Annotated in this window: 43 protein-coding genes and 2 pseudogenes (1 of these 45 cut by a window edge); 25 read left to right on the top strand and 20 right to left on the bottom strand. The window is 56.5% G+C overall.

Translation table 11 applies throughout. The annotated features are described in order from the left end of the window. Window positions 1-88 precede the first annotated feature (88 nt). Window positions 89-1,058 (top strand): annotated as a pseudogene (locus AGR7B_RS25310) (ISNCY family transposase); the annotation flags it as partial. 12 nt (window positions 1,059-1,070) lie between these two features. On the opposite strand, the gene tkt reads toward AGR7B_RS25310, so the two are convergent. Beyond that, a complete protein-coding gene (tkt, locus tag AGR7B_RS25305; protein ID WP_080858465.1) occupies window positions 1,071-3,059 on the bottom strand; it encodes a transketolase in 1,989 nt (662 codons plus the stop codon). Window positions 3,060-3,203: 144 nt separating this feature from the next. Here tkt and AGR7B_RS25300 point away from each other — a divergent pair, with 144 nt between their 5' ends. Together AGR7B_RS25300 and AGR7B_RS25295 are read left to right on the top strand one after the other, a co-directional pair. Next, window positions 3,204-3,410 (top strand): SDR family oxidoreductase, encoded by a 207-nt coding sequence (locus AGR7B_RS25300; protein ID WP_425352639.1) that lies wholly within the window; start codon window positions 3,204-3,206, stop codon window positions 3,408-3,410. A 121-nt stretch (window positions 3,411-3,531) separates the two neighbouring features. Next, window positions 3,532-4,251, top strand: a complete 720-nt coding sequence (locus AGR7B_RS25295; protein ID WP_080858464.1) for a FadR/GntR family transcriptional regulator — start codon at window positions 3,532-3,534, stop codon at window positions 4,249-4,251. 178 nt (window positions 4,252-4,429) lie between these two features. Here the strand turns inward: AGR7B_RS25295 and AGR7B_RS25290 are convergent, their stop codons facing one another. Further along, window positions 4,430-5,341 carry a LysR family transcriptional regulator gene (locus AGR7B_RS25290; protein WP_080858463.1) on the bottom strand — a complete coding sequence of 304 codons (912 nt, stop codon included), beginning with the start codon at window positions 5,339-5,341 and terminating at the stop codon, window positions 4,430-4,432. 107 nt (window positions 5,342-5,448) lie between these two features. On the opposite strand from AGR7B_RS25290, the gene AGR7B_RS25285 reads away from it, so the two are divergent. From AGR7B_RS25285 to AGR7B_RS26465, 3 genes are all read left to right on the top strand, one after another. Beyond that, window positions 5,449-5,739, top strand: coding sequence for a hypothetical protein (locus AGR7B_RS25285; RefSeq protein ID WP_080858462.1), 291 nt, complete (start codon window positions 5,449-5,451; stop codon window positions 5,737-5,739). A gap of 147 nt (window positions 5,740-5,886) precedes the next feature. Next, window positions 5,887-6,321, top strand: coding sequence for a metallophosphoesterase (locus AGR7B_RS25280; RefSeq protein WP_080858461.1), 435 nt, complete (start codon window positions 5,887-5,889; stop codon window positions 6,319-6,321). Then, on the top strand, window positions 6,321-6,566 hold the full coding sequence (locus tag AGR7B_RS26465) for an ABC transporter ATP-binding protein (RefSeq protein WP_080858460.1): 246 nt from the start codon (window positions 6,321-6,323) through the stop codon (window positions 6,564-6,566). The genes AGR7B_RS25280 and AGR7B_RS26465 overlap by 1 nt, the downstream gene beginning before the upstream one ends. 262 nt (window positions 6,567-6,828) lie before the next feature. Here the strand turns inward: AGR7B_RS26465 and dhaL are convergent, their stop codons facing one another. Further along, window positions 6,829-7,464, bottom strand: coding sequence for a dihydroxyacetone kinase subunit DhaL (gene dhaL / locus AGR7B_RS25270; protein ID WP_080858459.1), 636 nt, complete (start codon window positions 7,462-7,464; stop codon window positions 6,829-6,831). Further along, a complete protein-coding gene (locus tag AGR7B_RS25265; protein WP_121490472.1) occupies window positions 7,464-8,474 on the bottom strand; it encodes a dihydroxyacetone kinase subunit DhaK in 1,011 nt (336 codons plus the stop codon). The genes dhaL and AGR7B_RS25265 overlap by 1 nt, the downstream gene beginning before the upstream one ends. Window positions 8,475-8,815: 341 nt before the next feature. On the opposite strand from AGR7B_RS25265, the gene AGR7B_RS25260 reads away from it, so the two are divergent. Beyond that, window positions 8,816-9,469, top strand: a complete 654-nt coding sequence (locus AGR7B_RS25260) for a nucleotidyltransferase family protein (protein ID WP_080858458.1) — start codon at window positions 8,816-8,818, stop codon at window positions 9,467-9,469. Between the two features lie 110 nt (window positions 9,470-9,579). On the opposite strand, the gene AGR7B_RS25255 is transcribed toward AGR7B_RS25260, so the two are convergent. From AGR7B_RS25255 to AGR7B_RS25215, 9 genes are all read right to left on the bottom strand, one after another. Further along, entirely contained in the window at window positions 9,580-10,536 is a 957-nt protein-coding gene (locus AGR7B_RS25255) for an XdhC family protein (protein WP_080858457.1), read from the bottom strand. A gap of 48 nt (window positions 10,537-10,584) precedes the next feature. After that, a complete protein-coding gene (locus AGR7B_RS25250; RefSeq protein WP_245317786.1) occupies window positions 10,585-11,172 on the bottom strand; it encodes an adenylate kinase in 588 nt (195 codons plus the stop codon). Further along, window positions 11,169-12,629 (bottom strand): NADP-dependent succinate-semialdehyde dehydrogenase, encoded by a 1,461-nt coding sequence (gabD, locus tag AGR7B_RS25245; protein ID WP_080858456.1) that lies wholly within the window; start codon window positions 12,627-12,629, stop codon window positions 11,169-11,171. The genes AGR7B_RS25250 and gabD overlap by 4 nt, the downstream gene beginning before the upstream one ends. Window positions 12,630-12,662: 33 nt before the next feature. Continuing rightward, window positions 12,663-13,100, bottom strand: coding sequence for an acyl-CoA thioesterase (locus AGR7B_RS25240; protein WP_080858488.1), 438 nt, complete (start codon window positions 13,098-13,100; stop codon window positions 12,663-12,665). Then, complete coding sequence (locus AGR7B_RS25235) at window positions 13,100-14,260, bottom strand: iron-containing alcohol dehydrogenase (protein WP_080858455.1); 1,161 nt, start codon at window positions 14,258-14,260, stop codon at window positions 13,100-13,102. The genes AGR7B_RS25240 and AGR7B_RS25235 overlap by 1 nt, the downstream gene beginning before the upstream one ends. 22 nt (window positions 14,261-14,282) lie before the next feature. Beyond that, entirely contained in the window at window positions 14,283-15,803 is a 1,521-nt protein-coding gene (locus AGR7B_RS25230) for a class I adenylate-forming enzyme family protein (protein WP_080858454.1), read from the bottom strand. 23 nt (window positions 15,804-15,826) lie between these two features. Next, complete coding sequence (locus AGR7B_RS25225; protein WP_080858453.1) at window positions 15,827-16,582, bottom strand: SDR family NAD(P)-dependent oxidoreductase; 756 nt, start codon at window positions 16,580-16,582, stop codon at window positions 15,827-15,829. A 63-nt stretch (window positions 16,583-16,645) separates the two neighbouring features. After that, window positions 16,646-17,413, bottom strand: a complete 768-nt coding sequence (locus AGR7B_RS25220) for an enoyl-CoA hydratase-related protein (protein WP_080858452.1) — start codon at window positions 17,411-17,413, stop codon at window positions 16,646-16,648. Between the two features lie 84 nt (window positions 17,414-17,497). Beyond that, window positions 17,498-18,706, bottom strand: coding sequence for an ABC transporter substrate-binding protein (locus AGR7B_RS25215; protein ID WP_080858451.1), 1,209 nt, complete (start codon window positions 18,704-18,706; stop codon window positions 17,498-17,500). A gap of 272 nt (window positions 18,707-18,978) precedes the next feature. Between AGR7B_RS25215 and AGR7B_RS25210 the strand changes: the two genes are divergently transcribed. The 4 genes from AGR7B_RS25210 to AGR7B_RS25195 are packed head-to-tail and all read left to right on the top strand — an operon-like array spanning window position 18,979 to window position 22,332. Then, window positions 18,979-19,737, top strand: a complete 759-nt coding sequence (locus tag AGR7B_RS25210; RefSeq protein WP_080858450.1) for an ABC transporter ATP-binding protein — start codon at window positions 18,979-18,981, stop codon at window positions 19,735-19,737. After that, window positions 19,730-20,434, top strand: coding sequence for an ABC transporter ATP-binding protein (locus AGR7B_RS25205; RefSeq protein ID WP_080858449.1), 705 nt, complete (start codon window positions 19,730-19,732; stop codon window positions 20,432-20,434). The genes AGR7B_RS25210 and AGR7B_RS25205 overlap by 8 nt, the downstream gene beginning before the upstream one ends. Before the next feature lie 34 nt (window positions 20,435-20,468). Beyond that, complete coding sequence (locus AGR7B_RS25200) at window positions 20,469-21,356, top strand: branched-chain amino acid ABC transporter permease (protein ID WP_080858448.1); 888 nt, start codon at window positions 20,469-20,471, stop codon at window positions 21,354-21,356. Between the two features lies 1 nt (window position 21,357). Next, window positions 21,358-22,332, top strand: a complete 975-nt coding sequence (locus AGR7B_RS25195) for a branched-chain amino acid ABC transporter permease (RefSeq protein ID WP_080858447.1) — start codon at window positions 21,358-21,360, stop codon at window positions 22,330-22,332. A gap of 74 nt (window positions 22,333-22,406) precedes the next feature. Here AGR7B_RS25195 and AGR7B_RS25190 read toward each other — a convergent pair whose 3' ends face one another. Beyond that, window positions 22,407-23,189, bottom strand: coding sequence for an SRPBCC family protein (locus AGR7B_RS25190; RefSeq protein WP_080858446.1), 783 nt, complete (start codon window positions 23,187-23,189; stop codon window positions 22,407-22,409). A 196-nt stretch (window positions 23,190-23,385) separates the two neighbouring features. On the opposite strand from AGR7B_RS25190, the gene AGR7B_RS25185 reads away from it, so the two are divergent. The 4 genes from AGR7B_RS25185 to AGR7B_RS25170 are packed head-to-tail and all read left to right on the top strand — an operon-like array spanning window position 23,386 to window position 27,899. Continuing rightward, the gene (locus AGR7B_RS25185) at window positions 23,386-24,273 is read left to right on the top strand and encodes an FAD binding domain-containing protein (RefSeq protein ID WP_080858445.1); all 888 of its coding nucleotides are present in this window, start codon (window positions 23,386-23,388) and stop codon (window positions 24,271-24,273) included. Further along, entirely contained in the window at window positions 24,266-24,745 is a 480-nt protein-coding gene (locus AGR7B_RS25180; protein ID WP_080858444.1) for a (2Fe-2S)-binding protein, read from the top strand. Before AGR7B_RS25185 ends, AGR7B_RS25180 begins: the two co-directional genes overlap by 8 nt. Next, complete coding sequence (locus AGR7B_RS25175; protein WP_080858443.1) at window positions 24,742-25,503, top strand: N-acyl homoserine lactonase family protein; 762 nt, start codon at window positions 24,742-24,744, stop codon at window positions 25,501-25,503. Before AGR7B_RS25180 ends, AGR7B_RS25175 begins: the two co-directional genes overlap by 4 nt. Further along, a complete protein-coding gene (locus AGR7B_RS25170; RefSeq protein ID WP_080858442.1) occupies window positions 25,500-27,899 on the top strand; it encodes a xanthine dehydrogenase family protein molybdopterin-binding subunit in 2,400 nt (799 codons plus the stop codon). Before AGR7B_RS25175 ends, AGR7B_RS25170 begins: the two co-directional genes overlap by 4 nt. Before the next feature lie 15 nt (window positions 27,900-27,914). Here the strand turns inward: AGR7B_RS25170 and AGR7B_RS25165 are convergent, their stop codons facing one another. The 3 genes from AGR7B_RS25165 to AGR7B_RS25155 form a co-directional block, all read right to left on the bottom strand. Then, a complete protein-coding gene (locus AGR7B_RS25165; RefSeq protein WP_121490470.1) occupies window positions 27,915-28,886 on the bottom strand; it encodes a winged helix-turn-helix transcriptional regulator in 972 nt (323 codons plus the stop codon). A 654-nt stretch (window positions 28,887-29,540) separates the two neighbouring features. After that, on the bottom strand, window positions 29,541-30,749 hold the full coding sequence (locus AGR7B_RS25160; RefSeq protein ID WP_080858440.1) for a multidrug effflux MFS transporter: 1,209 nt from the start codon (window positions 30,747-30,749) through the stop codon (window positions 29,541-29,543). A gap of 15 nt (window positions 30,750-30,764) precedes the next feature. Next, a complete protein-coding gene (locus AGR7B_RS25155) occupies window positions 30,765-31,406 on the bottom strand; it encodes a TetR/AcrR family transcriptional regulator (protein ID WP_080858439.1) in 642 nt (213 codons plus the stop codon). 24 nt (window positions 31,407-31,430) lie between these two features. On the opposite strand from AGR7B_RS25155, the gene AGR7B_RS25150 reads away from it, so the two are divergent. From AGR7B_RS25150 to AGR7B_RS25135, 4 genes are all read left to right on the top strand, one after another. Then, window positions 31,431-32,696 (top strand): efflux RND transporter periplasmic adaptor subunit, encoded by a 1,266-nt coding sequence (locus tag AGR7B_RS25150; protein WP_208616072.1) that lies wholly within the window; start codon window positions 31,431-31,433, stop codon window positions 32,694-32,696. A gap of 2 nt (window positions 32,697-32,698) precedes the next feature. Continuing rightward, on the top strand, window positions 32,699-35,821 hold the full coding sequence (locus AGR7B_RS25145) for an efflux RND transporter permease subunit (protein ID WP_080858437.1): 3,123 nt from the start codon (window positions 32,699-32,701) through the stop codon (window positions 35,819-35,821). Window positions 35,822-35,947: 126 nt separating this feature from the next. Next, window positions 35,948-36,610, top strand: a complete 663-nt coding sequence (locus tag AGR7B_RS25140; protein WP_080858436.1) for a TetR/AcrR family transcriptional regulator — start codon at window positions 35,948-35,950, stop codon at window positions 36,608-36,610. Window positions 36,611-36,990: 380 nt separating this feature from the next. Further along, entirely contained in the window at window positions 36,991-37,713 is a 723-nt protein-coding gene (locus AGR7B_RS25135; protein WP_162934275.1) for a hypothetical protein, read from the top strand. A 659-nt stretch (window positions 37,714-38,372) separates the two neighbouring features. Here the strand turns inward: AGR7B_RS25135 and AGR7B_RS25130 are convergent. The 3 genes from AGR7B_RS25130 to AGR7B_RS25120 form a co-directional block, all read right to left on the bottom strand. After that, a complete protein-coding gene (locus tag AGR7B_RS25130; RefSeq protein WP_080858434.1) occupies window positions 38,373-39,875 on the bottom strand; it encodes a M81 family metallopeptidase in 1,503 nt (500 codons plus the stop codon). 169 nt (window positions 39,876-40,044) lie between these two features. Further along, the gene (locus AGR7B_RS25125; RefSeq protein ID WP_080858433.1) at window positions 40,045-41,652 is read right to left on the bottom strand and encodes an ABC transporter substrate-binding protein; all 1,608 of its coding nucleotides are present in this window, start codon (window positions 41,650-41,652) and stop codon (window positions 40,045-40,047) included. A gap of 658 nt (window positions 41,653-42,310) precedes the next feature. Continuing rightward, entirely contained in the window at window positions 42,311-43,087 is a 777-nt protein-coding gene (locus AGR7B_RS25120; RefSeq protein ID WP_162934274.1) for a TetR/AcrR family transcriptional regulator, read from the bottom strand. Window positions 43,088-43,175: 88 nt separating this feature from the next. On the opposite strand from AGR7B_RS25120, the gene AGR7B_RS25115 reads away from it, so the two are divergent. From AGR7B_RS25115 to AGR7B_RS26595, 6 genes and pseudogenes are all read left to right on the top strand, one after another. After that, window positions 43,176-43,961, top strand: coding sequence for a dienelactone hydrolase family protein (locus AGR7B_RS25115; RefSeq protein WP_080858431.1), 786 nt, complete (start codon window positions 43,176-43,178; stop codon window positions 43,959-43,961). Window positions 43,962-44,126: 165 nt separating this feature from the next. Further along, window positions 44,127-45,446: an aromatic ring-hydroxylating oxygenase subunit alpha gene (locus tag AGR7B_RS25110; protein WP_080858430.1), complete on the top strand. Its 1,320-nt coding sequence runs from the start codon at window positions 44,127-44,129 to the stop codon at window positions 45,444-45,446. Window positions 45,447-45,482: 36 nt separating this feature from the next. Further along, window positions 45,483-45,986: an aromatic-ring-hydroxylating dioxygenase subunit beta gene (locus AGR7B_RS25105; RefSeq protein WP_080858429.1), complete on the top strand. Its 504-nt coding sequence runs from the start codon at window positions 45,483-45,485 to the stop codon at window positions 45,984-45,986. A 383-nt stretch (window positions 45,987-46,369) separates the two neighbouring features. After that, a complete protein-coding gene (locus AGR7B_RS25100) occupies window positions 46,370-47,248 on the top strand; it encodes an alpha/beta hydrolase (RefSeq protein ID WP_080858428.1) in 879 nt (292 codons plus the stop codon). A 69-nt stretch (window positions 47,249-47,317) separates the two neighbouring features. Then, window positions 47,318-48,499: an MFS transporter gene (locus AGR7B_RS25095; RefSeq protein WP_080858427.1), complete on the top strand. Its 1,182-nt coding sequence runs from the start codon at window positions 47,318-47,320 to the stop codon at window positions 48,497-48,499. A 274-nt stretch (window positions 48,500-48,773) separates the two neighbouring features. Continuing rightward, a pseudogene (locus AGR7B_RS26595) lies at window positions 48,774-49,294 on the top strand (IS110 family RNA-guided transposase) (it continues 547 nt past the right edge of the window).

Genomic DNA, 49,294 nt, shown 5'->3' with positions numbered 1-49,294 from the left:
GTCTGTAGCCGCAAAGTTAAAGTGTCCTGTTTCTGCAAAGTTGGAATGTCACACTCCCCTGGTCTGATTGGCCTCTGGGAGATTGCAGATGGGACTGATTACGATGAGCGAGCGGGATTTGCAGCGGATCGAGATTTTGTCGAAGGTGGTTGCCGGCCACATGACCATGGTGTCGGCAGCGCATGTGCTTGATCTGAGCGAGCGCCAGGTCCGCCGTCTTCTGGAAAGGATGCGCACGGATGGTGCGGCATCGATCCGGCACAAGGCGATCGGCCGGCCATCCAACAACCGGATCAATGACGGCATTCGTGATTACGCTGTGGCGTTGGTTCGTGAGCGTTATGCGGACTTCGGCCCGACCCTGGCGACCGAGAAGCTCGCCGAGCGCGATGGGCTGCATGTGTCACGCGAGACGTTGCGCAACTGGATGGTGGATGCCGGAATTTGGTTGTCGCGCAAGCAGCGCCGGACGTTTCATCAACCGAGATTACGTCGCGAGGCCTGTGGCGAACTGGTGCAGATCGACGGCTCGGAGCATCGCTGTTTCGAGGATCGCGGACCGTCTTGCTTCGTTGCTGGTACTTGTCGACGATTCGACCGGCAGGTTGATGCAGTTGCGCTTCGTGCGTTCCGAAAGCGCCTTCAGCTATTTCGAGGCATTGGAGCTGTATCTCAAGCGTCATGGCGCACCGGTGGCCTTCTATTCGGACAAGCATTCAGTGTTCCGGGTGGCAAAGAAGGATGCCAGGGGCGGTCAGGGCATGACGCAGTTCGGGCGGGCGCTTTGTGAGCTAAATATCGAGATTCTCTGCGCAAATTCGAGTCAGGCGAAAGGACGGGTCGAGCGGATGAACCGGACGCTGCAGAGCCGGTTGGTCAAGGAGCTGTGACTGGCAGACATCGACACTATGGAGACCGGCGATGCGTTCTTGCCGGACTTCGTGGAGGACTACAACGCGCGTTTTGCAATCGCCCCTGCCCGCTCCAATGACTTACATCGGCTGATGAATCTGCCACCGGACCCGTTGGCCCAGATTCTGTGCAAGCGCGAGCAGCGGCGGCGGCCGGCCTCATGGTGCGGCTCCGACCCTTGCGAGCGCGAGTTCCACGATGGCGGATTGGGTGATCCCGAACTTCTCATAAAGGGTCTCTGCTGGTGCGGAAGCACCAAAGCCCGACATCCCGATCACGTCTTCGTCGCTCGCGACATATTTCGTCCATCCAAACTTCGAAAGCGCCTCGACCGCGATACGCGGTGCCTTGCCCAAGACCTCGTCGCGATAGTGCTTCGGCTGCCTATCGAATAGGTCCCAACTTGGTATCGATACAACCGCTGTTCGAATGCCCCTACCTTCAAGTTCTTCAGCAGCCTTCATCGCGAGCGACACTTCCGTCCCGGTGGCGATGAGCGTGACACCGCGCTTCCCGTCTGCCTCTTTAATGACGTAAGCCCCTTTCGCAGACAGGTTGGTAGGGTTGCGGCCATCGCGAAGTTGCGGCACGTTCTGCCTCGAGAGTGCGAGCACGGATGGTCCTTCGCTCCTAAGCGCAAGGTCCCAACACTCGAGCGTCTCGATGGTATCCGCCGGGCGAAACACGTGCAGGTTAGGCATCGCCCTTAGGCTTGCGAGATGCTCGACCGGCTGATGCGTTGGTCCGTCTTCGCCGAGACCGATGGAATCGTGGGTCATGATGAAAATCGATCGGACACCCATGAGCGCCGCGATCCGGATGGCGTTTCGGCAGTAATCGGAGAACACGAGGAAGGTGCCGCCATAGGGAATCAAGCCGCCATGAACGGCGATCCCATTCATGGCCGCCGCCATGGCAAATTCCCGCACGCCATAACTGACGTAACGACCGCTCTTGGTCGCTGTGAAATCGCTATCGACCGCCGGAACTCGCGTCAGGTTCGAATGAGTAAGGTCGGCGGAGCCGCCGATCATCTCCGGCAAGAGCTCTGTTAGGGTCTCTAGCGCGATCTGGCTCGCCTTCCGAGTTGCCACCGCTTGTGGATTTTCGAAAAGTTTCACTTTCGCGTTCTGCACTGATGCTGCATAGCCGGAGGGCAACGAACCCGACATGCGGCGCGCGAACTCTGAGCGGGTGCTCGCATCGGCGTCGTCCAACCGCGTCTGCCATTCAGAGCGCGCGGACGCTCCTTTTGCTCCAATTGCTCTCCAGGCAGCAAGTATGGGCTCCGGAACCTCGAAGGCCTCACCCTTCCAGCCATAGGCGGCTTTGGTAGCGGCTGCTTCAGCCGCGCCAAGCGGCGCGCCATGAGCAGAGTTTTTCCCTGCCTTCGCGGGCGAGCCGTAACCGATTATGGTCTTCAGTGCGATCAGCGATGGCCGGGAAGCTTCCGATTTTGCATGTTCTATGGCCCGGTCGATCGCAGTCGCGTCGTGACCATCGACGCGCTGAGTGTGCCACCCGTATGCGTCAAACCTGGCAAGTACGTCTTCTGTGAACGCAATTTCGGTGGAGCCATCGATCGTGATCGAGTTATCGTCGTAGAGGACGATAAGCTTTCCCAGCTTGAGATGGCCAGCCAGAGAAGCAGCTTCCTGACCAACGCCCTCCATAAGGCAACCGTCCCCGCAGAACACGTATATACGATGATCTACAAGATCAGCGCCGAATTCATCCGCCAATCGCCGCTCGGCAATTGCCATTCCGACGGCGGAAGCGATGCCCTGGCCAAGCGGTCCTGTGGTGGTTTCCACGCCTGCAGTGTGACCGTACTCCGGATGGCCGGGTGTCTTAGATCCCCATTGGCGAAAGTTCCGGATCTCGTCGAGCGACACGTCAGCATAACCTGACAGATACAACACGCTGTAAAGCAGCATCGAACCGTGCCCGTTAGAAAGCACGAAGCGATCCCGATCAGCCCACTTTGGATCTTTAGAGTCGAATTTCAGGTGCTTTGCGAAAAGTACCGCTGCAGCGTCTGCCATGCCCATTGGCATCCCCGGATGTCCTGAGTTGGCGGCTTCAACGCCATCGATGGAAAGCACACGAATGGCATTCGCGAGGTCTCGCTCCGAAACAGCTTGCATTTCTAGTCCTCCTGGATGTCGCGAGTGATGTACCTCATCTGCCTGAATGCAACAAGGTAAAATCACATAATCTCAAAAAAAATGTTATTTTGTTAAAGATGCCAAGGTGGCGCGCGATCCAGGTGGCGACACGCGCACAATGATATAAATAGATCATACCTCATACATCATACCTTAAGACAAGCGCCGTTATGGTTAAGCGGAGTCGCCAATGCGGCCGTCTTCCTGGCAAGCAGCGAAGCTAGATATATCACCGGGCAAACGCTGAACGTGGACGGTGGCTTCCTGGCAGCAGGGCTTCTTTTCCCGTTTGATCCGAAGAGATCGACGAAGCTCGCAGACGAGAAGTAGACAGTAAAGGAGCAAGCGGCATTCCATTTGGAACCGCCGTCGAGACTTCTTTACGTGTGTCCAGCCGCAGTGGTATAAGGTATAATCACCGCCTCGACTCTCTCTGGAGGAGTGCGGACGGATGCTGAAAGGAAGCTTTGTGTTGAATCAATACAAAAAGGTTCAGACGCGCATGGAGTTCGCGCTGGACTACATCACGAAACAAATTGCAAACGGAAATCTCAAGGCTGGCGACAAACTCCCCAACGAAAAGGACCTCGCTGAGCAACTTGGCATCAGTCGCACTCCCATTCGCGAGGCAATGAAGACGCTCGCGATTGCCGGCCTTATCGACATCCGTCACGGACACGGAAGCTACGTCCGCGGGGAACAGGGAGCCCCTGCCCTCCCACTGAATCTTTTCCAGCTGTATCTGCAGGATTCCACACCGGAAATGTTGATGGAGCTGCGGGATATATTCGATCGCAACTCAACCGAGCTGGCCGCCAAGCGCCGGACCGATGAGGATTTGGCGAAGATGCGCGAATGCATTGACAGGCTTAAAGCGCTTACGGCAAATACGAACGCTGATCTCGACGATATGCTCAAGGCTGATCTAGACTTCCATCGCGCTATCTATGAGGCGACTGGTAATAAGCTTATAGTGACCGTCGCCGAATTCGTGTTGAACATGGTTGCTCCGTGGGTGAAGAAGTCTCTCGACGTGAGCGGACGTCGCAGGGCTGTCGCCCTTCACGAACAGATGTATACGTCCATACTTAATCAGGATATTGGCCAGCAGGCACGGATGAGTGTTGAGGCTAATCTCGAGCACTTCAAGCAGTCTCTCGGCCAAAGATAACGGAGCTGTGGATCGTCTACGGAGGCGCTTCAGTGCGATCGAGGCGCTGCGAAGGCGTCGTACGTAGGCTCTTCAGCGCACCGGGCAACATGTGGGCGGGGTTCGAGCTGTACCGCGCACTTCCTAGCGACATCAGGAACAATCCGGACGATTTCTTCTGGCACCTGCGCCCGCAATGTCAAAATGAAACTCTGGTATCTGCTTGAGCCTTGAGATGATCCAGTAGAGTGCGTAGCGCCGAGGGCACCTGCCTGTGAGAGGCGTAGTAGGCATAGAAGCCAGGCCCCATCGAAGTCCATTCCGGGAGCACGATCTCCAATCGCCCGTCGGCGACTTCCTGCTCGACACGGTTCTTCAGGCAGTAGAACAGACCCGCTCCCGAAACAGCCATGGCAATCGACAGTTCGGAATCGCCGAGCATGAGCTGGCCGGGGACATCTATGCTTACTGCACGCTCGCCATCGCCGAGTTCCCACCGATAGATGCGGTCTGTCCCGGTTCTGATCCGAATGCACTTGTGAGTGAGTAGATCCTCGGGTTTCTCGGGCCGGCCATTCTCTTTGAGATAGGCAGGCGAACCAACGACAATCCATTCAAGTTCGTCTGTCAGCTTCGATGCTATCATTCCGTCCGGAACCGTTCCGCCGTAGCGGATGCCGGCGTCAAATCCTTCCGAGACCATGTCAACGAACCTGTCGTCGACCATGATCTCGACTTCAATGTCAGGATAGAGCTCGGTGAAGCTTGGCATCTTCCTAGCGAGAAGCAGGGTGGAAGCATCGCGTAGCGCTGTGACACGAACCCGCCCGGCCGGCCCCTGACGGAAATTATCAAGTCTATCCAAGGCTAGCTGGATACCGTGGAAATTTGGCTCCAGCTCCTCAACGAGCATCTCACCTGCCGCAGTTAGGCGGATGCTGCGGCTTGTTCTGTGGAATAGCCGCACACCGAGCCGAGTCTCAAGTCCGCGCATTGCATGGCTGAGCGCGGATCCGGACACGCCCCGGAGAGCTCCCGCCTTCCTGAAGCCGCCGACGCGGGCGATGGTGATGAAGGATTCGAGATCCGCAAAATCTGTTTTCTGTCGCATTAGTAATAAGTGAAATCCATTCAGTTCGACGTCAAGTACAGTTCATCACGCGGGTGCCGATTTTTCCGATAGTTCTGCGAAGAAACCAGTCAAAAAAGTCCGCTACGTTGTTCCATATCGCCAAAGCCATCCTGTGCCTGTACGTCGTCGCACGATTCATCATCCCGCTGCCGTGGCCTCGCTCGATCGAGTTCGTCACCGCCACAGCCCTAATGGTGGTGTTCCAGCACAGCCGGATAACGCTTCCCGCGTCCGGCTCGATGTTCTCGCCAAAGATCCCGCGGCTGGCGATGGTCGCGGTGAACTGGGTCGCAGGTTTCATCCACTTTCTCGTGACGGTCCAGGTTGTCGCGGACATCTTCTCGCTCGTCCTCGCCCGATCTGTCGACGTCGGGTGAAGATTCCACTGTCAGCGCTATGTATGTATACGGCACGCCGGCGTTGATCGTGGCGGCATATGCTGTCTCCCAGGCTATCCGCACCCCCAGTTTAAGGAAGTCGGGATCTCGATCCCTCAGCTCCCCGCAGAGTTCGATGGTTACCGCATGATCCAGCTCACGGATCTTCACATAATCGATGGCACGCTCCAGGCACGGAGCCGCGATGTCGCACCTCTCTCAGCGCTTCGCGCTCCCGATGGCGTGTTTACGATTCCGGGCAATCATGAATATTATTTCGGCCGCGGTGACTGGATGCGGAAGTACGAGGAACTCGGACTCACAACACTCGCCGACAGCCATGCCGTCTGGTCGCGCCGTTCCGCACAGCTCGTCATGGCGGGCGTGAATGATCTCACCGCGGGCAGCTTCCGGATGGAAGGCCCTGATGTCGGCAAGGCTATCGCCCGAGCACCTGCCAATGCTCTCCTTATTCTTCTCGACCATCAGCCCAAGGCGGCCGGTGTGGCGGCCGCAGTGGGCGTGGCACTTCAGCTATCCGGTCACATTCATGGCGGCATGATCAAGGGCGTGTCGCAGTAATGTATCTAGGCGAAATCGTGGATATCGGTACGAGAAGCGCCGTCTTCGAAAATCCGCAGCACCCATACACGAGACGCCTTCTGTCGGCGGTACCTATTACCGACCCTTCCCGCAGGTCGGAGAAGCCCCGCGTGGAAGCGACCGATCTACAGAGTCCAGTCAGGGAAATCGGGTACATTGCCGAAAAACGGCGACACGTCGAGGTCGGTCCGGATCATACGGTCCAGTTGGGATCATATGGATGAGTATGAGGCCATCTAGACCACGTACTGGTGCATTTCCAATGTGCGTCCGTGCTCCGATGAGGCTCTTTGCTTGCGCTTATCGTGACGCATGAGCGGCCACCGCCGTAGAAAACGCGGCTAACCCTGAGTTCGGCTCATTTCGCTCGCGGTGTATCGATGACCCTGGAGAAGCCGGAGTACCGCTCCGGCGGGAAATTTTCCGGCCTAGTCAATTGGCTTCCACCTCGTTTCGCGAGTAGCCAATTGGGGCGCTAAACGCTGCTCACGCTAGACTTTCGGCCATCGCCGCGATAATCAAAGCCGCGGATACAGCCCCAGGATCAGCATGCCCCAGAGCTCTTTCGCCAAGCCGCGACGAGCGCCCCTTGAGCGGTAGCATCGACTTCGTGTTTTCCGCACCCGCTCGCGCGGCATCCGCTGCAGCGCGCAGGCAAGTCCCGAGTGAAGAAAGCTTGGCTCGTTCACTTTGAGCGGCGTCCGCAGCCGGACGCCATGCATCTACCATCGTTTTTTCACCCGGTACAGCTTTTCCGCGCTCCTCAATCCCCTTCGCCATTGCCAAGAGCATTTGGACTCCATCATCATCGTCGGCGGTCGTTTTCCCCTTCAGAAGCGCACCAGCGCGCACGAACGCTGTGGCATAGAGCGGTCCCGTTGACGCACCCACCGCGTTGAGAAAAGACTTGGCCGCGTTATTGAAAATCGCACCGAGATCAGCCTCGCCTTCGTTAGATGCCAACGCAGCTTCGACTGTCGTGAAGCCCAGTTCCATGGTTATTCCATGATCCGCATCTCCAATCACTCCATCAAGTTCACTAAGGAGGGAGCTGTTCATTCTAATCTTTGCGGTTATCGCGGAAAACATTTTATGGAGTTCTTTTGCCGTGATCTGTTCCATCAGCGTCCGCTCCTGAACATCGCGCAATCACAAGGATGGTCAAGCAGCGCCTGAAGCTCGTCATCCAGATGCATCAGCGTTACAGACGCCCCCACCATGTCGAGGGACGTGCAGTAATTACCAACCAGCGAACTGTGGATTGAAAGGCCGGCGGCATCCAGACGCGCCTTCACCCGGGCCATGATAATATATAGTTCCATTAGTGGGGTCGCCCCAAGCCCATTGACGAGGACGGCGACCCGTTCCCCGCGCCCGGCCCCCATTTCCGGTAGTATTCTGTCAAGTAGCTCATCGGTGATTTCGTTAGCGCTTTTCAAAGGGCCACTGCCGACACCGGGCTCTCCATGGATACCCATACCGATTTCCATCTGATCTGCGCCTATCTCAAAGTTAGCGCGCCGTGTCTGCGGAAGCGAACAGGGGCTTAGGGCGACTCCCATTGTATACGTGCGGTCGTTCGCCTTCTGGGCGACGGCATGGCATTCACCGAGAGTCATCATGCGATCGCATGCCGCCCCTGCGACCTTGAAGATCAAGACATTCCCAGCCACGCCGCGTCGCTGGTCGCGACGGTCGATGGATGCCGAGGCGACATCGTCGGTTGTCAGGACCGTGCGTACTTCGATATCGTCCATGGCGGCCATCTCGGCGGCCATGTCGAAATTCATCACGTCACCCGCATAGTTTCCGTACATGAAAAGAACGCCCGCTCCACGATCGACCGCTTTCGCGCAGGCAACGATCGGGTCAGGAGGCGGTGAGGCGAAAATGTTTCCGATTGCGGCTGCGTCGGCAAGTCCTGATCCAACGAAACCCAGGAAGCTTGGCTCGTGACCCGAACCTCCACCGATGACCAATCCCACCTTGCCTTCCCGAGGGCCATCGACCGCGATTACCGAGCGCGATGATCCATCCACCACTTTCAGATGCTTGGGGTGCGCAGCAAGAATGCCGGCAAGCATCTCGTCGACAGCGCCCGACCCTAGATTGATTATCTTCTTGACCGGCACGGTGATTTCTCCTCCTCCATAATCTCCCAAAGGCCCAACTGGTCACACTAACGTCCATCTGACGACGACTCTGACCGCTTCAGAAGTCAGGTATAAGGTCATACCTTTCTTTGCGCAACTAGCGATTGGCGTGTTTCAGCTGATAAGAACGAGCTGTAGCAGTTCTCCCGGGGCAACAACGGTAAATCGTACACGTCCTAGTTCGGCCTTGATGACCGCAGGCAAGGCTGAGACCAGGTTCTGGATTTGGCGAGGAAACAAGCCTAGTGTTGCCTCGCCAAATATCCGGTAACGAAACAGCGTCGCACGGCCAACGCACACTATACACCCTGGGAGGATACATGCCCGGCGCAGGCGATTGTGAACCATCTAAAAGCAATCCTTTTGCTTTCCGAATTTTCGTTATTCTGCTTGCGGCAGGACGTTCCAGTCGAACGAGCACGTTAGGAACTTCTAAGCTGCTTGCGGAATTCGACGGGGTTGCTCTCGTGCGCCGTTCGGCTCGGGTTGCGCTCGGTTCGACGGCCGATACTGTGATCGTGGTAACCGGCCATCGTCGGCTCGAAATTGAAGCCGCATTAGATGGCTTGGGAGTGGTGTGCGTCGAAAATCGAAAATACGACCAGGGGATGGCAACCACGCTTGCCACCGGCATATCATACTGCAGTGATAGAGGGGCGGATGCCGTGTTGGTCCTGCTTGCCGATATGCCGGGATTGACAAGCGACCATCTCGATCGGCTTATTGCGGCTTTCCACACAACCAACGGCGAAGTGGTGGTGCGTGCAATGGGAGATAGCAAGCCGGGGAATCCCGTTATACTTCCAAAATCGCTATTCGAGGCAGTCGCGCGTCTCGAAGGCGATGTAGGCGCTCGCCAGATCATAGAAAGGTCCAGCCTACCAATCCTTTCTGTAGAGATTGGGGAAGCCGCACTGCTGGACGTAGATACTCCCGAGGCAATTTGCGCCGCGGGTGGGAGGCTAAAAACGTAGTCAGATCGGCTTGTTGCGTGTTTGCTGAGCAGCTGAACCAATCCTGACAATACGCGATGCTTCGGTCACAAGCCGGAACCATACATCGTCGGCACCGCCACGCCGAATATCTATCCTTGCGCCGACGCCTGTTGAGTCCAAGTCCTGGCCGCTGCGATATCTGCAATCACAGAAAGCGCTATCGACGAAGCATCCCTGGCCTTGTCAAAGATGCCTATCGGCGCTTTGATTCTTGCGATATCCGCGTCATCAAAGCCATGCTTGCGAAGCAAGGCGATCCGTTTCCCGTGGGTCCGCGTGCTTCCCAGAGCGCCGATGTAAAACGAGTCGGAGGACAACGCGCCCTGGAGCAGTGGCAACTCCCGGTCAAGGTCGTGGAACAACAACGCGACTGCGGAAAACGTGTCAATCTTAGAAGCGAACGCATTGCTTTCGATGGCCGGGTCTATCTGCTCGACCTGATAGCCGGCCGCCGTCGCCACAGCGGCGGTTGTCGCCAGTTCGACCGATCGTCCGCAAATAAGGACGCGGATAATCGGCTGGTAGCGCGTAATGAAAGTTCCGTCGGACCAGCCGATTTGGTTCCGGCTGCCCTCTCCACCGAACTCCATTGATTCCGATCCAGGCGTATACCGAAGACTAGCGGGGCGTCGCGAGGCCAGACGTGACAAAACCTGGCCCACCGGATCTGCATTTTTGAGGATGTGAATCGATAGGTTGATCCCTCCCCCGCAAGGAAGCACGATATCGAAGAATGGCGAACCTTCTCCAAGCCGCAGGAATCGATCACGCCCATTGCGCAGGGCATCGATAGCTTCTGCTGCCACGGCCGCCTCAGTACAGCCGCCTGAAACAAAGCCGCAGTAGTGGCCGTCTCCTCGCACTGCCATTTGTGCACCAACCGAACGCGCCGCGCCACCACGCACCTCAACAAGCGTGACCAAGGCTACGGGAACGCCGGCGAGAAAAGAGTCATACGCATAGCGTAGGATCCTGCCCGGTTCGTCGGTCACGAGCGCAACCGTCGGCAACACGACATTGTTCTCACCAAAATCACGCAGGGTCATTCGTGACCTCCTGTCGACATAGGTCAGAAGTTCAACATCTGACTTCGATCACCGCCCCAGAAAAATGCCGATTTGGGAGGCGACGTGGTCAATGCCGGCCGCAGCGTCAACTCGACGAAGCAAATGGCGGTGCTCGTAAAATGGCGATAACGCCGCGGTGGCGCGAGCGAACTCCTCAACTCTTCTCTTCAACACTTCGGCATTGTCGTCAGAGCGTGTTTCAGCGCCATGTGCCCGCGACTGTTCAGCCCTTTTCGCAATCCGCTCTTCGAGAAGATCAATCGCAATGTCGAATATGATGACGTGATGGAGCGGAGCGTTCAAACTCTCAAGCATATGCTCGAGCGCCTCGGCCTGTACGACCGTCCGCGGAAAACCGTCGAGGATAAAGCCCTGCTCCGATTTTCTGTCGGACAAACGTTCCTCAACGAGGCCAACTACAACCGCATCCGGGACGAGTGCTCCGCTCTCGACGGCCGCCTTGGCCTCAAGCCCAAGCGATGTCTCTGCCTTAATCGCCTCGCGCAGCAGATCGCCGGTGGAAATATGCATTAGCCCGTAATCCTGCACGAGACGCTCGGCTTGCGTACCTTTGCCGGCGCCGGGTGGGCCGATGAGGACCAGATTGACCATCATGAAATCCCCATGCACAAATATTTGATCTCGAGGTAATCATCCATGCCGTACTTCGATCCTTCGCGACCATTGCCGCTTTCCTTTACGCCGCCAAAGGGGGCGACCTCGGTCGAGATAAGACCCTCGTTGATTCCGACAATGCCGTATTCGAGCGCCTCGGCGACCCGCCAGACGCGCGCGATGTCGCGGCCATAAAAATAGGCGGCCAGCCCGAACTGGGTGTTGTTGGCGAGGCGGATTGCCTCCTGCTCGGTGTCGAAACGGAAGACGGGCGCAACAGGCCCGAAGATTTCTTCAGCGAAGATCTGAGCATCGGGCGATACATCGGCAAGGACCGTTGCTTCAAAAAAGCTGTGACCTAGGGCGTGGCGACGCCCTCCTGCCAAGACGCGGCTGCCACGGCCGATGGCGTCCGAGAGCAGCTCCTCGACTTTCGCGACGGCCTTGTCGTCGATCAGGGGACCGATCTGGATATCTTCATCAAAACCGCTCCCGACTTTGAGGCCGGACACGGCTTCTGCCAGCCTTTTGACGAAAGCGTCATGAATTCCCGACTGGACCAGAAAGCGGTTGGCGCACACGCAGGTCTGACCCGCATTTCGATATTTTGAAGCGATCGCACCCTTGACCGCCGCGTCGACATCGGCGTCGTCAAAGACGATAAATGGTGCGTTGCCGCCAAGCTCCATAGACGTCCGCTTCACCGTCTGCGCGCATTGCGCCATCAGGACCTTGCCGATCTCCGTCGAACCGGTGAAGCTCAGCTTTCTAACAGCGGGGTTGGACGTCAATTCAGTGCCGATGTCCGAGGCAGATCCGGTAACACACGACAACACGCCCTTCGGCACGCCGGCCCGTTCGGCTAGCACGCACAGGGCGAGTGCCGACAATGGCGTCTGGCTTGCCGGCTTTATGACCATGGTGCAGCCCGCGGCGAGCGCTGGCCCGACTTTCCGGGTAATCATTGCGGCCGGAAAATTCCATGGCGTGATCGCCGCGCACACCCCTATCGGCTGTTTGATGACAACGATGCGCTTGTCCGTGGTAGGAGCCGGGATGGTGTCACCATAGACGCGTTTTGCCTCTTCGCCAAACCATTCGATATAAGACGCGGCATAGGCAATTTCGCCTTTGGCCTCCGGAAAAGGCTTGCCCTGCTCTGCGGTCATGATGGCCGCAAGGTCGTCCTGGTTCTGCATCAGGAGCTCGAACCATTGACGCAGGACCGCCGCCCGCTCCTTGCCGGTCAGTGCGCGCCAGGCCGGCAATGCCGCTTCCGCCGCCGCGATGGCCCGTCTGGTCTCCGTGCGGCCCATCTTCGGAACGGTAGCGATCGTCGTGCCGTCTGCCGGATTGTCGACATCAATCGCCTGGCCGTCATCAGCGTCCAGCCACTCGCCAGCAATGAAACATTGGCCGCGCAGAAGGGACGGATCCTTGAGTTTGATAGCAACCATTTTTGACTGTCCTTTTGTGAAATTTATTCTTGCTCAGACAACGAGCGGTTCTAGCAGCCGACGGGTCACATCGCCGAACGAGGTTGGCCTGCGCGAGATGCGGTCCACATTGACGTGGACGAAGAAGCCTTCCGCAGACGCCGTGTCTTCTTCGTTCCGAAACAACCCGATCTCGTAGCGAACCGATGAACTCCCCACTCGCGAAACGCGAATTCCGGCCGTAACTATATCGGGAAACGTCATCTCAGCGTGATACCGGCAGCCGGTTTCGACCACGAGAAAAACGTGCGCGCCGCCTTTAATGTTCAAGGCGCCGTTTTCGATCAGGAAGCTGTTCACGGCCGTGTCGAACATACTGTAGTGAACGACATTGTTAATGTGACCGTAGCTGTCATTGTCGGACCAGCGCGTGGCGATGGTGCGAAACACCTTGTAGGAGGACCTGCTTGCGGGCGCTGCGCGTTCTGCCATCACCATGCCGCCTTGTAGATCGAAAGCGCATCCGCCTCATTGACGTCACGCGGGTTGTTGACGAGAAGCCGCGTCTGCTTCATCGCATCGCGCGCCATGGTGGCAAGGTACTCTTCACCGATGCCGACGTCGCGCAAGCGAGGCTGCAATCCCAGTTTCGAGGAAAGATCGGCAAGCCGCTCGATGAAAGCGGCTGAGCGGCCTTGGATGCTTTGTTCCGACGCGAGATCGGGGAAGACGTCCGCTGCGATGTCCGCATAGAGGGACGCAGCCTCCGGTGCGTTGAAGCGCAGGACGTGTGGCAACACGAGCGCGTTCGAGAGCCCATGAGGGACATGGAAAGTGCCACCAATCGGATAGGCAAGCGCATGGACGGCAGCCACGGGCGAATTGGCGAATGCCTGGCCGGCCAGCATCGAGCCAAGCAGCATGGCACCTCTGGCGTCACGATCCTTGCCGTCGAAAACCGCTTTCTCGATGTTTGCGCCGAGCAGTTGAAGCGCCTGACGGGCAAGCATCTTTGACAGCGGATTATTGTTGGCGTTCTTGGACGCATAGGCCTCGATGGCATGCACCATGGCATCGATCCCTGTCGCCGCCGTGATGTGAGCCGGCAGACCGACAGTCAGATCGGCATCGAGAATGGCAATGTCGGGAAGGATGATCGGCGAGGAAACGCCCCGCTTTTCGTCGCCCTGAACGGTGACGATCGACACCGGGGTGACTTCCGAGCCAGTCCCCGCAGTCGTCGGCACCAGAACAAGTGGCAGCCGCGGCCCTTTGGCATTGCCGACACCCCAGGCGCTATCGATATCCTCGCCGGACCCACTGAGCAGCGCGGCGAGCTTGGCGACGTCGAGTGACGAGCCGCCTCCAAAGCCGATGACGCCCGTCACGCCGGCAGATTTCGCAGCATGGTTGGCTGCAAGCACAGTCGCAAGCGACGGATCCGCCTCGACACTATCAAAAACGGTCGTTTCGACGCCGGCCTTAGAAAGCGACGTCAGCGCTGGATCACAAAGACCGAGCTTGCGCAACCCCGGGTCGGTGACGAACAGGACCCGGTTCCCGAGCTTCGGCTTGACGAGACCGCCGATTTCCGCCGAAGCGCCGGACCGGAACACGATCTGGCTGGTCGTGCTGAAAACAAACGGGTTCATGGGCATCTCCTATGGTACTGCATCATGCGCCGGGCAGGCTGTGCCTGAGCTTGATCCTCAGGATCTTGCCGGAGCCGGTGCGGGGAATTTCGTTGACGACATACACTCGATCCGGGACCTTATAGGCGGACAATCGCTCTTTGCAGTGGTGCAACAGCGTCTCCTGGTCGAAGAGGTCTGCCGACTTCAGCACCACGCAGGCGACGGGAACCTCGCCAAGCATGGTGTGCGGCATTCCGATTACCGCGCAATCCATGATCGCGTCGTGAAGGAGAATTGTTTCCTCGACCTCCGCAGGGGCGATGTTCTGACCACCGCGGATGATGAGTTCCTTAAGGCGGCCGGTAATCGTCAAAAATCCGTTGTCATCGCTTCTGGCGAGATCACCCGTATGATACCAGCCGTCCACCACGGCCTTCTGAGTTTCCAGCGGCTTGTTGTGGTAACCTTGCATCAGGTTGGGACCTTTGCAGATCAGTTCGCCCTCTATGCCGACGGGCACATCGAGGCCGGTTTTCGGATCTACGAGTCGTACCGTGAGCCCCGGAAGCGGCAGACCGCACGAGCCGGAGACCCGCCAGCGGCCGGGCCAGTTCATGGTCACCATTGTCGATGTTTCGGTGATCCCATAGCCATCAAGAAGGGGCACACCAAAAAATTCTTCGAAATCGTGATTAAGGGTTCCAGGCATGATCGCGCCGGCCGACACGCAAAGCCTGACAGAGTCGAGGAGCTTCTCACCGCTCGCCTGGCAGGTCGACAGGAAATAATGAAAGACCGTCGGCACGCCGGGCATGAAGGTAAAGCGGCCCGAGCGCAACAGTTCGGTAGCGTGAGTAGTAGAGAATTTCTCCATGATATATTCGCTGGCGCCTGTCGCGATGATCGACAGCACGGCGATATTCAAGGCATACGAATGGTAGAGCGGCAGCGTGTTGAGGACGACATCGTTACTGTTCATCCCAGCGATCGGAGCCCAGCACGCACTCGTGACCCAAAGCATCGACCGCGTCGACAGCAGTACGCCCTTCGGCTGGCCCGTCGTCCCGGAGGTGTAGACGATATAGGCGTGGCGGTCGACATCCTGATCGTCCTCGAAGTCGACAGGGTCCGTCAGATCGAAGCCGGCATTATCGTTTGCCGTAATGAGGACGGCGGTCCGATCCAAGCGCCGGAGCAAGGGCTCGGTCGCCGCGCGCAGGTCCGGTAGAGTAATGACGGCAACGCAATCGGAATCGGTGATGCGATAGCTTGTTTCGGCTTCCGTCGATTCGATGCTGATCGGGACCGCCACGCCGCCGGCCCTAACCGCGGCGAGGCATGCCACGACCCAATTGACGGAATTCGGCAGATAGATCGCGACCGCCTGACCCTTCTGAAGACCAAGAGCGATCAGACGTGCCGCCAGGCCTTCCGTTTCACAGTTAAGCTCGGCGTAGGAGACAGCTCTCGTCTTGTCCTCGAATGCCAGTTTCTCCGGGTACAGGCGTGCATTCCGCCGGAGAATCTCTCCGACAGGTGCAATGAGCTCAAAATGTATCATTTCAGTTCCTCCCCTTCCTCCGGTCAGACCATCGCAAAGCCGCCATTGACACTGATGACCTGCCCGGTGACCCAAGAGGACGCGTCAGAGGCAAGGAAAGCCACCATCGGCGCCACGTCGTCAGGCTTGCCAATGCGCCGAAGCGGATAGGCCTTGACGATCTTCTCGCGGTTCTTCTCTAGGAAGTCAGGATCGGAGTGCGAGGTCTCGATCAAGCCGAGCGAGACGGTGTTGACCGTGATGTTGTTGCGACCAAATTCGCGAGCAAGCGACTTGCCCAGCGCGATAGTGCCGCCACGTGCGGCCGCCGCCAGCGCAAGATTGGCTTCGCCAATACGGGAGCTGTCGCCGACAAGATTGATGATCCTGCCGGAGTTTTGCATAATCATCACCGGTGCCACCTCGTGGCAGCAATTGATCGCGCCGTAGAGGCACACGTCGATCTGCTTCTTCCAGTCGTCCGGCGTCGATTCGACGAAGCGCTGGTATTTGACGTAACCCGCATTATTGACGAGGATGTCAATGGTTCCGAAGTCCGACCTGATCGCGGCAACCATCGTCTTGACCTGGTCATTGTCGCTGATGTCCGCCTGATATGCTTTCGCCTTGCCGCCGCCAACCTCAATTGATTGCACAACCGCTTGGGCTTCGTCCTTGGACCGTGCGTAGTTTACTGCAATGATGGCGCCTTCTGACGCAAGGGTGCGCGCGATAGCGCCGCCGACGTCTCGCCCGCCGCCCGTGACAAGCGCTACCTTGCCCTTGAGATTGGTTTCCATTGAATACCTCCTTGCAATGAGATGCTGCCTTTGCAGCGGATTGATGTCGTTGAAACCTGACCGTCAGTGGCCCTTAAACAGAGGCGACCGTTTTTCGGCAAAGGCCTTGCGTCCTTCGGCGTAGTCGTCACTGGAACTTGCATGATCGATCAGCCTTTCAGCTTCGGCGCGGTCGAGAGAGCCCCGGGCGCAGCCATTGAGGATGAACTTCGCGCCATTTATTGTCAGGGGCGCATTCTCGGCCATCGCATTGGCGCGCGCCAAGGCAGCCGCGGTGGCATCATTCGCCAGCGTGTCGATGAAGCCGTTCTCAAGCGCCTGACTGGCGGTGAAGCGGTCAGCCGAATAGAGAATTCGTTTCGCCTCTGTGACGCCAACGAGAGAAAACAGCTTGCGTGTCGCGGAGACGCCATAGACGATCGACAACCGGGCGGCGGGAATGCCGAACACGGCGCTTTCTTCGGCAATGCGGAAATCGCAGGACATGGCCAGATGTGCGGCGCCACCAAGGCAATAGCCGCGCAACACCGCGATCGTCGGCTTCGAGACGTCATAGATGGCATCGCCCGCAGCGTCGACGGCGACCTCGTAACGCGTGCTTTCCTCCGCACCGCCCCTTACCGCATCGAACTCGTTGATATCGGCGCCGGCGGAAAAGTCCGCGCCGGCCCCAGTTAGCAGAATGGCGCGGACATCTGGATCCGAGTCGAACTGGCGGAACCGCTCGGCAAGCTCGCACCACATGGCATAGGTCACGGCATTGCGTTGGTTGGGCCTGTTCATTGTAACGATGGCGACGCCATCAGTTTTCTCGACCTTAATGTCAGTCATGACTGCTCATCTCTTCCTGCCGATCGCAACCGGGTTCAATGCTTGGGGTGAGCCCGGCGCAGGAGAGCCGGGCACCTCTTTGGATCACTTCTTAACCAGCGGGCACTGGCTTTCAGAGAGAGGACGGAAGGCCTGGTCGCCTGGGATGGTAGTGACGAGCTTCAGAAGGTCCCATTCGCTCTTCGATTCAGACGGTGTCTTTACCTGATAGACATACATGTCGTGCACCATGCGGCCGTCCTCGCGGATTTTGCCACCCTTGGCGAAAAAGTCATTGACCGGTGTTTCCTTCATCTTCGCCATTACCTGCTTCGTGTCGGTGGTTCCGGCCGCCTTCACGGCTTCGAGGTAATGCATGGTGGAGGAGTAATCGCCCGCATCGCCCATATGTGGCGGACGGCCAACACGCGCCTCGAATTTCTTGGCGAAGGCACGGGTTTCTTCGTCGCGATCCCAGTAGAAGGCGTTGGTCAGGATCATGCCCTGTGCTGTTTCAAGCCCGAGCGAATGGACGTCTGTATCCCATACCAGCAGCCCCGCAACGGTTTTGCCCGAGGACGCGAGACCGAACTCGGCTGCGGATTTGACCGCGTTGACGAAGGTCGTTCCGGACCCTGCCATCGCAACGACATCGGCGGGCGAAGCCTGCGCCTGCAGCATGAAGGCGCTGTGGTCGGAGGTCTCGATGGGGTAGCGGACAGCGCCGGAAACAGTGCCACCGTTCGTTTTGACGATCTGGCTCGCATCCGCTTCCAGCGCATGGCCGAAGGCATAGTCGGCGGTCAGGAAGTACCAGTTCTTCTTGCCTTCCCGGATCAGTTGGTTGGCGGTCCCATTGGCCAGCGCATAAGTATCGTACGAGTAATGGATGCTGTTTGGCGTGCAGCCGTCATTCGTCAAGCGTGACGAACCGGAGCCGTTGACGATCGCGATCTTGTCCTCGTCCTTGGCAACCTGTGTGACAGCCAGCGCGATGCCGGAATTGATCAGGTTGTTGATCATCGTCACGCCTTGCGACTCGTACCACTCCCGAGCGGTGGAGACGGCGACCTCAGGTTTGTTCTGGTGGTCGGCCACGACCACTTCCAGCGGGCGGTCGAGCACTTTGCCGCCGAAATCTTCAACGGCCATTTTCACCGCAGCAATCGCCCCCTCGCCTGCCTCATGCGAGAACTGGCCACTGACATCGGTCAGGACGCCGATCCGGATCGGTCCCGAGTCCTGAGCGTGAGCCCCCATGCTCATCGCAGCGAAAGCCGCGGTGCAAGACAGGAAAATTCGCAGATGCGTCATCAATCCATCCTCCCAGATGCGGCACTAAAGCTCCTCCTCAAGCGCCGATGTTAAACTTGCGCTATCATACCTATTTCTGGTTAGGAACCACCGTTATGATGCGCTGCACTTCGATACCGGAGTATGATAAGCAGAGTTTTTGCCATTATGCAAGCTTGCATTATTAGACTTTATATGTTTTCCTGAAACTGCCTCTTCCGCTGGACGAGGCGCGTGGCCGGGTTCCGATCCGACGCCACTGGAGGAGAAAATCAAGCCGGTAGGGAGGACTCGTGCCGGAGAACGCACCCATCATCGAGGCGCGCAGTTTGACGCGCTCGTTCGGCGGCTTCATTGCCGTCAACAATGTCGACATCCAGATTCGGCCGGGGACCATCCACGCGCTGATCGGACCGAATGGCGCCGGCAAAAGCACGCTGTTCAACCTGCTGACCAAGTTTCTTTCGCCAAGTTCCGGTCAGATATTTTTCAAGGGTCGCGACATTACACAGATGGCGCCTGCCGACATCGCTCGGCTTGGCCTCGTCCGGTCCTTCCAGATCTCGTCGGTCTTTCCGCACCTCAGCGCCCTTGAGAACGTGCGCGTGGCGCTGCAGGCCCGCGAGCGGGAAACCTTTTCCTTCTGGAAGTCCAACCGGTGTCTGAAACGCTTTGACGAGGAGACCATGGCCCTCCTTGAAAGCGTCGGTCTCGCCGAAAAGGCCCGGACAAAAGCCAGCGAGCTTTCATACGGACGCAAGCGTGCGCTGGAACTGGCGACGACGCTTGCGCTCGAACCGAACGTGCTGCTGCTCGACGAACCTATGGCCGGCATGGGCACGGAAGACATCGGCAGGACGGCGGCGTTGATCCGCCGCGTTGGCACGGGTCGCACGGTGTTGATGGTCGAGCACAATCTTGGCGTCGTCGCGGATCTTTCCGACACGATCACGGTGCTGCGCCGCGGCGAGGTGATTGCCGAGGGCGGCTATGCTGACGTCTCGACGAACAGCGAAGTTCGCAAGGCCTATATGGGAGGAGCCCATGGCTGAAACAGTTCTAAACGTCAGCAATCTTCAGGCTTGGTATGGCGAAAGCCACGTGCTTCACGGCGTGGAATTCAACGTCAGGAAGGGCGAGGTTGTCACCCTGATCGGCCGCAACGGCGCCGGCAAGACCACGACCCTGCGCAGTCTGATCGGCGTCGTCAGCAAGCGGGCCGGCAGCAGCATCTACAAAGGTGTCGATCTGTTGCGGACACCGGCGCACAAAGTCGCCCGTCTCGGCATCGGCTACGTCCCAGAGGAGCGCGGCATTTTTTCGACGCTGAACGTCATCGAAAACCTGATGTTCCCGCCAGCCTGGCAATCGGGCGGGATGAGTGTGGATGAAATCTACAACCTCTTCCCTAATCTCAAGGGCCGCGACACCACGCCCGGCACGCGGCTTTCCGGCGGCGAACAGCAGATGTTGGCGATCGGACGCGTCCTGCGCACCGGCGCCGATTTCATCCTGCTCGATGAGCCCACCGAAGGCATCGCCCCCGTCATCGTCGAGGAGATCGGCGCGGCGCTGCGCGTCCTCAAGGATCGCGGCATGACCATCATTCTCGTCGAACAGAACCTGCGCTTTGCGGCCTCCGTCGCCGACCGGCACTTCGTCCTCGACCAGGGAAAGGTCATCGACGAAATCTCCAATGATGCGCTCGACGCCAACATGGACCGGCTGAACCGGTATCTGGGGGTTTGATTGCCATGCGCACATTTCAACAGGTCAAAATCACATGACAGATTTTCTCGGGGTGCCGATACCCGTTCTCCTCGGCCAACTGCTACTCGGGCTGATCAACGGCTCATTCTACGCTCTGCTCAGCCTCGGGCTGGCGGTCATCTTCGGCATGCTTAACGTCATCAATTTCGCCCATGGAGCGTTCTACATGCTGGGCGGCTTCGTCGCCTGGTACATGCTGTCGAGGCTCGGTCTTGGGTATTGGGGAACACTCGTCGCGGCCCCCATACTGGTCGGTTTCGCCGGCGTTGTGGTTGAAAAGCTGTTTCTGAGGCGGCTTTATCGCATGGACCACCTCTACAGCCTGCTCCTCACATTTGGCATCGCGCTGATGCTGGAAGGTCTGTTCCGACACGTCTTCGGCGCAGCCGGAAAACCGTATCCAGTTCCAGCGGCACTGACGGACGGCATCAATCTCGGCTTCATGTTTCTGCCCATGTACCGCGCGTGGGTAATCGTCATCTCGCTCATTATCTGTCTGCTGACCTGGATTGCGATCGAGAGGACCAAGCTCGGCGCCTATCTGCGGGCGGCGACCGAAAACCCGTCGCTGGTCCAGGCCTTCGGCATCAACGTGCCACTCATGCTGACTTTAACCTATGCCTTCTGCGTCGGGCTCGCCGGCTTTGCCGGCGCGCTCGCGGCGCCTCTCTATCAGGTCAGCCCTGGCATGGGCTCAAGCATCATCATCACGGTCTTCGCCGTCGTCGTGATCGGCGGCATGGGGTCGATCGGCGGCGCGATCGTCACTGCGCTTGGTCTTGGTATCATCGAAGGCCTCACCAAGACATTCTATCCGGCAGCCTCCTCGATCGCGGTTTTCGTCGTGATGGTGCTCGTGATCCTCATCCGGCCAGCTGGCCTGTTCAGCCGGGAGGCATGACATGAAAAGCGCAACCCTCTCCAACGCGGCCGCCACCTCCAGTCATGGTCAGATGATCGGCCGCATCCTGCTGCTCGTCATTGTGGCTGTCATGTTGATCGCGCCGCTCGCGGTCTACCCGCTCTTCCTCATCAAGATCCTCTGCTTCGTGCTGTTCGCCGCAGCTTTCAATCTTGTGCTCGGCTACGCGGGTCTGTTGTCCTTTGGACACGCCGCCTTCTTCGGCGGCGGCGCCTACATCGCGGCCCAGGCCGCAAAGGTGTGGCAGTGGCCATTTGAGTTGTCGGTATTGGCGGGAACTTTGTTTGCGACCTTGCTGGGATTGGCCTTTGGAACGCTCGCCATCCGCCGACACGGCATCTACTTTGCCATGATCACCCTGGCACTTGCCCAGATGGTCTATTTCATGGCGGTCCAGATGCCCTTCACGGGGGGTGAGGACGGCATCCAGGCCGTGCCCCGCGGTTACCTGCTTGGCATGATCGACCTCAGGAATATCACCGCAATGTACTACACCGTCCTCGGCGGCACGGTCGTCGGCCTCGTCATCATCTGGCGCGCGGTCAACTCGCCTTTCGGGCATACGCTGTCCGCAATTCGCGAAAACGAAACGCGTGTCATCTCGCTCGGCCTGAAGCCCGAACGTTACAAGCTGATCGCATTCACCCTCTCAGCGGCTCTGTCGGGCTTGGCCGGGTCGCTGAAGGCGATCTCCTTCCAACTCGCCTCGCTGGTTGACGTCACATGGCACATGTCCGGGGAAGTCATTCTGATGACCCTTCTTGGGGGCATGGGCACGCTTATCGGCCCGATCGTCGGCGCAACAATTGTCGTCGGGCTCGAGCATTTCCTGTCGACCAGTGGGCTGCCCATCACCTTCATCATCGGCCTGTTTTTCGTGATCTGTGTGATGATGTTCAGACGGGGCGTGTTCGGCGAACTTAAGCTCCTACTGGAGCGACGCAGGAGCGAATAAAAGTCTTTCTGTGCAAGCAAAAATCAAAAGGCCGAAGCTCGCGCTTCGGCCTTTTTTGCTGGGGCGGGGAAAGTCTACTTCGACGTCCGCCCGAAGAGGTAGCCGATAGCCGCCGCCATCACCAGCTGAACGATGCTGGCAAGATCGGGCGAGATGCGCGCCGGCAAATCGGACGCGGAAAGGCTCGGCAACAACCCACCATAGACGACCCAAAGCGCGACAAGCACTGAAGCAAAGACCACCAGCCCAAGCACCGGCAGCGAGACGCCGGAGCCGGCCGTTGCTGCCGCCTGGGCGCGAGGTCGAACAACGGGCAGCGCAGGCATATCAAACTGCGACGAACCGGCTTTAGCCTGTAGCGGCATTGAATCGGCGCCTACCGACCGCGCGGCCATGGAGACCTCCTGCGGGTTTTGTCGCAGCTGAATTTCCTCGGCAAATCGCTTGAAGAACTGGCCGGCCATTTGTTTCGCCGTCACGTCGATTAATCGGCCCCCCAGTTGCGACAGCTTTCCGCCAATCTGCGCGTCCACGGTGTAGTCTAATACGGTCCCGCCATCCGTTGCGGAAAGCTTGACAACAGCAATGCCCTTGGCGAAGCCAGCAACGCCACCCTGCCCTTCGCCGGTTATCTTGTAACCATTTGGAGGATCCAGATCCGACAGTGTTACCGCCCCTTGGAACCGCGCCTTGACCGGCCCGACTTTCATGACCGCGACGGCAGCCATTTCCGTGTCTGATGACTTCGTCAATTCCTGGCAGCCGGGAATACAGACCTTGAGCACCTCAGGATCGTTGAGCGCTGCCCAGACCTCTTCCTTGGTGGCCGGGATCAATTGTTGGCCAGACATTTCCATGGATAATCCTCCTCAACTGTCATTGGAACGGAAACGCTCCGCACGGCGCGATCAGCGTGCTTGACATTCACTTTTTAAGTCTAATAATGCAAGTCAAATATTCAATGAGCCTCATTGTTGGAGATGATGCCGGAGGAACACTTATGGCACGACCTTTAGTCAGAGCGGCGGCCACGCTGGCGGCACGGGCGAATCCATGAAGCCCGCACAGTTCGATTACATCGCACCGACAACTGTGGAGGAAGCAGCAGCGGCACTCACCGCATCTGCTGGTGACGGCAAGATTATCGCAGGCGGGCAGAGCCTGATGCCGATGATCAATTTCCGACTGGTGAAGCCCTCCATCCTCATCGATATCAATCGGATCAAGGGATTGGATAAGATAGAGTTCGACGGCAGCCGGCTGAAGGTCGGGGCAACCGTCCGTCATCGCATGACGGCCACCGATACGCTCGTCGCCCGGCACCTGCCGATCGTTCACGATGCTATGCGTCACGTCGCGCACATGACTGTGCGCAACCGCGGGACGTTCTGCGGAAGCGTCGCGCATGCAGACCCCGCAGCCGAAATGCCGCTGATGACCCGCTTCCTCGACGGCACCATCATCGCCTTTTCCGAGCGTGGCGAGCGCCGTATCCCTGCCGCCGACTTCTTTGCCGGTTCGTTGGTAAATGCGCTTGACGAGGACGAACTAGTCACAGCGGTGGAAATCGACGCCATGCCAGAGGACGCCGGCTGGGGTTTCGAGGAATTTTCCCGCCGCCATGGCGACTTTGCGCTTGCCTGCTTTGCAACAACCTTTCGCGTCGAAAGCGGTGCGGCAAGCGGCGTTCGCGTTGGCATGATGGGCGTCGGTGAAACCCCGCTGCGCCTGCCGGAAATCGAGGAGATCGTCGAGGGCACCGACCTTTCCGAACCCATTCTCGATGCGGTAGCAGAGAGACTGGTAAACACCTTGACCCCCAATTCCGATATCCACGCATCAGCGGATTATCGCAGGCATCTTTCTGGCGTATTGGCGAAGCGCGCACTGCGCACAGCTTGGAGCCGCGCCAATGGGAGGGCGATACGACGCCATGGCTGAAAAGCAGATCACTTTTAACGTCAACGGCCTATCCTACACGCGGGCAGTCGAACCTCGCATGCTCCTCAGCGATCTCCTGCGCCATGAGCTCGGCCTGACAGGAACTCATGTCGGCTGCGAGCACGGAGTCTGCGGCGCGTGCACCGTCCTTCTTGACGGGCGTAGCGCGCGCTCCTGCCTCACGCTCGCCGTTCAGGCAGAAGGTTTGGAGATCGAGACGATCGAGGGCCAGGGAAGCATCGAAAGGCTCGGGCGCGTCCAGGAGGCGTTTCGGGAACACCATGGCTTGCAATGTGGCTTCTGCACGCCGGGCTTCATCATGGCGATCACCGATCTTCTGCGCCATCACCCGCTGGAAAGCGACCAGGAGATCCGGGAAGCGCTCTCCGGAAACATCTGTCGCTGCACGGGCTATGAGCACATCGTCAATGCCGTCCGCGAGCTCGCACGTGAAAGAGGCCCCCTGACATGAAGATGCATTTTCTCGAAGGCGGCCGGCTGCGTATGCGCCGCTCGATCTTTGTAGCGGGAGCTGCAAAGGAAGAAACCATCGAACTGCCCGTCCACGCCACGCTGATGCGCCATACCCGGGGCAATGTGCTCTTCGATAGCGGATGCAATCCGGATGCGGCGATCGATGCCCCGGCACGTTGGGGCGGCCTCAGCAAGGTCATGACGCCAATCTTTTCACCGGAGCAGACCGTCGTCCACCAGCTCGACGCCATCGGCCTGCAGCCCGACGACATCGACGTCGTCATTTGCTCCCATCTTCATCCCGACCATTGCGGATGCAATTCCTATTTCCGCAAGGCGACCATCCTGTGCCACGAAGCTGAGGCCGCGGCAGCTAAGGCCGAGGGTGCCGAAAACCTCGGCTACCTGCCTAGGGAATGGGATCAACCCCAAGGCTTCCAGACGTTTGACGCAGACCATGACGTGTTCGGCGACGGCCGTATCGTCGTCATGCCCATGCCTGGGCATACAGCCGGCATGAGCGTGGCGCGCGTCGAACTGGAAAAGGACGGCACTTTCGTCCTAGCGTCGGATGCCGCCCCCCTCCAGGCCAATATCGACACCAGCATCGCGCCGAAGAACACTTGGAACATGGATCTAGCCGCTGCCTCACTCGCGCGGCTCAAGGCCTTTCGCGACAGCGGCGACACGATCATCTCAGGCCATGACGAAATTCAGTGGCAGGGCCTGAGAAAAGGCAGGGAGTTCTATGAATGAAACATTCTGATCATTCCGTCGAGCTTCGCCCCAAGCTGGTTGGCAAGCGCGTCAAGCGCACGGAGGATCCTCGTCTTCTCACCGGGGTTGGACAATATGTCGACGACATGGCGCCTGCCGGTATGCTTCATGTCGCGTTGCGCCGCTCCGACCAGCCTCATGCCAAAATCTTGAAGATCGATATTGGTGACGCGTTCTCGGTTAGGGGCGTTGTCGCGATCTATGATGCAAGCGATCTCGAGGGAGAAATAAAGCCTGCCATTCCAACCTCACGGATGCCGGGCTATTACGCCACGCCGATCTGGCCATTAGCACGGGGTAAGGTCCGCTATGTCGGCGAACCGGTCGTCGCGGTAGTGGCGGAAAGCCGCTATGCCGCCGAAGACGCGCTGGAACACATTACCATCGAATACGAGCCCCTCCCCTTCGCGATCCGGCAGGTCGATGCGGTCAGGGACGACGCGCCGCTCCTGCATGAAGAAGCGGGAACGAATACGATCATCCGCCGCGAATTCAAACGCGGCGACGTCGACGAAGCCTTCAAGGACGCGGCGATCACCGTCAGGGGCCGGTTCCGGATGACCCGCAAGACCGCCGTCGCCATGGAAAACCGGTCCTATCTCGCCGAATGGGATAGTCGCAAGCAATCGCTGACGATTTATACCTCTTCGAATATACCAGGCGTCATTCGAGACGTGCTCTCCAGCTGTCTCGATCTCCCTGGAACGCGGATGCGCGTCGTTGCGCCGGATGTCGGCGGCAGCTTTGGTGGCAAGGGATCGCTCTACGGCGAGGAAATTCTCGTCTGCGCACTGGCGCGGAAGCTGAAGCGACCGGTCAAATACATCAGCGACCGCCTTGAGGATCTTTCCGCCACCAGCCAGGCGTTCGACGAACTGATCGAGGCGGAACTGGCGGTTACAAAAGACGGTACGCTGATCGGCCTCCGTGCTGATGTTATCGGCGATGTGGGCGCATATTCGATCTATCCATGGACCGCAGCGCTCGAAACGGTGCAGGTCGTCAGTTTCCTGCCCGGCCCCTACCGGATGGAACATTACCGCGGCCGCATTCGCGGCGTGCTGACCCCGAAACCGCCCACCGGCCCCTATCGCGGCGTTGGGCGCCCCTCGTCCACCTTCGCAATGGAGCGTCTGATCGAGATGGCGGCGCGCAAACTGGGCATGGACCCTGTCGAATTTCGCCGAAAGAACCTTGTGAGGGATGACGAATTTCCCTACCGCACCGCCTCTGGCATCATCTGGGACAAGTCAGCCTTTCAGGAGTGTCTCGAAGGCGCTTGCAGGCATGTCGATTATCCCGTGCTGGTTCGCGATCGTGACGAGGCGAGAAAGGCCGGCCGCTGGGTGGGCATCGGGCTCGCGAGCTATGCGGAACTCACCGGTATCGGATCGCGGATTTCTGTTGCCCCTGGCATGCCGATCAATACCGGGACCGAAACATCGAAAATCGAGATTGACGCGACTGGCGCGATCACCGCCGCCTTCGGCATTTCGTCCCACGGTCAAGGGCTGGAAACGACGCTGGCGCAGGTCATCGTTGACGAACTCGGTTGCAAACTGGAGGACATTGAAGTCAAGCACGGCGACAGCGCACTTGTCCCGATGGCTAGCGGCACCTATGCCAGTCGCTCCGCCGTGCTCGGCGGCGGCGCCGCAACGCTTGCCGCTCGCGTTGTCAAAGGAAAGGTCCTGCGCGCAGCTGCCTATCTGATGGAGCAAAAAGTCGAGGACCTAGACATCCACGACGGCATTATCAGCAGCCGAAACTCGAATTCGTCGATGACGCTGAAAGAAGTCGCTTCGGCCGTTTATACCCAGATGGGCCGTATCCCGCGCGACCAGCGCGAGGACCTGACTGCATCGGAGACCTATGACCCCTATCTCGGAACCGCCTGCTCGTCGACGCACCTGGTCATGGTGGAAGTCGATCCAGAAACCTACGGCGTGAAGATCCTCCGCTATGTGGTGGCGGAGGATTGCGGCAAGATCATCAACCCGATGATCGTGGACGGACAGGTTCACGGGGCAGTGGCGCAGGGAATCGGAGCGGCCTTGCTCGAAGAAATCGTCCATGACGATCAGGGACAGGCGGTGACCGCCAGCCTGGCGGATTATCTTGTGCCGGTCGCTAGCAGCGTGCCCGAAATCGGCATCGTCCATATCGAGGCCGATCTACCCAACAATATCGGTGGCTTCCGCGGTATGGGCGAAGGCGGCACGATCGGTGCGCCGGCGGCAATCGCGAACGCCGTGTCCGACGCACTGGCTCATCTCGGCGTGTCCGTGGAGACACTCCCGGTCACGCCCGAAAGAATCTTCCAGATGCTCCGCGAGCGACGTCAGACTTCCACCGAAGCCACAGGTGCGCCGTGATCGATGGCCGACCGGCTATAGGTCGAACTGATATCGGAGCAGATAGTCGGTATCCTTGGCCGCGATCGGCTTGCGGCACTCCGAGCACACAACGATCGCCGAGAAGTCCTGCCCACAGGCCTTGTGGCGCAGCCTCATCGGGGGCTTGCCGTCAGCCAGCCAACGGTCCCCCCATGCCATCATCACCAGCATTGGCTTGTAGAGATCGAGACCCATTTCACTGAACCGATATTCGAACCGCTCGCCCGAATTGTACGGGACCTTCCGAAACACACCGGCCTGCACCAGCCGCGCCAGACGGTCGGACAGGATATTCGTCGCGATCCCGAGATTTTCCCGCATTTCTTCGTAACGCCGCACGCCGTTCCATCCTTCCCTGAGGATCAGAAAACTCCAGCGGTCTCCAATGATCCCCAGCGTCCGTGCCACCGAACACGGTCGGACCCTCTCCAAGAGGCTGGGATCGGAGCTTCGTCGCGATGTGGGGCGATTTTCAACTGGAGCATAACCTGCCCCAGGCCCGTCCCTCGGTGCCACTTCCTTGGCGGTGAATGGCTGAAGACATTCACCGCAGACGGTTACAGGATGGCAATTGCAGCCGCAGCTCTTGTGGATGAGTTGAAGGGGTGGCTCGCTTGAGCCGGCCAGCCACTTGTCACCAAACTCCATAAGAGAGAGCATTGTTGGGAAAAGATCTTTGCCACGCACCGTCAAGAAATACTGCTGCCCCGGTTCGTTCAGTCGTTTCCCGACACTGAGAATCTCGTTTACAACGAGTGCAGACAGTCTGGAGGAGAGGGTCTGCCGCGGAATTCCCAACCGCTGCTGGAATTTATCGAACCTGCGCACGCCAAAATAGGCTTCCCGAAGGATCAGGAAGTTCCAGGTGTCCAGAACAATCTCCATGGTCCGACGCACGGATGATTGCCGCTGCATAGACAGGGGCCTACCCGATGAACCCAGGGTTGTGTTTTCAATCTTTGTCATTGTTACGTCATTCACGGACTGAAACCTGTCGCAAATAGGGCCACGTTTGCGAACAAATATAGGCAACAAAGTCTGATAATGAAAGTCAATGTGAGCACCACCTCTTTAAAGTTAAGATGCCCTTCGCATTCTTTAGCGATGTGGAAGTAGTAAACGACGGTGATGGCACAGTTGCGAAGGGCGGCTCGTTTTCCCCTTTGCGATGTTTGTCCAAGGAGGAATGTCCAAGTGGACGATTGAAATTGGCTCCACCTCGGCCGCGCTACGGCTCAATGGATGTCAATGAAAATTCCGCGGTTTCGCCTTCATGGGATCGATATGAGGATCCGGCGTTTATCCCGAGCCCGACACGAGCCCGTTCCCTAGGCTCAGGACTTCGGTAACGGGGCCGTTCCAGTCAAGCAAAAAGTGACGACCGCAGCAGCGCCGTGATGGTGCCATTGCGGTAAATAATCCCGACAGATCCCCTTACGCCGCTGCCTGACTTGCTATGCCCCTCGTTTGAGGTCACCCCGGGTTCATGCTTCGGTCCGAGGTCAGCGCGATGGCTGCCAACTAGCATCAAAGCCTTTTAGTACTTGACGCCAATTGCAACAGGCGAACGCCAGAACATGACCGACCATAACGGTTCACAATTGTCGCGTCCTTAACGTGTTAGTCGCTCTGGCTGGCTCGGGGAACTTGTCGCTTGGGGAAAGCGTACATAGCTGCAGCACTTGCAGCTATTCCGCAGACAGTAATGGTGGTCATCATCGGCCTCGCTGTTCCGTCAGCGAACACCGCTACGAACAGGGTGGCTACGGTTCCAGCTGCAAAATTCATTGCTCCCAAAAGCGCCGAAGCAGTTCCAGAAATTGCGCCGAACGATTCCAAAGTTAATGCACTCGCAAGAGGCATAACGAATGCCATAGATGCGATGACGATAAACAGTGAGGCGGCGGTGAGAATAACGTCCGCGCCACTTACGAAGTCAATCGCTGTCACCGCGATGGCGGCAGACGTATAAAACGCAAGAGCGACTTGAATAATTCTCTGTGGCGCATACATCGTCATCAGCCGTGGAGCGATCTGTGCTCCGACCATCAAGCCCACAGCATTAATTCCGAAGAGTACACTGAACATGGTTGGTGACAGCTCATGAATGCTGATGAATACGAATGATGATCCAGCGAGGTAGGCAAAAAATCCAGCCATAGCGAAGGACAAGACGCACGCATAAGGCAGGAATTGTCCGTCGACTAAGAGGGTGCCGTAGGTTCTAACGGCCTTCATTGGGCGCCGGCCTCCTCGAAAATCCGCAGCTCGAGTTTCCCGCAGTTTAAGGCAAACTAGGAAGAGGCAAACAGTACCGAACACCGCCAACGCTAGGAAGATCATCGGCCAGGGTGCAACTGCAATAATCGCGGTTCCGAGCATCGGCGCCAGAACAGGAGCTACTCCTTGAACAATCATCACCAGGGAAATGAGGCCAGCGGCGGCGCGACCGCTGAAGAGGTCGCGAACGATCGCCAGACCTATGACGAACCCAACCGAACCGCCTAGGCCTTGCAAAAACCTCCAAAGGCAGAATTGCATCGCGGTGTCGGCCAAACCGCAGCCTACTGATGCAGCAATAAACACGGACAAACCCGCGCATATCATCGATTTTCTACCTAGAGCGTCTGAGAGCGGCCCGAAGAACAGTTGGCCAATCATCAGTCCAGCAAAAAATGTCATAAGGCTGAATTGAACTGCACCCTCGCCGATATTCAGGCTGTATGCGATTTGAGGCATCCCGGGCAAATACATGTCGATAGAAAGCGGGCCGATGGCCCCCAGGAGCCCCAGGATTGGGACGAGCCGGCGGGTTGATGTCTCATTCATGTTGCTTCTCTACCCTCAACTTAGAATTTTTGGCGCGTTGTCTATCTGTGACATCGCGTTTAGAGCGACTTGTAGCGATGTGATGAAAGTGTGAATGGTGTCTTTCGCATCAGCGAAATTCAGCAATTTCTTTAAAGTGGCCTGAATACATAGCCCCGTGACAGACAGCATTATTGTGTATGCGAGTCGGTTCACGTCGTCGTTTGTCGTCGCTAATCCTGCCTGACGGCTGAGCAGTGATTCGCATTTCGCTATCGCAGGCAAGAGTCGCTGTTCAAAAAATATCTGCTCAAAATTCAGCTCCGGAACCGACCCCATAACGCGAAATAGATTGAGGGATGAGTCTTGCGCCAAGAAGAGCCGGAACTGCAAACGCAGAAACATCTCGACGTCTTCAGCAACCGCGTTGGGCGCAAACACAGTTAAAACCTCTTCATTTTCATCTATGATTTTGGAGATGAGGCATTGGTGGAACAGGTCTCTTTTGCTTTTGAACATCTGATAGAGGGTTCCCTTGCTTACACCGGCGGCGTCAGCAATGTCCGACATTGCCGTCTCGAAATAGCCGCGGCAAACAAAGGCACTCAGGCTCGCATTTACGGCTAGGTCCCAAGCGGTTTGAGCGGGCGGGCAACCGTCGTCAGCGCGTGTTATCATCGGGCTTCATCCAAAGCGTTTCCTGTGCACGTTCCTCAGCAGCATGGCCGGTCGTTAATTTTCATATTTACATTCAGTATGTATGTAAAGTACAAACTGCACCAACTGGGATTCTCCTGCCTCAAAAATTATGAAAGGTTCTATGAAGTGGAAACCAAAACTCTAAAACGAAGATTGGTGGCGAGCGCGCTCATATCGCCGCTCTTCTTTACGGTCGCCGCCGCACAGGATCAGCCTGTCCCCCAAGTGGGTGTCGTGAAAGTCGAACAGCAGGATTTCACGCTGACGGCTCGCCTGCCGGGACGGATCAAGCCGTCCACTATCTCCGAGATAAGGCCCCAAGTTTCGGGGATCATCCGGGAGAGGCTCTTCGAGGAGGGGGGCAAGGTTAAAGCGGGTCAGATACTCTACAAGATCGATGACGAGACGTATATTGCTTCGGTAGAATCCGCAAAAGCGAATGTGGCCCAAGCTCAAGCGAGTTATGATTTTGCCGTTATAGATGCGCGGCGCGCAGAAGAAACGTTTGCCAAAAACGCTAGCTCGGCCTCAAATCGGGATACGAAGATTGCTGAGCGAGAAAAAGCGCGCGCAGCGCTCCAAGTTGCTCAAGCTCAACTTCGAACGGCTGAAATCGACCTGGCGCGCACCACCATACGAGCGCCGATCTCAGGGGTAATTGGCTTCTCGGATACAACGCCCGGAGCACTTGTTGCAGCCCAGCAGACTTCGCCGCTTACAACTATTCGAGCGTTGGATACCATCTATGTAGATGTCACCCAGTCGATTAACGATCTGCTCCGCTGGAATGCTGACAGGAGCTCCGGCGATGCTCGTGCTTCGTCAATCGCAACAATGATAATGCCGAATGGCGCTCCGTATCCGCTCAAGGGTGACCTAAAAGCGGCTGAACCCCGGGTTGAACCGACAACCGGCATGGTAACGCTTCGTATCGCATTCGCAAATCCTGATGACAGACTTTTGCCGGGGCTATACGTCGAGGTTGAACTTCCCCAGGCCACGACTCGCGGGGCGATATTGGTGCCCCAGTCAGCAGTGATGCGTAACGCTAAGGGAGAGGCGTCGGTCTGGGTCGTCGACGATGGAAAAGTTGCTGTTCGCCCCGTAACGATCGTCGCAGCTAATGGCAACCAATGGGTTACCAACAGTGGACTGAAGCCCGGCGACGTTGTGGTCGTTTCGGGATTCCAGAAAGCCAAACCGGGAGCTGCAGTACAGGTTGAACAGAAGCCGGTAGATGAGCAGTCAGCACCGGTTGGGAGCAACTGAGCATGGCACGCTTCTTCATCGATAGACCAATCTTCGCGTGGGTTATCGCGATCATCATAATGGGCCTCGGAATTCTCTCGATCATGCGGCTTCCGATATCTCAATACCCGTCCATCGCCGGTCCGTCGGTTGTGATCGGCGCAAATTATCCAGGAGCGTCGGCAGAGACCGTTTCTGATACGGTGGTGCAGATCATCGAGAAGGAGATGACGGGGCTGGATGGGCTGAGATATATCGACTCATCGACCACTTCAACCGGACGAGCAACAATCACTCTGACTTTCAACCTGGGGACAGACCCCGACATCGCGCAAGTTCAGGTACAAAACAAGCTCAGCCAAGCAGAAGCAAGCCTTCCCTCAGAAGTTACCCGTCAGGGTGTCACCGTGGAGAAGTCAACGACCGGCTTCATGATGGTCATCGCTCTTATTTCGGACGATGGAGCTCGAAGCGCGATCGATCTGTCGGATTACCTCAACTCGTACATGGTAGAACCGGTATCTAGGCTAAAAGGTGTTGGTAAAGTCGAAGTGTTCGGATCCGAATACGCAATGAGGATTTGGCTCGACCCCCAGAAACTTAAGTACTACGGTATATCTCCTAACGACGTTACGACTGCAATTAGTGCACAGAACGCTCAGATTTCTGCTGGCTCATTTGGTGCCATGCCTGCTCCTCAGGGGCAGCAGCTGAACGCAACAGTCACAGCCCAATCACTCCTCAGGACGCCAGAGGATTTCGATAGAATTGTTTTGCGGGCCGATACGGACGGAGGCCTCGTGCTTCTCCGAGATGTGGCGAGAGCCGAGTTGGGTACCGAGAACTACGAAATCTCGAGCTTTCACAACGGGCGGCCAGCCACAGGAATGGCTATCCAGCTTGCGTCAGGTGCCAATGCACTCGAAACAGCTGAATTGGTAAAGGCAAAGGTTAACGACCTATCGCAGTTCTTTCCCGCTGGTGTGAGCTACGTCATTCCATACGATACGACGCCTTTCGTATCGCTATCGATTGAGGCTGTCATCCACACCCTCATCGAAGCCATCGTGCTCGTCGTTCTTGTTATGCTGATCTTTCTGCACAACTTTCGAGCGACGCTGATCCCTACACTTGCCGTGCCGGTCGTTCTTTTGGGCACGTTTGGGATTATGGCTACCCTTGGGTTCTCGATAAATACCCTGACGATGCTAGCAATGGTCCTTGCCATCGGTCTTCTCGTTGATGATGCGATCGTCGTTGTCGAAAACGTCGAGCGCATCATGAGAGATGAACATCTCGATCCCGTTGCCGCGACGAAGAAGTCGATGGGCGAAATTCAAGGCGCGCTTGTCGGCATCGCCATGGTCGTCTCTGCGGTCTTCGTGCCAATGGCGTTCTTCGGCGGTGCCACGGGCGAAATGTACAAACAGTTCTCCGTAACGATCGTCTCGGCAATGGCGCTGTCGGTTCTCGTCGCCCTTATCTTTACGCCAGCCCTTTGCGCGACCTTGTTGCAAGCACACGATCCACACTCCAAGCCGAGCTTCGGTTCGAAATTTTCGGCGTGGTTCGAGAAATACTTCTCTTCTCTAACAAATCGATACGGGGGTGTTGTAAGGGTTTCTGCGAAGCGCCCCGTTCGAATGTTCATAATCTATCTTTTGCTTGTCGCAGCCATGGTCGTTCTGTTTCAGCGTACACCAACGTCGTTCTTGCCTGACGAAGATCAAGGGACGTTGATGACCATTATTCAGACACCGCCCGGTGCGACCGCGGAAACAACGGAAGCCGTGCTGAGAAAGGTAGAAGGCTACTACCAAGGCGCGGAGAAGGCGAATGTCGATTCTGTCTTCGCTGTACGGGGCTTCTCGTTTGCCGGACAGGGTCAAAACATGGCAATGATGTTCGTCAAACTGAAGGACTGGAGTGAACGAAAAGGTAAAGAAAACTCCGCGCAAGCCATTGCGGCCCGCGCGTTTGGTCCTTTGATGGGAGGTATAAAGGAAGCCTTCGTAATCCCACTCGTCCCCCCGGCGGTGACAGAGCTTGGTAACTCAAATGGCTTCACCGCCTTCCTTCAGGCGCGATCGGGTCAATCTCACGAGCAGTTGCTGGAAGCCCGTAACATGTTGCTTGGACTTGCTGCTCAAACTCCAAAATTGATGGCGGTCAGACCAAGCGGCGTCGAGGATGCTTCGCAATTCCAGCTTAATATCGACTGGGGAAAGGCCGGCGCCGTGGGTTTGACTGCCTCTGACGTTGGCGCCTTTCTCACAACTGTCTGGTCAAGCTCTTATGTCAATGATTTCCTGTACGAGGGAAGAATGAAACGGGTCTATGTGCAGGGAGAACCTAACGCTCGAACGAATCCTGATGATTTAGCCAAATGGAGGGTTCCTAATTCCAATGGGGAATTCGTGGATCTCGCAACGATCGCCAACCAGACCTGGGTCTATGGCCCTCAGCAGGTGAGCCGATACGACGCGCTTCCCGCTATGGAGATAGAAGGATCTTCAGCACCAGGATACTCCTCTGGCGAGGCCTTGGCCGAAATGGAGCGGCTGGCAACTCAGCTACCACCTGGATACAGCCTTCAATGGACGGGTATGTCCCTTGAGGAAAAGGATGCAGGGGCTGGCGCCTTGCCACTCTATGCCTTGGCTTTGGCCACAATGTTCCTTTGCCTCGCAGCTCTATACGAAAGCTGGAACATTCCGATCGCCGTCCTCCTAGCTATGCCTGTGGGCGTGCTCGGCGCCGTCCTGGGAGCTTGGATCGGCGGACAATCCAACGGCGTTTACTTCCAGGTCGGTTTGCTCACCGTGGTGGGGCTGACAGGCAAAAACGGGATTATGATCGTGGAATTTGCTCGAGAGCGGATGACAAATCTCGGAGAGACGGCGTTTGAAGCCGTGTGTGAAGCGGCGAAGCTCCGCTTCAGGCCAATCTTGATGACATCCCTGGCGTTCGGCCTAGGCGTAGTTCCTTTGATACTGTCTTCAGGAGCTGGAGCGGGTGCAAGACAAGCGATCGGTTACGCTACCTTCTTCGGGACGGTAACGGGGACCGTTCTTGCGATCATATTCGTTCCAGTTTTCTTCGTCATCGTCTCAGCGATATTCAAGCGAAGAAAAACAAGCAGCTAAACCGGTTGTAGACCCTTTCAAGGGGTCTACAGCAACCCTAAAGATATGACATATGTTTCCGCCTCCCGATTTGCAGTCGATGTCGATAAGGTTGTAGAAGTCCTTTGAAATTGCAGGGAGGCTGCGTTGAGACGAACAAAAGAAGAAGCTGCGGAAACGAATCGACAAATCCTTGAAGCTGCAGAGCACCTTTTCTTGGAGAAGGGCTACGAAAATGTCAGTCTGGAAGAGATCGCGGCGCAATGCGGTGTGACCCGAGGTGCCGTCCACTGGCATTTCAAAAACAAGCACGGCCTCCTGCTTGCTCTTAGAGATCAGGCACAAGAGCCATTTCGGTTGCTCGCAAACGATCTGTCGACCGGACGAGACGCTGCATCTCTGGATCGGCTGGGCGATATCATCGCCCAAATATTCCATCGTTTACAGAAAGATCACCGGCATCAAGGCATCATTCGGGTTATGATCAGGCTCGATCTTGCAAAAGCGACAGAGGAAAAAAGCGGCGGAAGTGCCTTTCCAGAGGAAATGGAAGGATGGTTCACCAGTATCTTCGAAGCAGCAGAGCGGGATGTCGGGCTTGCCGAACCATGGACCGCAGCCATGGCCGGATCGATGCTTAATGCCACCGTAGGGGGCCTCGTCCTGGAGTGGGCGCTCAGGAAAGCTCCCTTCCGTCTGGCCCCGGACGGAGCCATGATTGTAAGAACGGTTCTAGCGGGCATGAAGAGAAACGACGAGGCTTTTCATCAGGGCGTCGATCAATCGCGGGTCGATTGTGAGCCTTCCTGAATAGTGGCTAAGCCCAAACGAACAAAAGTGCATGAGATAGATTGCTGCTTGCAGGCTACAGAGACATCTGTTTAGCCACTTAGAGGTCTGCCGGGAAGATTGCCATGATCCCAACCCGGTTGGTAGTCGGCAGAGACTGGACGTTAATCCGCTCCAACGGACGGCGATCAGCCGCCGGGTTCAACCTTTCCTAGTTACGGCTACCGGATCCATGGATTGTGTTCGGCGCGGTTAGGAAATGATGCCACTAATCCCGGGATCCCTTCGCATCCTTCCAGAGAGGCCAAGCATCGACTCAAAAATATTTTTACAAACATGTTGTATGTATATATACTGATGCAAGGCCGTATGGCTAGATTCTCAATATCTGGATTGCAGCGATGGATAGGCGCAACCTCCGCCAACGGGCGGACATTCTTTCAAAAAATCCGTTCCGAGCGCGTCGCGCCCGCCTCGGAAAGGAGATGACTGCAGTACCGTGTGCAGGACATCTCCGGGGGGCGCGCGCGCTCAGGCAGCTGCGCGCCCCTATGGCATCGCTCAGATTTCGTTTCCTCAAAGCCCGGCGCCGTATGCGTCATTCGTTTGAAAACCAGTCTGACTGGATGCGGATAGTCATGCTGGGAGTCATCTTGCTCCAACTCGCGTTTATCGCCTTCACAAGCAATATGTTCGACGGCGTCGCGCTGGAATATGTTCCGGGAACGGCAAATATGGTCGCGGGCGTCTTGAGCTGGTACATCCTGGTCAGGATCGCGCGCCCGAAAATGCATTTTGACTGGTTGCTGGAGGCTCTTCTACAACTGATTTCGGGTTCCATAGTAGCACTCGACCACAACTTAAACCATGCTGGCCTCTTTGTAACAAATCTGTCGATATTCATTGCACTGATAATGATAAGACTGTGGATTGCGCTGACGATTTTTCCCCGAAGGGGATTTGCAGCATTAGCCGCAGGTGCCGGAACCACTGCGTTCATCGCATGCTGGCTGCTTGCAACAGAAATTTTCTCTATCCCACCCAATCCCGATATTATGCTTGCCACCGATCTCGCGATAAGAGCCCTCAGTTTGATCACGTTTGGCCTAACTCTCAGAAAATGAGATGAATCTGATCACGACCGACAGCAGAGCCTTCGAAGGCTGGGCGTGCTTCGAGGGAATTCACCGCGTTGTCATCTTCAATGGCGCTCGGGTATTGAACGACCGGGGATGTTAAAGACGAAACAATAAGACCGGGAATTCCACTTTAAGCCACGCAGGGCTGCCGTCATCCCATCACGTAGCGATTTGGAGGTGGCACGGAAGAGTTTCGGGGTTTGGATGGTAGAGTCGGGAAATCTGCCTTTCGTATCACATCCGAACGTTCTATCGGAGCGCCGTTCCTCCGTTCACTACATGTCCTCTATTTCAAATTGGCAGACTGGCACCACTGCCAGATATCGCCATTTCATTCGGACCGCGATAAAGTTTACAGGATTTGGCCGCCACGATGCAGCAGCCATTGTTGCACGGCACAACTCCGCGAGATCACAACCATCTGGCACGCGACCTACCACGGGTCTGCGACAGGTGGAGTTTCTCGCGCACTATGCAAAGGAAGCACGCGGCATGTCTGTGATTGCACGCACGGCGCGCCTGCATGGCGCTTGTTGCAAGCGAATTGCTGATCCCGAACATGAAAGATTCCAAAAGCTTCTTGGCAGAGGCGTCCAGCCGCAACGAGATAGCGTCTAAAGATTTAGCACGCTGCCATTTGAATCTCAGCTCTCGAGTCCCCGGAAGTCATCGAGGGGGAAGATCGGCCGTCTCACGTTCTCGAAATTTAAAATGGAATAGTCCGACGTACAGACACCGACGCCCGCGCACGGAATTGCTTGCTTTGCGTACTTACCCAGGTCGGCCGCCCAATGGACCCGGCTCTTGATTGCGATGAACCGCTTGGTGGCCGGATCAACCCCTACGGACAAGAACAAGCCAAGATCCGTCGGCTCGGTTTGCGTCGAGACAAGAACAACCTCAATGTCTCCAAGGTCGAGGAGCGCCATCGGTCCGATATTTATCTGGATGCCTCGGGCCATGCTACTCTGGCTGCGGAAATAGCCCGCCGACAAATTCCGTACCCTACCCTCAACCGGGAGTGGGACGCTTTGCCGGGGCAGCGATGGCATTGGAGTGCGTCCACCGATCTCAAGGCTAACCGTTGCTCCTACGCCCGCTTCGATGCAAGTGCGGACAGCGTCAGGATCACAGATGCCGAAGAAAATAACGTCCTTGAGGCCTTGCCTGATAATTTCAGCCAGGACCTCGGTTGTATCCATCGTGCCGCCGGAAGCGCAATTGTCGCAATGATCCAGGATGACGACAGGGCCTTCCGCCTCTCCGAGAAGCTTTGCTCTCGCCACGGAAACCTCAAGGGGTTCGGATTCAAAGACGAAGTCGTTCCGCACCGCCCATGCCGCGTCCAACAGCCGTTTCACCAACAATTGCGCTTTTTCCGCATCGTTATCCGTCACGACCACGACCGAAAGTCCGGCCTGCTCGATGTCCGCATGCGGAAAACCGACGAACACACTGGCGAGCACCGCCTCACCGCTGTTTTCCATGTCGACTGCGATCTGCTGAAGTTCGCGATTTGGCGATCGGTTGGTGCCTTGAGCCATCACATGGGGAAGCATTGGCAAGGTGCCCCATGTCATCGTCGGTTTGATCGATTTACGCACGGCATGCACCAGTGCACGACCCGCCCTTATCGCTGTCTCGCGCTCATCAAGATGCGGGTACGTCTGGTAGCCGGCGATCACGTCCGCGTGCTCTATTATGGCTGGATAGATGTTCGCATGCATGTCGAGCGATACTGCAACAGGTACCTCCGGCAACACGGTCCGCAGACGACGCAGTATTTCGCCTTCCCCATCTTCGAACCCGTCCACTACCATTGCGCCATGCAAGTGCAAGAAAACGGCATCGAACGGGCCCTCGTCACGCGCAGATCCCAACAGCAAGTTGGAAAGCACTTCGAAAGCATCCCTGTCGACAGGACGGCTGGGGGCGGCACCTGCAGAAACCGCAACGACCACCTCCGCTCCCTCTTCCTGAGCAACCTGGAGATAACCGCCGAGTGGACTTTGGGTGCCAGCGTAAAAATCAATGGCAGCTTGTCCAGTTAAAGGCCGCTCACCGCCCGGGCCGAACCGGGAAAGTGGTGTCGGGACTGGAGAAAAAGTATTTGTTTCGTGAGAAATACGGGCCAAGAGAATACGCATCCGGGATACTCCGGTAAAATGATGTTGTCAAATGGGACGGCAAACGCTCTTCTGTCACAATCGACGTCTTGGTTTGACCAATTAACCGTTTGCCATCCAGCACATAAAACGGCGCGCCGGCTCGCTCCCCAAACAGGAAGAGCCGTCGTGCGAGATCAGATGAGGAAGATCAATTATTGGCTATGTAGAGGTTGGCCGCGTTGTTCGCGAAACCCTCGACGCCGATCGTGTGATTGCGGACCTTTGCGCTGGTGATCGTATAAGCATCCGGCGCAACCAGGTTGAGACCAGGCAGATCGCGGACGATCAATTTCTGGAACTCGACATAAATATCATAACGCTTCTTGAAGTCGGTTTCGATCGCCGCAGCTTCCAGAAGCCTGTCCACTTCGGGATTGTTATAATGAGCCGAATTGAGGAAGGCGACGCCCGGCTGGAAGCCCTTTGACCAGTAAAGTCCCTGTATTCCTCCCACGGGATCAAACAGGTTACTGAGGGACTGCACGGCGATGTCGAAATCCCGGGTCGTATAGACCCGTTTGACGTAGGAAGCAAAATCCTGCGTTCGCAGGGTCGCCTTGATGCCAATCTTGTTAAGGGATTGCACGACAAATTCTGCTGTTGATCGATAGGGACCTGAAGGCTGGACAGGATCGACGAAGAGCGAAAGGCGCCATCCATCACTGCCGCGGGCAAAACCGGCTTCGTCAAGCAGCTCTTCAGCCTTTTTCAGATTCAGCTCGTAGCGAGGCAGACCGTCATAGTAAAATTTCTTCAGACCCGGGTTAACCGGGCCGTAAATTGGCTTCGCATGCCCGAGATATACGCGCTCGACAATCGCGTTCACATCGATTGCGTGAGCAATGGCTTGGCGCACCTTGAGGTTGCCAAGATGCGGATTATCCAGATTAAACTCAAGGCGGGAAATGGTGTTATTGTAACCGTATCCCCGGGTCTCAATTTGAAGTGCGGGATTTTGCGAAAGACGTTCAAGTTCTGTCGGGGGAACGCCGGCAACGGTCAAACCGATTTCACCGGCCTCGAGAGCAGCCACTTGCGCGGCGGGATCCGTGATGAATCGGAAAACAATTCTGTCGAGATACGGCTTCGACGGCTGCCAGTAGTTCGGATTACGATCAAAGACGATGTGACTGCCGCGCACCCATTCACCGAATTTGAACGGCCCGGTTCCTACGGGTGCCACGTTGTGCGGATTGCTTAAAACGTCAGTGCCATCGTACAGATGAGCGGGAATAATCGGCGAGCCAGATCCCGCGAAAGCTGAGATCAGATACGGGGCGGGCTTGTCGAGTAATAGTTCTACCTCATACTTGCCAAGAGCCTTCACTTCACGAAGCGGCAGGAAAATACGCTGACCTCTTGGATGATTTTTCTTCAGTGAATTGATTGAAAACACCACATCTTCTGAATCAAAATCTTCGCCATCGTGCCACTTGACGCCCTCGCGAAGTTTGAACCAGTAGCGTAGGCCATCCTCGCTGACCGACCATTCTGTAGCCAGTTCCGGAAGCGGATTGAGATCGAAGTCGTAAGTCAGCAATCCCTCCAGAACCTTCGAACTCACGTAGTAGGCAAAACCTGACGTATTCGCGACTGATGCGATGACCGGATATTCTGAGCCGACATTGACGGTAAGGGTTCCACCTCGCACAGGTGCATCGCTCTGCGTCCATGCGGGTAAAGCCACCGCCAACGGCGTGGCGCCTATTACGCCTAAAAACCCCCGGCGCGTGAATGATAAGAATTCCGATGTCATTTCCGTTTCCTAATTATTTTTGAGAAAATTGGCTCTCACCTTCGTCGCTGCGTCCTTAGCAAGATAATATATAAAATATATAGTTTTAGTAGATTATCGGCGTCTTTTATCCTAATTTTCGGACGCTGAATGCAAAAGTTTTTCGCTGTAGATAAGGCGTGAAGCCTGAACACTGGTCTGCCCGTTTTGAGCGTGCAAGATTTTGAATCTATTGTTGCGTTCACGCTCGATTCCGCGTTCTCGCAAGCGAGCTTTCGCCCAAAGAACGCGACGACAAGCCAGCCAGGCCGCCATCGAAAGTCCGCCCCTCACTGCGGTCAAATTGGACGCACAATGGCATCGGGAAAACACGATACAGAAGCAGCGTAATGTGTGCCAGACGGATCAGTATTCGTTTGATCGCGAAATAGCAATTGCGCAACCCAAGGCGCACAATGTCTATATAAAGAATTGATAATGTTATAATTTCTGTCTTTTTGCAACCAGCTCGGCGATCGGAATAATTCGCATTAGTTTACTCAAAAAGAACCCAAAGAACGGACCAGAAACCCATATCTCCTGAAGCCAAAAGATGCCAAATTATCAAACGGGGATATAGACCAATATAGCTACATTCCCGCATTGGGCGCTCCTTTAGAAAAGCTGTGTTATGCTGATCTCATTGCGTTGCTGAGAACCCACCCTTGTATAACGCCACCAGTTCTTCGGTGATCAGATTTGGATTAGCCCCACTGCACCGACCTTGCGAAAGGCGTTCGATGCGACGCGCGCCTTGCGCGTCGGTAATCAATTGGAGAAGTCCCCCGATAATGGCATAGTAACGCAAGCAGATTCGCTCATATGGCACTTCGGGAACCGACCGGGACAGAGCGTCGAGGAACCGGAGGGCCGTGCGGTCATTTTCTTCTGCCAGGCTGTCATCAAGAAACGGTCGGGAAACCGCGTAGGCCTGAAACATCAGTCGCGGCAGGAAGTTTAACGAACCTTCCGATTTCAATCCTTCCTGGACAGTTGGCTCTATAAGAGCCCGTAAAACACTTTCAAGGTCAAGACGCCCGCCACCTGCCTCTGCCTCTACTTTGTCCAAACGCGCGAGTCTTCTACTCTGCAAGGACCCGAGCAATTCTGCGTAAATCTCGTGGATCAGAGTGTCCTTGGATCCGAAATGATAGTTGACTGCTCCCAAGTTCACGCCGGCTGCGCTGGTGATGTCGCGGACAGAAACAGCGTCGAGCCCCCTTTCCGCAAAAAGGCGGACGGCCACATCGAAAAGCTGACGCTTTGAATCATACTCTGGGCGACGTTTCTTGATCGGGGGCAAGGCGCTTAGCTTTCCTGAAAACTGCATTAAACGGCAAATATCCGCAAACGAGCAGCTTGACAAGCAAACGTTCGTATGACTAACGTTCAAACGTTCGTATGAAAAGGTGCGCACTCACAATTATCCGCGTGAGAGGAGAACAAATCAAAAGGCGCCTGATGCGGGCATACGGAGGACGCAGAATTCAGGGAGAGAGAAATTCATGCCAGAAAACTTACATTCCCCTTACCATGAAACCCACGAGGTCGACGGGGCTCTAAAGGGTGCTGCCCCTTCCGCTTCTGGTCAAGGGATCACTCGAACCGAAATTGAGGTTGAGACGGATCATGGTGTTTTCGACGCGTATATGACGGCCGTTGAGAGCGGAAGGGGGCCCGGGGTGTTGATGGTCTCAACGATCTTCGGCCTCAATCAGGTGTTAAAGGATTGGTCTGACGAGCTAGCGATACATGGTTGCGTTGTAATTGCCCCTAATCTGTTTTCGCGCGACCCTGAAGACAGGGGGGTTCTTGCACTTCCACATGACACCGAGAGGGCTGTTGCCCGTGCTATGCGTCTTGACTTCGCCAAATCGATGGGTGACCTCAGATACGCGATTGCCACTTTGAAAAACCACCCCAATTGCAATGGTAAGGTCGTGCTGCTTGGCTTCTGTCTTGGCGGACCCTACGCCTGGCGCGCGGCATGTGATGGCCTTGATATTGAAGCGGCTGTCTCGTTCCACGGCAGCTTTGTATCCCGGTATTTAAAGCCTAACGATAAGCCTGCCTGTCGTGTCGTGTTCCACTATGGCGATAGCGACGATCTTGCGCCGCCCCCTGAACTCGCAGCAGTCAAGGCTGCCAGCGATGCGTCAGGCAGCGAATTCATCGTTTACCAGGGGGCGCGGCACGCATTCATGGTTAAGGCCGACCGGCAGAACTACAACCCCGGAGCTGCAATGCAGTCCTGGGGGCATACCATGAATATTATCGGCAAGCTTTTCTGAAGGAGCTTCTGCCGAGGCTGAAGAACCGGTCTGTAACACATCCGTCGTTTACGCGGGCACCAGTATTGCGTCGCTGCATGGGAATGCGGGCGACGCGGCTGATTTGTCGCGTCGTTTAACAATAATCAATCGTAATTTTCTCAAAGGGATATCAGGAGCTGAGAAATGAACATCTATGATTCACAACGCAATCAGCGTGATGTCGACGTCGACATTGCAAAGCTTGTCGAGCCGGCGCGCATTCACCGCCGTGTGATTGCTGATCCGCATGTCTTTGATCTGGAAATGGATCGGGTATTTGGCCGCTCATGGAACTATGTTGGCCATGAAAGCCAGGTTCCGCAGCCGGGTGACTATTTCACCACGCAGATCGGGCGTCAGCCGGTCGTCATGTCGCGTCATACGAACGGACAGGTCTATGTCGTGGAGAACCGTTGTCCGCACAAGGGTGCACTTGTCTGTCCCGAACGTTCGGGAAACTCCAAGCGTTTCATGTGCATGTATCATGGATGGCGCTTCGAGAATGACGGCTCGCTCGTGTCTGTCCCGGTGCATTCCGGTTACGATCGGTCTGGTTTTGACACCAAAGATCCTGGAAACGGGATGAAGCGTCTTCCTCGCGTCAAGAACCACCGGGGTTTCATTTTCGCGTCGCTGTCTGCCGACGCTCCAGATTTCGAAGCCTGGGCGGGTGTCGGTCTGCGAGGCCTGGACAACATGGTTGATCGCGCGCCCGACGGTGAAGTTGAAGTCATCGGCGATTGCTACCGGACCGTCCAGAACAACAACTGGAAGATCTTTGTCGATAACATGAGCGACGGTATGCATACCTCGTTTGTCCATCATCAGATGGCCAGAGCAGCACGTCAGACACTTGAAAAGTTCAAGGGTCAGGCTCGTCCCGGCGGCCTTGATGTTGCCTCGATGCTTGCGGGTGACCCCGACCAGATGGCCAAGATAGATCTAATGGCTCATCCGAATGGTCACTTTGACATGGCAGCCTTTGCGCCGGATCTGAAGGGGGCGGATGCAGAGCAGTATCGGGCGGCTCTTGTTGCTCGTCACGGCGAAGAGGGCACCAACGCAATCCTCGGTCGTAACTTCCACAATGTCCTGATGTTCCCGACAATCATCATGCAGCCATCTCTTCAGCAGTTGCGCGTCATTCGTCCGATCTCAGTGGATAAGACATTGCTGGAGATCTGGGCCTTCCGCTTGAAGGGTGCACCGGAGAGCTTCATGCGCCGCGCGATCACGGGGGCAAACCTCGCCAACTCTCCATCCAACATCGTCGCAGCTGACGATTTTGAAGCCTATTTCCGCGTCCATGCCGGACTGAAGGGGCCGCGGTCGGAGTGGATCAGCCTGCATCGCGAAGCCAATCGTGACATCCCGGATGGAACAAGCCTCCGCGGTGAGACCGGTAACTCCGAAGTCTGCATGCGCAACATGTATCAGGCTTGGCGCAATTACATGATCGCCTGAAAGGCACCACGAGAACCGAGCAGAGGAATTGACAATATGTTAACGACACATCAAAAGCTGCGCCTTAGCCGGAGCGAGGCCGAGGATTTTTTGTTCCAACAGGTCGCGTATATCGACGACCGCAACTATGAACCGTGGCTGAGCTTGTTCACACCGGACGCGATTTATTGGGCGCCTGCGCGACCTACCGATACGGATCCCGAGCTTCAGCAATCGTTCATGTACGACGACTTTCCTATGATGGTTGCTCGATGCGAGAGACTGCTTGCTTTCGGAACGGCTGGGCAACAGCCGATTACGCGCAGCAGCCACGTTGTGAGCAACGTAAGGATCGGCGCGCCCGCACCCGATGAGGAGGAGGTGGTAGTTCATTCTCGCTTCCACGTCACACAGTTCCGGCGCGACGTTCTGAAATATTACTCTGGATCCTACACACACACGCTCGTGGGCACTGACGAGGGAATTAAAATCCGTAGGCAGCGTGTGGACCTCATCGACTGTGACGGAGTCCACGACACAATTCTTCAGCTCTACTTATAATGAGGTCTTTCAACGCTCTCATGCACCCTACCATGGATAGCGTTTTGAAGAGCATTGAATCGCCAGTGGCCTGAATCGAAAACTGAATTTGACACCGTCATCTTCTGTGACTCTTCAAGGCGGCCTTATCACCACCTCCGTGCCAAGGCATGATTTCGTTGGCGCGGACGTGAGGTACCACATGTCGTTACCTCGGGTAATCGCATTAGCATTTCCGTGTTTTTCGTGGGTTGACCTCCGGCTCGCAGCGTCTGCCAAAATACCTTGAGGTATTGAGGCTTGCGCAATTGCCCGTCGAAGACTGCGGGATTGAAATCAAGCCAGTTTGCTGACTCTGAGTAGTTGAGGTTCCGCAACGAAACTTTTTAAGAAAGGCAGGACTGATGATTGGCAATCGGGAAACAAAAAAAGAAGAGTATCTCTGTCAACCGTCAGGGATTATCTACGCAAACCCGGATGGCACAGAACTAAAGGGTGATTTTTACGCACCAAATGCTGTAGGCCCGTTTCCTGTTGTGGTCGCAGTACCGGGAGGCGGCTGGATCGCGTCCGAACGCCGCAGCCTCAGCAATTGGGGTGCCCATCTTGCGAGATCAGGCATTGCTGTTTTCGTCATCGAATATCGAACCGCTCGCACCACGAAGATGTATCCGGAGGCAGTCTGCGATGTTGTCAGTGCGGTTCAGTATGTGCGAGGCGCTGCGCAGGAGCTGAACATTGACCCTACCCGGATCGCATTGATGGGAGCCTCAGCGGGGGCGCATCTAGGCGCTCTTGCCGCATTGGCGGGTAGTAATCCACACTTCAAGCCCATTAGACCAGCGCACAACTTTGGTGACATTTCGCCGGAGGTGAAGGCATTTCTCGGCATTTACGGTGTGTATGATCTCTACATGCATTGGCAGCAGGAAATCGCATACGCGCCGAACCCAGAGGACCGGAGATCCGAGCGCTTTTCCGGCGCCAATCCCTATGACTTTCGACAGTTGTATTTCGACGCATCACCGCTGAGCCATGTTTGCCACGCGGCGAACAAGATGCCCATTTTTCTGTCCTATGGCACGGAAGACAGTGTAGTTGATCCCCAAACGCAGACTATTCCTTTTGCCCGCGCTCTTAGTCAGGCCGGCTTTATGGTGCGTATCCAGCCCGTGATAGGGGCAACTCACTTCTGGTTCAGCGAGGAAAAATTTGAGGAGCCAGGCGGATCGATTCACATCATCCAGCCGCACATCATGAGGTTCCTCAGACGCCATCTTTAAGAAGACCCGGTTGCTTCCCCGCGAAAAACTACTTTCGCACACATTGGTTTATTTTTCTGGGAGGAAAAAATGAATACCACAACGGAAACGCTAGCGGGACGAGTTGTCCTGCTGTTTTGCAACGGCGCCGGCATGCTCGATTTGGTGATTTTACCGCTATGGGTTGGTGGCCTTATACGGACCTACAGTTTCGATCCACAGGTAGCAGGCGGGCTCGTCACACTTTACCTTGCGGGCATGGTTGTTGCAAATGTCAGTGCGGGATTCTTTTTCCATCGGCTTCCTGCGCGTCCTGTAGTGACGGCTGGCTTCCTTGTCGCTGCATCTTGTTTCTTTCTAATGCTCAGGCCTGACCTTGGAGGGGGATATTCACTCACTCTTAGGCTGGGTGCACTCAACTTAATCGGCGGCCTCGGTGCGGGCGTTGCGCTGGCGGTGGCTCATGGAACCATGAGTCTTGGCCATAATCCGCATCGGCTTTTTGCTGTTGCCAACCTCGGGCCCTGCATCTTCGCCGTTCTATTTTTCGCAATGACACCGCCAATGATGAATACAATGGGTGTCGGCGCCGTATTCGTGAATGCCGGTGCGATCATTCTCATCGCTGGGGTCTTGTCGCTTTTTGCTTTTCCCAGCATCCCGAGGAACAACAGCCCAAAAGAGGTATCGGAACGTGCCACTGGTACGCCGACGGCTATTTTGATTCTTTGCTTTCTAGGGCTTTTGTCTATGTTCCTGGCGAATTCAACGATCCTCAGCTTCGTGGAGCGGATCGGTAATGCTGAGGGTTTCGAATCTGCAGCAATCGGGACAGGGTTGATGATCGGCGGGATTATTCCTTTGTTGTCACCGGTAGCTGCCGGTTTCCTTCAAAATCACTTGGCCGCCACCTGGACGGTCGTCTTCGGATTGTTGGCTCATGGCGCGTTTGCGATCGTCCAATCTCATCCAGCTAATTTCTTGGTGTTCGCTCTAGCGAACGCGTTGATAACTTCAACGACAGTGTTCACCATTATCTTCGCTTTCGGCTTGTTGGCTAAGCTGGACCCGAGCGGACGCATGAATGCGCTTACCGCCAGCATGACAATGACTGGCAGTGCGCTCGGGCCGATTTACGGTGGCACTATCGCAAAATACGCTGGCTTTTCAGCAGTTGGATTTGGGGCTGCAGCCCTAGCTGTAATCGGTGCACTGTGCTTTTCTGTTGTCGCTATGCGACTGCGCAAAGGCGCTCTCGTCCAGTATGCCTAAGTAATCCCGGCTCGATGTAGCGCCGGAGCGTGAGGAGCTGGAGCGACAGCTCTAATCCCTCCAATGCTGAGTCCGCCTATTGCCACTCGAGCATAACCTCTTGAACCCCTAGAAAATGCCTGCCGCTCCTGAGCAATCTGGAGGTGGCATGAAAGATGCCGCGCCCATCGAGAGAACGGATCGCTGATATGCCGATGATCTTGGGACAGTCACGTTTTGCGCCGTTTGGCTTATTTTTCCCTGGTTTTGACGAACTTAAGGAAGGGGTGCAAACGTGACTGCACCTTACAATTATCACATTGGCGTGGATTACCACAGAAGCTACAGCCACCTGATTGTCCAGGATTCCCGCGAGAAGACATTGCGATCGGGGCGAGTGAAGAACGACCGCCAGTCTCTTGGTTCGGTTCTGGCACGGTATCGCGAGAACAGCCATGCTGTGATGGAAGCCATCCGTAACTGGCTGGTGATGTACGACTGGCTCGACGACATTTGTGATGATGTCGTTCTCGCCCACTCGTTGAAGCCAAGGCGATCACCGACGCGAAGATCAAGACCGACAAGATCGACGCGACGGTGCTGGCGCATCTGCTCAGAGCTGATCTGGTGCCGGAGGCATGGGCTTCCAGGGACAGGGTGTGGGAGTTGCGCCTCGCACTTCGGGAGCGGCTGTTCTATGTGCGGCTGCGCACGATGACAAAGAACCGGGTCGCGACCGTGTTCGACCGCTATCCGGGAGCAAACGGCGCAGTTGAAGAAACCGGGTGATCTGCTCGGCAAGACAGGTCGCTAGCA

This window comes from Agrobacterium deltaense RV3 (genome assembly GCF_900013505.1).
Classification (GTDB): domain Bacteria; phylum Pseudomonadota; class Alphaproteobacteria; order Rhizobiales; family Rhizobiaceae; genus Agrobacterium; species Agrobacterium leguminum.
Note: the sequence above shows the minus strand (reverse complement) of the source record. Positions and strands in the feature narration are given on the sequence as shown.

Bases quoted from the DNA above. Each gene is read 5' to 3' on its own strand.
- AGR7B_RS25220 (WP_080858452.1), bottom strand. From the start codon at position 17,413: ATGACTGACATTAAGGTCGAGAAAACTGATGGCGTCGCCATCGTTACA.
- AGR7B_RS25250 (WP_245317786.1), bottom strand. From the start codon at position 11,172: ATGATGGTCAATCTGGTCCTCATCGGCCCACCCGGCGCCGGCAAAGGT.
- AGR7B_RS25240 (WP_080858488.1), bottom strand. From the start codon at position 13,100: ATGGCAGAACGCGCAGCGCCCGCAAGCAGGTCCTCCTACAAGGTGTTT.
- AGR7B_RS25190 (WP_080858446.1), bottom strand. From the start codon at position 23,189: ATGGAAATGTCTGGCCAACAATTGATCCCGGCCACCAAGGAAGAGGTC.
- AGR7B_RS25115 (WP_080858431.1), top strand. From the start codon at position 43,176: ATGCCAGAAAACTTACATTCCCCTTACCATGAAACCCACGAGGTCGAC.
- AGR7B_RS25160 (WP_080858440.1), bottom strand. From the start codon at position 30,749: ATGAATGAGACATCAACCCGCCGGCTCGTCCCAATCCTGGGGCTCCTG.
- AGR7B_RS25255 (WP_080858457.1), bottom strand. From the start codon at position 10,536: ATGACCCTGCGTGATTTTGGTGAGAACAATGTCGTGTTGCCGACGGTT.
- AGR7B_RS25295 (WP_080858464.1), top strand. From the start codon at position 3,532: ATGCTGAAAGGAAGCTTTGTGTTGAATCAATACAAAAAGGTTCAGACG.
- AGR7B_RS25185 (WP_080858445.1), top strand. From the start codon at position 23,386: ATGAAGCCCGCACAGTTCGATTACATCGCACCGACAACTGTGGAGGAA.
- AGR7B_RS25125 (WP_080858433.1), bottom strand. From the start codon at position 41,652: ATGACATCGGAATTCTTATCATTCACGCGCCGGGGGTTTTTAGGCGTA.
- AGR7B_RS25230 (WP_080858454.1), bottom strand. From the start codon at position 15,803: ATGATACATTTTGAGCTCATTGCACCTGTCGGAGAGATTCTCCGGCGG.
- AGR7B_RS25205 (WP_080858449.1), top strand. From the start codon at position 19,730: ATGGCTGAAACAGTTCTAAACGTCAGCAATCTTCAGGCTTGGTATGGC.
- AGR7B_RS25105 (WP_080858429.1), top strand. From the start codon at position 45,483: ATGTTAACGACACATCAAAAGCTGCGCCTTAGCCGGAGCGAGGCCGAG.
- AGR7B_RS25155 (WP_080858439.1), bottom strand. From the start codon at position 31,406: ATGATAACACGCGCTGACGACGGTTGCCCGCCCGCTCAAACCGCTTGG.
- tkt (WP_080858465.1), bottom strand. From the start codon at position 3,059: ATGCAAGCTGTTTCGGAGCGAGACCTCGCGAATGCCATTCGTGTGCTT.
- AGR7B_RS25110 (WP_080858430.1), top strand. From the start codon at position 44,127: ATGAACATCTATGATTCACAACGCAATCAGCGTGATGTCGACGTCGAC.
- AGR7B_RS25215 (WP_080858451.1), bottom strand. From the start codon at position 18,706: ATGACGCATCTGCGAATTTTCCTGTCTTGCACCGCGGCTTTCGCTGCG.
- AGR7B_RS25180 (WP_080858444.1), top strand. From the start codon at position 24,266: ATGGCTGAAAAGCAGATCACTTTTAACGTCAACGGCCTATCCTACACG.
- AGR7B_RS25095 (WP_080858427.1), top strand. From the start codon at position 47,318: ATGAATACCACAACGGAAACGCTAGCGGGACGAGTTGTCCTGCTGTTT.
- AGR7B_RS25175 (WP_080858443.1), top strand. From the start codon at position 24,742: ATGAAGATGCATTTTCTCGAAGGCGGCCGGCTGCGTATGCGCCGCTCG.
- gabD (WP_080858456.1), bottom strand. From the start codon at position 12,629: ATGGTTGCTATCAAACTCAAGGATCCGTCCCTTCTGCGCGGCCAATGT.
- AGR7B_RS25165 (WP_121490470.1), bottom strand. From the start codon at position 28,886: ATGACAAAGATTGAAAACACAACCCTGGGTTCATCGGGTAGGCCCCTG.
- AGR7B_RS25235 (WP_080858455.1), bottom strand. From the start codon at position 14,260: ATGAACCCGTTTGTTTTCAGCACGACCAGCCAGATCGTGTTCCGGTCC.
- AGR7B_RS25290 (WP_080858463.1), bottom strand. From the start codon at position 5,341: ATGCGACAGAAAACAGATTTTGCGGATCTCGAATCCTTCATCACCATC.
- AGR7B_RS26465 (WP_080858460.1), top strand. From the start codon at position 6,321: ATGTATCTAGGCGAAATCGTGGATATCGGTACGAGAAGCGCCGTCTTC.
- AGR7B_RS25170 (WP_080858442.1), top strand. From the start codon at position 25,500: ATGAAACATTCTGATCATTCCGTCGAGCTTCGCCCCAAGCTGGTTGGC.
- dhaL (WP_080858459.1), bottom strand. From the start codon at position 7,464: ATGGAACAGATCACGGCAAAAGAACTCCATAAAATGTTTTCCGCGATA.
- AGR7B_RS25280 (WP_080858461.1), top strand. From the start codon at position 5,887: ATGATCCAGCTCACGGATCTTCACATAATCGATGGCACGCTCCAGGCA.
- AGR7B_RS25135 (WP_162934275.1), top strand. From the start codon at position 36,991: ATGGATAGGCGCAACCTCCGCCAACGGGCGGACATTCTTTCAAAAAAT.
- AGR7B_RS25200 (WP_080858448.1), top strand. From the start codon at position 20,469: ATGACAGATTTTCTCGGGGTGCCGATACCCGTTCTCCTCGGCCAACTG.
- AGR7B_RS25145 (WP_080858437.1), top strand. From the start codon at position 32,699: ATGGCACGCTTCTTCATCGATAGACCAATCTTCGCGTGGGTTATCGCG.
- AGR7B_RS25260 (WP_080858458.1), top strand. From the start codon at position 8,816: ATGCCCGGCGCAGGCGATTGTGAACCATCTAAAAGCAATCCTTTTGCT.
- AGR7B_RS25225 (WP_080858453.1), bottom strand. From the start codon at position 16,582: ATGGAAACCAATCTCAAGGGCAAGGTAGCGCTTGTCACGGGCGGCGGG.
- AGR7B_RS25195 (WP_080858447.1), top strand. From the start codon at position 21,358: ATGAAAAGCGCAACCCTCTCCAACGCGGCCGCCACCTCCAGTCATGGT.
- AGR7B_RS25130 (WP_080858434.1), bottom strand. From the start codon at position 39,875: ATGCGTATTCTCTTGGCCCGTATTTCTCACGAAACAAATACTTTTTCT.
- AGR7B_RS25100 (WP_080858428.1), top strand. From the start codon at position 46,370: ATGATTGGCAATCGGGAAACAAAAAAAGAAGAGTATCTCTGTCAACCG.